Here is a 56,095-nt window from a genome sequence, read left to right on the forward strand (position 1 = left end):
GAACGGGGACCAGCCCTTAAGCTGGTTTGAGATTAGTGGAACGCTCTGGAAAGTGCGGCCATAGTGGGTGATAGCCCCGTACACGAAAATCTCTTGCCAGTGAAATCGAGTAGGACGGAGCACGAGAAACTTTGTCTGAACATGGGGGGACCATCCTCCAAGGCTAAATACTACTGACTGACCGATAGTGAACCAGTACCGTGAGGGAAAGGCGAAAAGAACCCCGGAGAGGGGAGTGAAATAGAACCTGAAACCGTATGCGTACAAGCAGTGGGAGCCTACTTTGTTAGGTGACTGCGTACCTTTTGTATAATGGGTCAGCGACTTATATTCAGTGGCGAGCTTAACCGAATAGGGGAGGCGTAGCGAAAGCGAGTCTTAATAGGGCGCTTTAGTCGCTGGGTATAGACCCGAAACCGGGCGATCTATCCATGGGCAGGTTGAAGGTTAGGTAACACTGACTGGAGGACCGAACCGACTACCGTTGAAAAGTTAGCGGATGACCTGTGGATCGGAGTGAAAGGCTAATCAAGCTCGGAGATAGCTGGTTCTCCTCGAAAGCTATTTAGGTAGCGCCTCATGTATCACTGTAGGGGGTAGAGCACTGTTTCGGCTAGGGGGTCATCCCGACTTACCAAACCGATGCAAACTCCGAATACCTACAAGTGCCGAGCATGGGAGACACACGGCGGGTGCTAACGTCCGTCGTGAAAAGGGAAACAACCCAGACCGTCAGCTAAGGTCCCAAAGTCATGGTTAAGTGGGAAACGATGTGGGAAGGCTTAGACAGCTAGGAGGTTGGCTTAGAAGCAGCCACCCTTTAAAGAAAGCGTAATAGCTCACTAGTCGAGTCGGCCTGCGCGGAAGATGTAACGGGGCTCAAACCATGCACCGAAGCTACGGGTATCATCTTATGATGATGCGGTAGAGGAGCGTTCTGTAAGCCTGTGAAGGTGAGTTGAGAAGCTTGCTGGAGGTATCAGAAGTGCGAATGCTGACATGAGTAACGACAATGCGAGTGAAAAACTCGCACGCCGAAAGACCAAGGTTTCCTGCGCAACGTTAATCGACGCAGGGTTAGTCGGTCCCTAAGGCGAGGCTGAAAAGCGTAGTCGATGGAAAACAGGTTAATATTCCTGTACTTCCAGTTATTGCGATGGAGGGACGGAGAAGGCTAGGCCAGCTTGGCGTTGGTTGTCCAAGTTTAAGGTGGTAGGCTGAGATCTTAGGCAAATCCGGGATCTTAAGGCCGAGAGCTGATGACGAGTGCTCACTAGAGCGCGAAGTGGTTGATGCCATGCTTCCAAGAAAAGCTCCTAAGCTTCAGATAACTGGGAACCGTACCCCAAACCGACACAGGTGGTTAGGTAGAGAATACCAAGGCGCTTGAGAGAACTCGGGTGAAGGAACTAGGCAAAATGGCACCGTAACTTCGGGAGAAGGTGCGCCGGTGAGGGTGAAGCACTTGCTGCGTAAGCCCACGCCGGTCGAAGATACCAGGCCGCTGCGACTGTTTATTAAAAACACAGCACTCTGCAAACACGAAAGTGGACGTATAGGGTGTGACGCCTGCCCGGTGCCGGAAGGTTAATTGATGGGGTTAGCGCAAGCGAAGCTCTTGATCGAAGCCCCGGTAAACGGCGGCCGTAACTATAACGGTCCTAAGGTAGCGAAATTCCTTGTCGGGTAAGTTCCGACCTGCACGAATGGCGTAACGATGGCGGCGCTGTCTCCACCCGAGACTCAGTGAAATTGAAATCGCTGTGAAGATGCAGTGTATCCGCGGCTAGACGGAAAGACCCCGTGAACCTTTACTATAGCTTTGCACTGGACTTTGAGCTTGCTTGTGTAGGATAGGTGGGAGGCTTTGAAGTGGGGACGCCAGTTCTCATGGAGCCATCCTTGAAATACCACCCTGGCAACCTTGAGGTTCTAACTCAGGTCCGTTATCCGGATCGAGGACAGTGTATGGTGGGTAGTTTGACTGGGGCGGTCTCCTCCCAAAGAGTAACGGAGGAGTACGAAGGTGCGCTCAGACCGGTCGGAAATCGGTCGTAGAGTATAAAGGCAAAAGCGCGCTTGACTGCGAGACACACACGTCGAGCAGGTACGAAAGTAGGTCTTAGTGATCCGGTGGTTCTGTATGGAAGGGCCATCGCTCAACGGATAAAAGGTACTCCGGGGATAACAGGCTGATACCGCCCAAGAGTTCATATCGACGGCGGTGTTTGGCACCTCGATGTCGGCTCATCACATCCTGGGGCTGAAGCCGGTCCCAAGGGTATGGCTGTTCGCCATTTAAAGTGGTACGCGAGCTGGGTTTAGAACGTCGTGAGACAGTTCGGTCCCTATCTGCCGTGGACGTTTGAGATTTGAGAGGGGCTGCTCCTAGTACGAGAGGACCGGAGTGGACGAACCTCTGGTGTTCCGGTTGTCACGCCAGTGGCATTGCCGGGTAGCTATGTTCGGAAGAGATAACCGCTGAAAGCATCTAAGCGGGAAACTTGCCTCAAGATGAGATCTCACTGGAGCCTTGAGCTCCCTGAAGGGCCGTCGAAGACTACGACGTTGATAGGTTGGGTGTGTAAGCGCTGTGAGGCGTTGAGCTAACCAATACTAATTGCCCGTGAGGCTTGACCATATAACACCCAAGCAATTTGCGCTGAGGCCAAATTGCGGTGGTGAAGACGAAACGAACCGAAAGTTCGCGACGAACCACAAATATCGCATATCCGAATTGGCTGGCATGTCTGCAAAGACGTACTGGCAACCGAATTTCTTGACGACCATAGAGCATTGGAACCACCTGATCCCATCCCGAACTCAGCAGTGAAACGATGCATCGCCGATGGTAGTGTGGGGTTTCCCCATGTGAGAGTAGGTCATCGTCAAGATTCATTTCGCAAAACCCCTATCTGCGCGAGCAGGTAGGGGTTTTGTCTTTTGCGCGTTTGGCAAGTCAACCTCCTCTGTTGTGGGAGCGGGCTAGTTGGAACGCCGCTCCCACGAATGTTCAGGCCAGGCTTCATCGCCTTGTCAGTGACGATCTCCCACAGCGCCACCAATTCATTGAGGCAGGACGGGCCAATACGTCGGCCTGCTGGCAGCGTTCAGCCAGTTGCTTCAGTGGAGTGTGGCAGGGCCTGGGCATCGACCCGGCTGATACGGTTGCTTTTGAAACCTACGGTTTCCAGGGCCTGGCAGCTGTCGATGGCGTGGGGCAGGTGGGTGAACTGATTGTTGGAGCAGAACAGCACCTTGAGCCGGTTCAGGCGGTGCAGGTCCTCGGGCAGTTCGCTCAGCCTGTTGCCGCTCAGGTCGAGCACTTCGAGGCTGTCGCCAAGTGCGAAGATCTCCTGGGGAAAATGGGTCAGGTGCTGGCAGAGATTCAGTCGCGTGATGCCGTGCAGGCGACCGGCGCGCAGGTCTTCGAGGGTATGCATGGGATTGTTCGCTTGACGTGACCGGCCATTGTAGGCGCTTGGGTGCGGCAAATCTGCATATGGGTTGCGACTTAAGTCCGATGGCGGCTGGCCGGCCCCGGTCCATACTCAAGATTCGCCCTTCTATAACAACAAGTACCGGGTTGCGAACCAATGACCTATCAGCACAGCTACGCCCATTCCATTTCCGAACCCGCCAGCTTCTGGCAGGCCCAGGCCGAACAGCTCGCCTGGCAGCGCAAGCCGACCGTCACCTTGCAGCAGAACGCCGATGGTACCCACCGCTGGTTCGCCGATGGCCGCCTCAACAGTTGCTACCTGGCCCTTGACCATCAGATCGAGCAGGGGCGCGGTGAACAACTGGCGCTGATCTACGACTCGCCAGTGACTGGCGTGCAACAGACGTTCACCTATCACCAGCTGCGTGATGAAGTGGCCCGCTTGGCGGGGCTGTTGCGTTCGTTGGGGGTGCGCAAGGGCGATGGCGTGATCATCTACATGCCGATGGTGCCCCAGGCCGCCATGGCGATGCTCGCCTGCGCCCGCATTGGTGCGGTGCATTCCGTAGTGTTCGGCGGCTTCGCCGCGAACGAGCTGGCCCTGCGCATCGACGATGCACGGCCGGCCCTGCTACTGACGGCTTCCTGCGGCCTGGAGTTCGACCGCGTGATCGAGTACAAGCCGCTGGTCGATCGCGCCCTGCAGCTGGCTCGCCACCAACCGCGGCATGTGCTGGTGTTGCAGCGCCCGCAGGCGAGCGCCGAACTGCAGCCCAGGCGTGATCTGGACTGGCAGCAGGCCTTGCTCGGGGCCGAGCCGGTCGCCCCCGTTGAACTGGACGCCGGCGATCCGCTGTACATCATGTACACCTCCGGCACCACCGGCAAACCCAAGGGTATCGTCCGCGAAAATGGCGGCAACGCAGTGGCGTTGTGTTATGCCATGCGTCATGTCTACGGCATGCAGGCTGGGGATGTATGGTGGGGGATCTCGGACGTCGGCTGGGTGGTGGGCCATTCGCTGATCGTGTACGGGCCACTGATGAACGGGTGCACCACGGTGTTCTACGAGGGCAAGCCGATCCGCACGCCGGACGCCTCGGCCTACTGGCGGGTGGTGGAACAATACCAGGTCAATGGCTTGTTCTGCGCGCCCACCGCCATGCGCGCCATCCGCAAGGAAGACCCGGAAGGCGCGCTGATCCGCCGTCACAATCTCGATTCGTTGCGCCAGCTGTTCCTGGCCGGGGAGAAACTCGACTCCAGTACCCATGAATGGCTCGAGCGGGTCAGCGGCAAGCCGGTGCACGACCATTGGTGGCAGACCGAGACCGGCTGGCCGGTGACTGCGCCCTGTGTCGGGCTCGAAGGCAGCGCGGCGCGGCCGGGCTCGAGCAATCGGGCGGTGCCGGGGTACCACGTGCAGGTGCTGGATGACGAAGGCAAGCCGTTGGGGCCCAATCAGCAGGGCGCCATCGTGATCGCCCTGCCATTGCCGCCGGGTTGCAGCCAGACGCTCTGGGGCGATCACCAGCGCTACCTGCAGGCCTACCTGCAGGGCTACCCCGGTTACTACCACACCGGCGACGGCGGCTACCTGGATGAAGACGGCTTCGTCTACATCATGGGGCGCACCGATGACGTGATCAATGTCTCGGGGCATCGCTTGTCGACCGGGGAAATGGAGGACCTGGTGGCGCGTCATCCGGCGGTGGCCGAGTGCGCGGTGATTGGTGTGCACGACGAGATCAAAGGCCAGGTGCCATTGGCGCTGGTGGTACTCAAGGACGGGCAGGGCATTGGCGAGGCGCAACTGCAGGGCGAGTTGGTGGCGGATGTGCGCGAACAGATCGGCGCACTGGCCTGCTTCAACCGCGTGCGCCTGGTCAAGCGCCTGCCCAAGACCCGCTCTGGCAAGATCCTGCGGGCGGTGCTGCGCAAGATCGCCGATGGCCAGGACTACACGGCGCCATCGACGCTGGATGATCCGGCGGTGCTAGGGGAGATCGAAGGGGTGTTGGCCGATTTGCCCAGGGCGGGCTGACGCCATCGCGGGCGACGAACCGCGGCAAAAGGGCCGCCTGGCGGCCCCAACTGCTGGATGTCTTACGACTTGAAGCGCCCCACCAACCCGTTCAGCTCATCCGACAGCTGTGCCAGCCTGCCAGAGTCGGCCTGTGCAGAGCTGGCCAGCCCCTCTACCAGCCGTGCCTCGTCGTAGATCTGCTGGATATGCCGATTGATCTCCTCGGCCACGCTGTGCTGCTCCTCGGCGGCCGCTGAAATCTGCAGGTTCTGGTCGCGGATCTCGTTCACCGAGAGCTGGATGCCTTCGAAGCTGTCACGGGCATTCTCGATCGATGAAACGCTAGCCCGCGACAGGTCCAGGCAGCTTTCCATCTTCTGCGAAACTTCATGGGTCTTGCCGCCGAGGGTATTGAGCAACTGGTCGATCTCGCCGGTAGAGTCGGCGGTGCGTTTGGCCAGCGCCCGTACCTCGTCGGCCACCACGGCAAAACCACGGCCCTGGTCGCCAGCCCGGGCGGCCTCGATGGCGGCGTTGAGCGCCAGCAGGTTGGTCTGCTCGGCGATGGCGCGGATGGTGCCGAGGATCTGGTTGATGCTGCGGCTGCCTTCTTCCAGTTCGACCATGGCCTGGGACGACTCGCTCAGGCGTCGGCCCAGGCGGTTGACGTTGTCGGTGGTCGCTTCGATCTGCTGCTTGCCCTCGGCCACGCGGCGGTGACCCTGTTCGGCGGCATCTGCGGCGCTGCTGCACGAACGCGCCACTTCGTTGGCGGTGGCGACCATCTCGTTGAAGGCGGTGGACACCAGCTCCACCGCCTCGCGCTGGCGACCGGCGGCCTCGTTCATGTTACCGGCCATTTCGCTGTTGCTGCGCGAGGCTTCGTGCAGGTTGGTCGAGGCCGCGCCGATGCGCTGGATCAGCTGGCGGATGGCGGCGAGGAACTTGTTGAACCAGCCGGCCAGCTCGGCGGTTTCGTCCTTGCCCTGAACCTGCAGGTCGCGGCGCAGGTCGCCTTCACCCTCGGCGATCGACTGCAGGCCGGTGCTCACCTGGCCGATGGGCTTGACGATCACCCGCGAGAACGCTGCCGCCACCCCGGCGAAGATCAGCGCCAGCAGCACCACGATCACTGCCGTGACATAGGTCATGCGTGTGGCCGCGGCCATGACCTCGTCGTACTCGATCAGCCCGACGAAGCGCCAGCCCAGGCCTGGGGAGGTCCACACATTGGCCATGTAGCGCACGCCATCGATCACCACCTCGGTGGCGCCTTGCTCGGTGGCGGCCAACGCCGTATACGGCGCGCCGAGATCCTTGAGCTGCTTGAAACTGTGCCCGGCGTTGCGCGGGTCGACCAGCACGGTGCCGTCCTCGATCAGCATCACGTAGCCGCTGTCGCCCAGCTTGATGCTCTTGACCAGCTCGGTGAGGTTCTTCAGCGACACGCTGACCACGAACACGCCCTTGGCCTTGCCGGCCGCGTCGAGCAGCGCGCGGGCGGTGCCGACCAGGGCCACGTCGTCCTTGTCGTAGTAGTACGCGGCGGTGCGCACCGTCTTGTCCGGGCTGGCCATGGCGGCCTTGTACCAGGGGCGGGTGCGCGGGTCGTACTTGGCCAACTGTGGGTCATCCGGCCATTTGGCGTAGCTGCCGTCTTCCAGGCCGATTGAAAGGATCGCCGCTGCCGGGTGAGTGGTGCCGTAGCGGGCGAAGGTGTCGATGACCTGTTGTGCAGCCTCGGGCATCGGCTGGCGGGCTGCATCGGCGCCGGTGTAGTCCTTGAGCGAGGTGACCGAGGTGTATACAGGATCCTTGGCCATCTGATCGACGTTCTGCAGCGTGCCATCAAAGAACTGGCGCATGTTGCCGTCGATCTGGCGAATTTCCCGGGTGCTGCCGTCGAGGAACTGATCGACCGCCTCGCTGCGGATGTTCAGCACCGAGATGCCGCCAACCAGGGCGACCGGGATGAAGGCCACCAGTACGAAGGCCAGGATCAGTTTGTTTTTTATTTTCATTGTGACGCCCATCCGTGATTGTGAAGGGTGTACATGGCCGCTTCACTAGGGTGCTGGCCACTTGCTACCTTTTCTGTTTCGGCGGGCGGAATATAAACCTTTAGTAGATATTTCGTGTACAGGGAATTCAGAAATTGTCCTGACTTGCGGGGCAGAGAGCAGTTTGGGGCGTGGGAGCGGGCTTGCCCGCGATGAGGTGAGAACTGTTGTTTCAAGCGGATTACTAAGACTTTCCCAATTTCATGTAGGACGTTTCCCAAGCATGCTTTTGCGGCCTTTCAGCTGTTGTTCTGGCCAGCCGCATTCCTTAGTCTCGACCTGTCGTTGCCAATTCAACGACCGGGTGTGCAAGCCCGAGGATGTGGTCCAGGTCGCTCAATGGCGGCTATACGTGGGAGGCCTTCGGGCCAGCCGGGTTCCTACTCCACGGTCTTGCACACCCGCGTATGGCTGCCTCCCTCGCGCTGAGCGAAAGCGGATATCGAAGCTCCCATGGCTAGCTTCAGCAATCGAGCACCTTGTGATAGGTCACGAATTCCTGCTCGGCCTCATACCCCAACGATTCATACAGCGCCTGGGCGGCAAGGTTGCTCCTGGCGGTATCCAGGCTCAACCGCTGCGCGCCCTCGGCCTGGAAGATCCCGATCAGTTGCTGCATCAGGTAACGGGCATGACCGCCCCTGCGGGCGTGGGGGACGACGAACAGGTCATACAGCCAGTAGAAGCGCTTCATCGCCAGCGAGCAGGTGGCCGGGTACAGTTGGGCAAAGGCGATGGCCTGACCCTCGTCGTCCAGCAGCAGGTAGATCCGCGAGTTGCCGGTTTCGAGGTTGGCCTTGAGGAATGCACGGGAAGTGGGGAGGTCATCTGCCTCCTGGTAGAACATCCGGTACTGGTTGAAGAGATCCGCGGCGGTGTCCAGGTGGTGCAGATCACAGGCAATGACGTTCATGTCGGGGCTCGCAGAAGGGTGGTGTTCGACAGTATGGTGCAGGGCGTGATGAAAGGATCTGTTGCAAATCCCACGGCCAGTGACTGGAGTGGCGAACTACGCTTTCGATTGTGGCGAGTGCAGGGGCCTCCGATAGTCGCAAGACATTTGAGGCCGGCGGCCGGAGCACGTAGCATCAATTCATCAGCGTACTGGAGGTAGTCATGGCTCGATACGCGCCAGCAAAGCAGGACAATACCTTTGTTCCCAAGCAAAAGCGAAGTGGCAAAAGTGACGAAGAGGTCCTTCGCCAAGGTGCCCGGTCAAGCGAGGCGCTGCTTGATTATGTCGAAAAGCATGGAAAGCTGCCTGTAACCAAGTGAGGGGGCCGTGCCGTCTGTCAAAGTCTCTGAGCTGTTCAAGCTGGGATTTGAAGATTGGTACGATCTCTATGTCGATTTCCATGCCTACAAAGTAGGTGGAATTCAGCCAAAGACGTTTGGTAGGGACGAACTACTCGAGGATAAATTCCAGCTTCACCATATCCATCTGGCCACGTCGCAACCGGTTATGTTGCGTTGGGCGTCAATCGACGAGCCATTTCGTCGAACACATTGCGTCGATGATCCCGAAAACGACTATTGGCTTATTTATGCCTATGACGAGTATCTGGACGAGTACTTGATGTTGAGGCTGATGGGGCCCGGTGCACACAATCGGAAAGGATGGGGGTCATTGCTGCGCAACATTGTGAGTGAAATCGTAGAGCCCTGGTCATTGGGCCGGGTCACTTACGAAGAGCCAGACTAGCGCTCTGGTAGAAGGGCCGCAGGTGCGGCCCGGTTCTCCCAGGCTTGTGCCAGAATGTCTGCCCCCTTAAGTTCTTCTCCTTCATTTACGGCCATACACAACCCTTGGCCGACTCCAGGATCAAGGACGAATGTTGCCGTTGCTTTCCCGCTTCCTGCTGCACGCACTGGTGTGTGTGGCTTTTCCCTTTATCTTGAGCCTTGGCTTCGATCTGTACCGGCAGCATGTCGGCCCGCCGATGGCGCGAGGTGTCAGCGTCGGCTTGGCGACGATGTTGGTGTTCTACGCCTTCGTGCTCTTCAACCTGCTGATGGTGGCCATTCCAAGGGCGGCAGTTCGCTACTGGCTGGCGCTGGTGCTGGTGCTGCTGGTACTGGCGTTCTTCAATACCTTGCACCCGTTGCGGGCGCTGGGCTTTGCGCTGTTGTGCGGTGGCTTGTGCGCGGTGGCCATCGCGATGACGCCACTGGTAACGTCGCTGTTGCACCAGTGCCGTCGGTGAAGGAGTTCAGCAGGCCAGTACCCGTCGTTCTTCGAGCCACTGTTCGAAGCAGATGAATGTGTCTACAGCGGCTTCTACCGTCCGGGCCTGGGCGGTCGGCTCCGGGGTGGCGCCAGCCAGCCGCTCGAGGAAGCTGCGCCAGCGTGCGCCGGTCAGCGGGCCGTAGACGTCGAGGAACGCGCCACCGTTGTCGGCGTCGATACCCAGGCGTTCGGCCATGGCCCGCTTGAGCACCTGCCCACCGAGCGTGGAGCCTTCCAGTACATACATCACCCCAAGCGCGCTGGCTTCATCATCGATGCGAGGCAGGGCGTGGCACCGGGGCAGCGCTTCGATATCGATGGCCAGGGCGCCCAGGTCGCGTGACAGGGTGGGTGTCTTGTGCCGTTCGGCGCTCTGGTAGGCGCCCAGCAGTAAATCCAGTGGGGCATGAAAGCCGTGGTAGGCCCCGAGCAGGTCGGCGTAGGCCGCGCGGTCGAAGCCCTCGCTGAAGAAAGGCAGCCGCGCTTCCAGCCTCTGGTGGCAGGCGCGGGTACCTTCGCGCAGGGCAAGCAGCAACGGGCTGACGGTAGCGGACATGACGGCGGCTCTGGCGTTAGGGCATTCGATACTGCCAGATCAGGCGGCGCAATCACCACTGCCGATTTTGCGCACCTGGCCGTTGAACTGTGGAATCATTGCGCCGCCTCTGGAACGAGGCTTTCACAGCCAAGACAGGAATGCAGCACGATGCGCGCAACAACATGGAACTGGCTGGCCCTGGGGCTGGCGTTGCTGCCGGGCCTGGCCGCCGCGGCGGAACCAGAGCCGGTACCGGTATACCGGGAGATCAAGGACTGGATTGTAGGCTGCGACAACACGCGCTTCTGCACCGCGGTCCTGGCCGATCACCCGGAGCGGATGCGAGTGGGCATGCTGGTACAACGTGAGGCGGGCGCCTGGGGCAACCTGCACCTGACCCTGGTGGGGAGCACCGACTGGTCGGGCGAGCCCATGCTCGACGGCCAGCTGCTGGTCGCCCCCTGGCGCATGACCCGCGGTGTCGAGACCACCCTGGAACTGGAGGGCGCCGATGCCTATGCCGTGTTGCGGCAATTGCGCAATGGCCAGCGCCTGGTGGACGACACCCGGCCAGGGGAACGGGTGAGTTCGCTGCAGGGGCTGAGCGCCGCCTTGCTGTTGATGGATGCGGTGCAGGGCCGGGTCGGCCACTACAGTGCGCTGATACGCCCCGGCGACAGCGTTGCCGATGCGCAGTTGCCAACTCCGGCCAAGCCACAGGTGCCGGCCTTTGTGGCAGCTACGGCCCTTGGCGCGCAGGAGCAAGCGGGCATCACCCAGGTGGTGATGACCAAGGCGGCCGCCGAGAACCAGTTGATCAACGAATACGATGTCGCTCCCAAGCTCGAGCTGCATGCCCTGGACGACCAGCATGCGCTGGCATTGCTCAGCTACAACTGCAATGACTTCCACTGTCTCTACGCGTTGTACAAGGTGTCGCGTGAAGCGCCTTACACTCTTGGGCCGCTGGAGTTCGAGGCGCCATCGAGCCCGGTGGTGATCAGCCGGATGCGCGACGCCATCGACTTCTACCCTGGCAAAGGCGAGCTTCACAGCTATGCCAAGGACGACTACCCCGGCAGTTGTGGGGTGGAGGAAAGCTGGCGCTACGATGGCATGCGCATGCGCTTGCTCAGGCTGTCACGGATGGACCGCTGTGCCGAAGTGGGCACCGACAGTTGGCCGGTACTCTGGCGCAGTGAAGGCTGAGCGTGTGAAACGGACTTCAGGGATAACGCCATGCAATGGATGAAACACCCGCGTGCGGCATTGCTGCTGACGCTCATGACGCCATCGGTCGTGCAGGCGGAGAACGCCCAGGCACCGCTCGAGGCGGTACCGATGTACCGGCAGATCAAGGACTGGGCGGTTGGCTGCGACAACACCCGTGCCTGCGCCGCGGTAATGGCGATCGACGACGACCTGATGGCCGGGCTGCAGACCATCATAAGGCGCGAGGCGGGGCCACAGGGCGCGCTCGAACTGACCCTGCGCGTGGGCCCGGCGTTTGCGGAACAGGTGCTGCTCGATGGGCAGGCACTGTCGGCCAACTGGCAGCGCATCCAGCTTGAATATGACTTCGACCTGCTGCTGAAGGACGATGAGGCGCTGGCGCTTATACGTCGGTTGCGCAACGGTGCACGCCTGAGTTCGTTGACCGAGGATGGCGAGCTGGTCGCGTCCTTGCAGGGGCTCAGTGGCGCGCTGTTGGCCATCGATGCCGTGCAGGGCCGGGTCGGGCATGCCGATGCCCTGGTCAGAGTGGGGGATGCGCCCGCTGCCGATGTGCCTGGCGCTCCCGATACCGTGGTGCTGCCACAGTTCGTCGCCGCGCCGCGCATGAACGACGAGCAGGCCCATGAAATCGGCAGGACGGTAAAACGCCAGGCGAATGTCGAAGGCGATGTGCCGGGGATGAGTAACAGCCATTACGAGGTGCACCCGCTGGACGCTGCCAATGTCCTGGTCATTCTCAACGTGGGGTGCAGTGGGGAGTTCTGCGCCAATTACCTGTATCGGGTATCCCGCGCCGCGCCCTACCAGATCAGCGAAATGGCCTTCGAGGCGCCGACGCCGTTGCTGGCGCCGCGTCTGAGTGGCTATGTAGCGTTCGATGCACAGAGCGGTCAATTGTTTGCCGCTGACAAAAGCCAGGTAGAGCGTGGTTGCGGGGTGATCCAGCAGTGGCGTTACGACGGTGAGCGCATGCGCCTCGAGCGCGTGGCGCGGCTTGATCGCTGCGGGTATGTGAAACCGCAGTTCTGGCCGGTGCTATGGCGTGTGCAGGAGTAGGTCGAGGCGAGCCGAGTGCCCATAGGCGCCGCTGACGCGCCGCATCGCCGGCAAGCCGGCTCCCACAGTTCAGCCTTGGCTGCAAATCATGCGCAGTACCTGTGGGAGCCGGCTTGCCGGCGATGGGCGCGTAGCGCCCTCTATCAGTGAGGTGTGGCTCAGAACGCCAGCTTGTAGCCGATCAATAGCAGCATGGTCGCCAGGCAAGGTCGCAGCACGCGGTCGGAGATGCGCCCGGTCAGGTGGCTGCCCAGGTAGATCCCCGGCAGCGATCCCAGCAGCAGGTAGCCCAGCAGCGACCAGTCCATGTTGCCCATGCCGGCATGACCCAGGCCGGCCACCAGGGTCAGCGGCACGGCGTGGGCGATCTCGGTGCCGACCAGGCGGCGGGTGACCAGGAACGGGTAGAGCAGGAACAGCGCCACGGTGCCCAGCGCGCCAGCGCCGATGGAGGTGAGGGTGACCATCACGCCCAGCACCACGCCGGTGATCACGGTGAGGATGTTCAGGGTACGGTCGCTGAGGTGGTAGTGGTCGCCGGCGTGCTTGCTGGCGAAGGCCTGCAGGCGCGACTTGAACAGTATCGCCAGGGCGGTGAGGATCAGCACCACCGCCAGGCCCTGCTTGATGATGGCGTTGAGCGCCGAGGTGTCGGCGTGCAGGGTGCTGAGGAACCACAGGGTCAGCGCGGCGGCCGGGACGCTGCCCAGGCTCAGCCAGCCGGTGATCTTCCAGTCGATGTTCTTGTTGCGGCCATGCACCCAGACGCCGCTGGCTTTGGTGATGGCGGCATAGAGCAGGTCGGTGCCCACGGCGGTGGCCGGGTTGATGCCGAACCACAGCAGGATCGGGGTCATCAGCGAACCGCCGCCGACGCCGGTCATGCCGACGATGAAGCCTACGATCAGGCCCGCAAGGGTGAAACCGAAAGAACCTACATCCATACGCTACTCGACGCCCAGCTTGCCCGTGATCGGATGAGTGCCAGCATATAGATTTTTTTATAGCCAAATAGACTTGTTCGTTATTAGGTTATAACCACGCTGTGGCGGTACGCTCCTGAAAATCCACGGTTAACCAGAGTGGGTTTACCGGGAGCTGGCCCGCTCGACTGTCCCGGGCACGATTCAGCCAACCATGAAAGGAGCGTTCCATGAGCAATGACATCCAGCGTTTTCCCAGCAGCCTGCCGTTTCCTTTTTCCCGAGCAGTGAAGGCCGGGGGCTTCCTGTTCCTGTCCGGCCAGGTGCCGATGAGCGCCAGTGGCGAGGTGGTACGCGGTGATATCCAGACACAGACCCGAGCGGCCTGCGAACGTATCGCCGAGAGCCTGGCAGTGTGTGGGGCGCGTTTCGACCAGGTGGTGAAATGCACGGTCTGGCTATCGGACATGAGCCATTTCGCCGGCTTCAACGAGGTCTACAAAGAGTTCTTTGGCGCAGCGCTACCGGTGCGTTCGACGGTGGCATCGGCGCTGGCATTGGGGGTCGATGTGGAGATCGAGGTGCAGGCGTTCGTCGGCGAGTAAGGAGTAGCTGAAGAATGCCTGCGCATTCGCCGATGGGATCGAAGGCGTGATCGCGGAGGGAGCCCGCTCCTGCAACAGGTGCAGGAGCGGGCGGCAGGTCAGATGCGGAAGCTGCCCACCAGTTGCTTCAGGCGCCCGGCCTGCTGGCTCAGGGCGTCGCAGTGGCGCAGGGTGTCGTTGAGGTTCTCCACCCCTTGCTGGTTCAGCGCGTTGATCTGGGTGATGTCCAGATTCAGGCTCTCGACCACGGCGGTCTGCTCTTCGGTGGCGGTGGCCACCGACTGGTTCATGCCGTCGATCTCGCCGATACGCTGGGTGACACTGGCCAGGCGCTCACCGGCCTCGTTGGCCACCTGCACGGTCTCTTCGCTGGAGACCTGGCTGGTGTTCATGGTGTGCACCGCCTCACGCGAGCCGACCTGCAGGCTGGTGATCATGCGGTGGATCTCTTCGGCCGATTCCTGGGTGCGGTGGGCCAGGTTGCGCACTTCGTCGGCAACCACGGCGAAACCACGCCCGGCTTCACCGGCACGGGCGGCCTCGATGGCGGCGTTGAGCGCCAGCAGGTTGGTCTGCTGGGAGATGCCCTTGATCACGTCGAGGATCTTGCCGATTTCGTCGGTGCTGGCGTTGAGGGTCTCGATTTGCTCGCAAGACTCGCTGATGCGCTCGGACAGGGCGGTCATGGCGCTGATCGCCTCTTCGACCACCTGGCGGCCACCGTTGGCCTGTTCGCTGGCGCCGCTGGCGTGCTGCGAGGCGTCGGCGGCGTTGCGGGCGATTTCCTGGGTGGCGGCGCCCAGCTCGTTGATCGCCGCGGCGACGCTGTTGGTGCGCATGCTCTGCTCTTCGGAACCGGTGAGCGAGGCATTGGAGGCGACCACGACCTTTTCCGACAGGTCATGCACCAGGCGGGTAGCCGAGGACACTTCGCTGATCGAGGCGTGGATACGCTCGACGAAACGGTTGAACGAGGTGGCCAGCTCGCCGAACTCGTCCTTCTGCTCGACGGTCAGGCGACGGGTCAGGTCGCCTTCGCCTTCGGCGATGTCCTGCATGGCGCGGCCCATGGTGGTCAGCGGGCGCATCAGTACCGGGATCAGCAGGCCGAGCAGGCCAGCGATGACGGCCACGGCAATGAGCATGGCGATGATGGCCGAGGTACGGAACTGGCTCAGCGGGGTGTAGGCTTTTTCTTTATCGATCGACAGGCCGATGTACCACTGCGCCGACGGCAGGCCGTCCACCGGGGCGAAGGAGATGATGCGGTCCTTGCCATCGAGGCTGACTTCCTGGATGCCGGATTCGACACGCAGCGGGGAGCCGGGGTAGATGTCCTTGAGGTTCTTCATCACCCGGTCCTTGTCCGGGCTGACGATCACCTGGCCATTGCGGTCGACCAGGAAGGCGTGGCCAAGGCCGCCGAAGTCGACGGCGTTGATGATGTCGACCAGGGTGTTCAGGCTCAGGTCGCCGCCGACCACGCCGATCAGCTCGCCGCTGGACTTGGCTTTGACCGGCATGGCGATGGTCACCACCAGGCCACCCACTGCGGCCATGTAGGGCGGGGTCAGCATCGTCTGGTTGGCGGCCACGGCCTGGGTGTACCAGGGGCGCTGACGCGGGTCGTAGCCGTCAGGCATCTTGGCATCGGGGCGCTGGGTGAACAGGCCGGTGTTCTGGCCGAAATAGGTGAACTGGAAGTTACTAGTGTACGACGGCTGGTCGACCAGGCCCGGCACGTTGCTGCCGGCGCCTTGCTGGGCGATGTCCTGGGCCAGGTTTTCCAGGACCAGGATGCGTCCGCTCATCCAGTTCTGCACGCTGCTGGCGGTCTGCGCGCCGGCCTGGCGCACCGACGACTCGATGTTCTGGCGGATGGTGTTGCGTTGCAGGTAGTCGTTGTAGAGGGTGAACAGGGCGAAGGCCAGTACCACGACGGCGCAGGCACTGAGCAGGATCTTGTGGCGGAATTTCAGGTTCATGTTTCGAGACCTTGAGCCAGTGAAAGGAGGGCGCCGCGTGCTTGTGGCACGAATGGCGGAGCCTGTTGCAACTCTATCGGCCGATTCTGAAAAATGTTGAAAGACTAAATGTCGCAGTACTTGGCCGAATCGTCCTGGCAGGGTGACAAATCATTTCGAAGCCAACAGGCTCACCAACGTCCTGGCCGCTTGGCCGAGGGGTTGCTGTTTGAGCCAGAAGGCGTTCACTGGTAGTTGCAGTTCGTTGCGGGTGTTCTGAAACTGCAGGCGCACCAGACGTCCGTCCGCAAGGAGCGGCGCTACCCGCGCCAGCGGCAGGTCGCCCCAGCCCAGGCCGGCCTCGACCATCTGCAGGGCCAGGTCCAGGCTGTCGGTGCGCCAGTGCGAGGTGCCGATCAGCGAGCGGGGATCGCTCAATGGCAGGTCGCGGCTGCACACCAGGATCTGGCGCAGGTTGACCAGGTCCTCAAGGTTGCGGATGCGGCCTTCGCGCAGCGCGGGGTGGTGTGGCGACAGGGTGGCCACCAGCGACTCCAGGGCGATGTGCTGGAAGCTGCGTCGCGGGTCCACCTGCAGCCCGGCGAAGGCCAGGCACAGGCGTACCCGGCCACTGTCGAGCAGTTGCAGGGCCTCTTCCTGCGGGGCGGCGAGCAGTTCGATATCCAGCAGCGGGTAGCGCTCGCCCAGGCGGGTGATGGCCCCGAGCAACGGGCGCTGGTCGATATCCGGCACCACGGCGATGGCCAGGCTGCTTTCCAGCCCTCGCGACAGCTCCAGCGCATGCACCTCCAACAGCCCCAGCTGTTCGGCGATCAACCGGGCATGGGGTTCCAGGGCCTGGGCCTGGGCGGTTGGGCGTGCCTCCCGCGACCCGCGCTCGAACAGCGGGTAGCCAAGCTCCGCCTCGAGGTTGCCGATGGCCATGCTCACCGCCGAGGGTACGCGCCCGAGCGCCCGCGCGGCAGCCGAGAACGAGCCGCGGTCGAGCACGGCGAGAAACAGCAGGATGGTATCGCTGGAAAAGTTCATGGCAGTCTCCTTTCAGTAAATCTGAAAGCTGCCGACTTTTTCTGTCAAGCCTGTTGATGCATTCTGCGCGCCTTCGTCATATCCGCAACAAGGTAATCCCGTGCAAGGACTCAAACGCAAACTGGTCTACGTGACCTTCTATGAACTGATCGGCCTGTGCATGTCGACCCTGGGTCTGGCCTACCTGTCCGACACCCAGGCTTCGCACACCGGCCCCCTGGCAGTGATGATCACCACCATCGCCATGGCCTGGAACCTCATCTACAACAGCCTGTTCGAGTGCTGGGAGAGCCGCCAGGCCACCCGCGGTCGCAGCCTCGGGCGGCGGGTAGCGCATGCCATCGGCTTCCAGCTGACCCTGGTGGTGTATCTGATCCCGCTGATCGCCTGGTGGCTGGACATGACCCTTCTGGAGGCGTTGATGGTGGATCTGGCGTTCATCATCCTGGTGCCGTGCTACACCTTCGTCTACAACTGGGCGTTCGACCGCATCTTCGGGCTGCCGACTTCGGCGCTGGCGACTGCCTGAACGTGCTGCCTGCGCGGGGTCATGGCGGCAGGCGAATCAGCAACGGTTCCTGCGACCGGCTTCCGAGCAAGCTGTCCTCCACCTGCCCCGACAGGTAATACACCCCGGCCATGGCGCCGCTCTGGCGATTTTCCATCAGCTCCTGCCATTCCTGGTTCAGCGCCACATTGAGGATCACCCGCAGTTGCTCGACCATCTGCGGCTGTTCACGGTCGTGGGTGATGATGCCGTAGCCGGTTGCCGCCACTGAGATCAATGCCCCTGCCGCCTTGCCCACGGCCGCCGCGATGGCGCTGGCGGCACCGCGTGGCGCCAGTGTGGCGCCGAGTTTCTCGCTGGCCTGGGTGGCCACCGACGACAACCCTGCCTCGGTCTGCCCGGGGGCCTTGGCGGCCTGTTGGTGCAGGTGCTGGCGCAGGGACTGCCAGGCCAGCTGTTGGTCCAGCGACTTGGCCCGCAGCAGTTGGTAAAGCGAGGCATTGCGTGCATCCGGCGGGCCCAGGGCGATGATCGGGATGCGGTTGAGGCGCTGGCTGAACTGTTCGGGTGGGGCGTTGTAGCGCTGGATGATGGTCGGCATTTGCTGGCCGAGCAGTTGCAGGTACAGCTCGCTGGCGCGGTCGCGGATACCCTCGGGGTTGATCTGTTCGGCCACCGGGTCGATGACCCGTTCGCGGTACTGTTCCTGCAGATACAGGCCCAGGCGCTTTTCCGCTGGCTCCTGGCCATTGCCGCTGTTCATCTTGTACCAGGCGACCTTGAGTGTGAGCCACTGCTGGGTCCAGTAACCGGTGAACCAGGGGATGAAGTCGTTTTCGGTGCGTTGCTGCACTTGCTCCTTCCACACGCGCATGGAGCGTCGGGCATAGTCGTTGGCCGATCCCGCGGCGGCGACCGAGGCCTCGATGATGTCCTGGTCGATACGCTGCCAGACGGCCGGTGGCAGGTTCTGCGGCGGGGGCGGGGCGGGTGGGCGTTTGCCGGCGCAGCCGGCGAGGGCCAGCAGCAGGCAGAGCGGAACCATCGCGAGGATCGATTTCACGCGGATTGCCCCCTTGGCCAGAGGCTGGGTGATTAACCGAAGTATAGGTTTGTCTTGAGGGCCTCATCGCGGTGCAAGCCCGCTCCCACGGCGAGCGCGTCAGCCCACCCGTTTCAGGTGCAGCAACGGGAACGGATCGCCTTGTCCATCCACCTCGCTGCGCCCGACCTGGACAAAGCCCTGCTTGAGGTAGAACCCCACGGCCTGTGGGTTCTGTTCGTTGACATCGACTTCTCGTACGCCCAGCTCATCGATCACATGGGCCAGCAAGGCTTTGCCGATGCCCTGGCCACGGCAGGCCGGGTCGACGAAGAGCATTTCCAGCTTGCCATCATGTACCCCGGCAAACCCGTGTATGTGGCCGGCGCCGTCCGACCAGGCACGCAGCTGGACAAAACCCAGGTACTGCTCGCGCACCAGCGGGCGCAGGCGCTCGATGTAGCCTGCGGGCAGGAAGTCGTGGGTCGCCCGCACCGAGACTTCCCACAGATCGGCCAGACGATCGTAGTGCTGCGCGCCGACTGGCGCGATAGTGAAGTTCATAAGCCCTCCAAGGCATTTTGGTAATCGGCGACAGGGTACGGCATTGCGCTATGCTCGGCATTGCGTCCGCGAACAGGAGAGCCGCTGATGAATGTTGCCAAGGCCGATGCCTTGCTGCTGGTGGATGTGCAGTGCGCTTTCATGGAGGGCCCCGATGCGGTGCCTGGCCACCTGGCCCTGCAGCAGAGCATCGCCCGCTTGCTCGGCCGCGCTCGCCACGCCGGGGTGGCGGTGATCTTCCTGCAGAACGACGGTGCGCCGGGCAGCCCGGATGCCCCGCACAGTGCCGGTTGGCAACTGTATTTTCCGCCTGCGCGGGGCGAGCACGTGCTGTTCAAGACCGAGGACGATGGCTTCCTCGAAACCGGGTTGCAAACCTTGCTCGATGAACTCGGGGTCCGCCACCTGGCCCTGGGCGGCCTGCTCTCGGAGATGTGCCTGGCGGCCACCGCCCGAGCCGCGCTGCGAAGAGGCTTCGAGGTGCTGTTGCCCCACGATGCCCACGCCACCTACGACGTGCCACCCGGCCCTGGCGGTTCGCCGGGAGTGCCCGCCGCCCTGGCGGCCCGGGCGGCGGAGTGGTCGCTGGGGGACGAGGTGCAGATCCTGCCGGGTGTCGAGGCCGTGGCGTTCAGCTTGGCCAGCACGACTGGCGGATGATGCTGCAGAAATTGCCCGCGCGGAATGCCGGCTCCTTGTCGGCGATGACGTCTGCCTTGACGTTGCCGAACGTGGTCTGCGGCTTGTCGCGGATACCGTCGTAGAAAGCCTGGATGATTGCTTCCTTGAAGCGCTCGCCGCGCGGATGCGCCGCCACCACGGCGTCGCGCTCGCCTGCGGCGAGGCCTTCGTGGTGCAGGCCGAGCACATCGGTTTCCACGCCAGCGGTGACCAGCGCGATCAGTGGGTGCATGTGCTCGGGGATGCCCGGCGTGGTGTGCAAGGCAATGGCCGTCCAGACCCGTTCGATATCGCGCTCGTCGATACGGTGCTGCTGCAGGAAGTCGCGGGCGGCGTTGGCGCCATCGACCTCGAAGCGGCAGCAGTCGCTGCTGTGGGTGTGGGTCAGGCCCATGTCGTGGAACATGCAGCCGCAGTACAGCAGTTCGGCGTCGTATTCCAGGCCCAGGCGCCGGCCGGCGAGGGCGGCGAAATAGTAGACGCGGCTGGAATGGTGGAACAGCAGCGGCGAAGCGGTGTCGCGGACCAGCTCGGTGATCTCGCGGGTCATGGCGGTGTCGGGGATGTGGATGCCGGCGATAGACATGGTGATGGCTCCTTCGTGGGTGAGGTGACCAGCTTGCCGCGCTATGCGAATGTCCTCTATTGGCGTAAAGCGTCAAATTCTGCCATTGTCGGTTGTCTTCAGACGTGCCTTGAGCGCACCGTGCGCAGGAGTTTGTGTGCCCATCACCCTTGCCATCCTCGCCATGCCCGGCGTGCAACTGCTCGACGCCTGCGGCCCCCTTGACGTCTTTGCCGAGGCCAACCGCCAGACCGGGCGGGAGGCCTATCGCCTATCGCTGCTGGCGTGCGAGCCCGGGCCGCTGGTCAGTTCGTCGGGTGCCAGGCTGTTGCCCGACGGCTGGATCGGCGATGCCATTGGCCCCTTCGACACGTTGCTGATTGCCGGCACGCCCCTGGCCGCCGGGCAGCACCTGCGCAGCGGCATCCTCGATTGGTTGCGCGAGCATGCCGCCAGCAGCCGGCGCTACGGTTCGGTCTGTACCGGCGCCTTCGCCCTGGCCGCCGCCGGCCTGCTCGATGAGCGGCGCATCACCACCCACTGGGCGGTGGCCGAGGCGCTGGCACAGCGTTATCCGCAGGTCACGGTGGAGGCCGACGCGATCCAGGTGCACGACGGCAAGGTGCGCACCGCCGCGGGCGTCACCGCAGGGCTCGACCTGGCCCTGGCGTTGGTGGAGGAAGACCTGGGCCGCGAGGTCGCCAAGCAGGTCGCAAGCCAGCTGGTGATGTACTTCAAACGCCCCGGCGGGCAGCTGCAGTTCAGCCGCCAGGGCGCCACGTCGACGGCGGGGCGTTCGGCGTTGCAGGGGTTGCAGCGCTACGTGGCGGCCAATCCGGCCGAGGATCATGGTGTCGCCCGGCTGGCGGCGCGGGTCGGCCTCAGCCCGCGGCATTTCGCCCGGCTGTTCCAGGCCGACGTAGGCATGACCCCGGCGGCCTGGGTGGAACTGGCACGGGTCAATGCGGCGCGCGAACGCCTGGAAGGCGGGCTGGAGCCGCCCAAGCAAGTGGCGGCGCTGTGCGGCTTCGCCAATGCCGACACGCTGCGCCGGGCCTTCATGCGGCATGTCGGGGTGACCCCCGCCGAATACCGCAAGCGCTATGCTCGGCCGGTCTGATCCAGGTCGAGCTTGGCTTCCAGGCGGTCCAGATGTTCATGCATAAGCCCCAGCGCTGCCTGGCCGTCGCCGTTTTCCACCGCATCGATGATCGCCGCATGCTCCTGCCAGGCGCAGTGCTCGCAGCAGGGCGCTTCGTAGCGGGCGATGATCAGCGAGGTCATCGGTACCAGGCCATTGAGAAAGCGCGCCAGCGGCGCGTTGGCGGCCATCTGCGCCAGCTTCATGTGGAACTCGCCGCCCAGGCGGATTGCCGTGCAGCGTTCGCCGCGTTCATGGTGCTGGCGCTCGCGCTCTACCAGCTGGCGCAACTGCCGGATCTGCGCCGGGCGGGCGCGTTGGGTGGCCAGGCCGATCAGCGTGGTTTCGGCCAGGCGCCGGGCGCTGAGCACCTGGCGCGCCTGTTCAGGGTCGGGGGCCGCCAAGTGCGCGGTATGGCTGGGGCGCTGCACCACCACCTGCTGGTCGGACAGGCGCCCGAGCACCCGGCGGATCACGGTGCGGCTGACGCCGAAGGCGTTGCCCAGCGCCTGCTCGGGCAGGGCGCTGCCCGGTGGCAGGCGCTGTTCGAGGATGGCATCGAACAGCCGGGGGTAGATCTGTTCCGCCGACAGGCGGGTCTCGCCGGCACCGAGCAGGGCAGGCAGGCGGGGGGCGGCTTGGGCGCAGGCGGTCATGGTCGCTCTCCTTCTTTGTTCAGTTGCCTGGTTGGTCGTCCGGGATATTCAGGGCGATGCCCATGCGCTGGCCCTCGGCGAGGATGTGCTGGCGCATCTGCTGGCTGGCCTTGGCGCTGTTGCGCTCACGGATGGCACGCACCACCGCCTCGTTTTCGCTGAGGCGCGCGGCCAGGTGCTCGGGCGAATTGCGCAGCATGTCGGCACTCTGCTTGAGGGCATTGCCGGTCTGCTGCACGACACTCTGGAAGATCGGATTGGTGGTCAGCGCGAACAGCGCCTCGTGGAAGGCGATATAGGCATTGATGCCGGCCTCGCTGTCGCCGGCGTCGAGGGCTTCGCGCATGTCCATCAGGGTCAGGCGCAACTGGCCGATGTCCTGGCTGCCGGCCGATTGCGCCACCAAGCCGGCAATGAAGGGCTCGAGGGTGTAGCGCAGTTCGAGCACGTCGGCCAGGCTGGCCTCGGCGATGGTGTCCGGTTCTTGCGCCTGGCTGGCGTCGGCATCGAGCACCAGTACGCCCTTGCCCGGCATCGAGCGCACCAGGCCCAGGGTCTCCAGCACGATCACCGCCTCGCGCAGGCTGGGCCGGCTGATGCCCAGCTGTTCGGCCAGCTCGCGCTGGCCGGGCAGCATGTCGCCGCTGCGCCACTGGCCACGGGCCAGGGCCTGGCGGAGTTTCTCCACCACTGAATTGACTACGGTCGAAGAGCTGATCACGGTTCGCTCCTTGGTTGAAGCTGCATCTTTGCCCTTGCCGGGCCGGCGCGGGGCGCCGGCGGCCTTGGGCTTAGAATTCCTGTTGATGGGGTTGGCCCTGCTTGCGGGTGGCCGGGGCGAAACCGGGTTTGTTGGCCAGCACATTGTTGGCGCGTTCCAGGTCGATGTCCTTCTCCCAGCGGGCGATGGCCACGGTGGCGACGCAGTTGCCGATCAGGTTGGTCAGCGCCCGGCCGATGCCCATGAACCAGTCCACGGCCAGCACCAGTACCAGGCCGACCACCGGGATCGCCGGGACTGCGGTCAGGGTGGCGGCGAGAATCACCAGGGCCGAGCCTGGGATGCCGTGGGCGCCCTTGGAAGTCACCAACGACACCAGAAGAATGGTCAGCAGGTCGGTCATGGCCAGCGGCGTGCCGGTGGCGTTGGCGATGAACACGATGGCCAGGGTCAGGTAGATCGAGAAGCCATCGAGGTTGAACGAGTAGCCGGTGGGGATCACCAGGCCGACGGTGGAGCTGCCGATGCCCAGGTGCTCGAGCTTGCGCATCACCTGCGGCAGCACGGCGTCGGAGGAGGCGGTGCCGAGGACGATGGACAGTTCTTCGCGCAGGTACTTGATGAACGGCAGCAACTTGAGCCCGGACAGGCGCATCACCGTGCCGAGGATGATCAGCACGAAGCCGGCGCAGGTCAGGTAGAACAGCGCCACCAGGCCGCCCAGGTGCTGCAGCGAGCTCAGGCCGTACTTGCTGGTGGTGAAGGCGATGGCGCCGAATACGCCGATGGGGGCCAGGCGCACGATCATGCCCATGATGCGGAAGATCACGTGGCTGAGCTCGTTGATCAGCCGCGAAATGCCCGAGGCCGACTCACCGACCAGGTTCAGCGCGCTGCCGAACAGCACCGAGAACAGCAGTACCTGGAGAATGTTGTTGTCGGCGAAGGCGCCCACCACCGAAGTGGGGATCAGGTCCATGAGGAAGGCGGTGGTGCCGTGGATGTGTGCGCCACGGTCGGCCAGGGCGCCGGCATCGGCGCTGGACAGCTGGTCGAGGTGGATGTTGGCGCCGCTGCCGATGCCGGTGGAGAAGGCGAACACCAGGCCGATGACCAGCGCCAGGGTGGTCAGCACCTCGAAGTAGATCACCGACTTCAGGCCGATGCGCCCGACCTTCTTCAGGTCGCCGGCGCCGGAAATGCCGCTGACCACCACGCAGAACACGATCAGGCCGATGAGCATCTTGATCAGCTTGATGAAGCCGTCACCCAGGGGTTTGAGTTGCAGGGACAGGTCGGGGAAGCTCAGGCCGCAGATCACGCCGAGGGCGAGGCCGAGTACCACCTGGAGGAAAATCGAACGCGAACACCATTTGAGCATGGGAGGAGTCTCTGGTCGGTGTCCTTGCCCCCCAAGCCACACGGAGCGAAAGAGTGCAGGACTTAATTATTGTGGTCTTACCGGTTTGTTCACTGCGAGGGCTATAAAACGCCGATTTTTCCGACAATGCAAGGGTTTTTGGCCTTACCGGTCTGACCAGTTGTGGTGCACTGACGGGCAGTCTGCTCTAGCGTGGTGCGCGGGGGATGTCACGGTTTGGCGAGCACCTGATCAACGGCGGCGATCAGCTTGCCGAGGTCCTTGGGAGGGGCGTTATGGATGACGCCGAAGAGGTAGGCGCGTTGTTCTTCCACGTCATCGGGGTCGGTGAAAAACGCTTTTGGCTTGACCCCCAGCGCCTCGGCAAAGCTCACCAACGACTCGATGCTGGGGGTGTAGGTGCCGGTTTCGAAGCGGCTGATGGTCTTGGGGTCGAAGCCGGTTCGCTCGCCCAGTTGTGCCTGAGTGAAGCCTGCCAGTTTGCGGTAGCGGCGCAGGGCAGGACCTAGACCTGTTCTCGTCATCGCTTAATTCCCATTTAGAATCAAGCACTTAACGATATATGTCGATATAGCGCAACGCCATGATTCATCACCTTTATTTGCAAAATGTGATGGAATTCGTAGAATTTGCCGCTTTGATTGATCAGTCATTCAAGTAGTCGTCCAGGGCGATCCGGTCATCCACCGGCCCGTGTGCAAGCGTTGTCGGACATTGGAACTGATCCAGGATGAACGGTTCCGACACCCCTGGCCTCCTGTCAGGCCGCGTGTCGGGCCGTGTATGAATGGAGTCTCATCGTGCGTCAGAACCTGCCGGTCAATCCGGTCGAGCAAAGCTTTCCCGAGCACCAGCGGCTCATTTCGGCCACCGACACGGCCAGCCTGATCACCTATTGCAACGCCGAGTTCGCCGCCATCAGCGGCTTCAGCCAGGACGAGCTGATCGGCAGCCCGCATAACCTGGTGCGCCATCCGGACATGCCCGAGGCGGTGTTCGAGCTGATGTGGCAGTACCTCAAGGCCGGCCGCAGCTGGATGGGCATCGTCAAGAACCGCTGCCGCAACGGCAACTTCTATTGGGTCAACGCCTACGTTACGCCGATGCTCGAGAATGGCCAGGTGATCGGCTACGAATCAGTGCGCGTGCGCCCGACCCGCGAGCAGGTGGCCCGTGCCGAAGCGTTGTATGCCCGGTTGCGCGAGGGCAGGGCGGCGCTGTCGCCGGCCCGGCGCCTGGCATTGCTCGGCCGGGCCATGGCGCTGCCGCTGCTGGCGGGAACCGTGGCCATTGCCGGCAACCAGCTGTTGCCCGAGCTGCCTGCCCAAGGCCTGACCCTGGCGCTGTTCGCGGGTGTCGGCCTGTGGGCGCAAAGCCGCATGAGGCGCCACTTGCGGCGTATCGTCCAGGTGGCGGACAACACCTTCAGCGACCCGGTCGCGGCCTTGACCTACAGTGACTTGCCCGGCACCGCCGGGCAGCTGGAGCTGATCCTGATCAGCGAGGAGGCGCGCCTGAAGACTGCGCTGACCCGCCTGAGCGACCTTGCCGCACAGATGGCCGGTGCCGCCCAGGATGCCGGGCGGCTGTCGCGCAGCACCGAGTCGGCGTTGCTCGAACAGCGCGCCGAGACCGATCTGACCGCCACCGCCATGACCGAGATGGCGGCCTCGATCGGCGAGGTTGCCGGCCACGTGCAACTCACCGCCGAGCAGGCGCAGACCGCGCACTTGCTGGCCGGGCAGGGCAGCCAGGTGGCCGACGCCACGGGGGCGGCGATCCAGAGCCTGGCCGGCACGGTCGGGCAGATCAACCAGGCGGTCAACGACCTGGCCGGTCAGACCGGTGCCATCGCCGAGGCGGCCGGGATGATTCGTGCCATCGCCGAGCAGACCAACCTGCTGGCGCTCAATGCTGCCATCGAAGCCGCCCGGGCTGGCGAGCAGGGCCGCGGTTTTGCAGTGGTCGCCGATGAAGTACGTGCCCTGGCCGACAAGACCCGCCAATCCACCCTGCATATCCAGGCGATCATCGACAGTTTGCGCGGTGGCGCCGAGCAGGCGGTGAGCATTGCCAGCCAGGGCATCGAGGGTGCGCAACAGGGCGTGACTCAGGTCGCCCTGACCCAGGAGGCCTTGCAGGGTATCCGCCACGCGGTGCAACGCATCAGCGACATGAGCCAGCAGATGGCCGCGGCCTCGCATGAACAATCCAGTGTCGCCGAGGATGTCTCGCGGCAGATCAACGGAGTGGCGGGCACGGTCCAGCAGAGCGCGCGTCGCGCCAATGCCGCCGCCGTGCGCGGCGCGGAGCTCGAGCAGGTGTGCGCCGGGCTGCGCGCCCTGGTGGAACGCTTCAACCGCTAGGTTGCGATGCTTATGGACGACAATTACCGCGCGGCCGTCGATGCGGCCGCGATCTTTTCCGAAACCGACCTGCGCGGTTGCATTACCTACGTCAACCAGCAGTTCTGCAGCATCTCCGGCTACAGCCGCGAGGAGCTGCTGGGGGCCAACCATCGCATCCTCAATTCCGGGCTGCACGAACCGAGCTTCTTCCTCGAGATGTGGCGCGCCCTGGCCGCTGGCCGGGTATGGAAGGGCGAGATCTGCAACCGGGCCAAGGATGGCTCGCTGTACTGGGTGGACAGCACCATGGTGCCGCTGATCGACCCGCACACCGGCAAGGTGCGCAAGTATGTGTCGATCCGCTTCGACGTCACCGAGAAGCGCCAGTTGCTGCACACCCTGCAGTGGCGCGTGGGGCACGATGTGCTGACCGGCCTGCCCAACCGCGCCTACCTGTCCGACCTGCTCAACCAGGCCTTGGCGTTCTCCCGGCGCGAAAGCATTCCCCTGGCTGTCTGCATGCTCGACCTCGATGGCTTCAAGGCGGTCAACGATGGCTACGGCCATGCCACTGGCGACCTGCTGCTGGTGGAGGTCGCCCAACGCCTGCAGGACATCCTGCGTGGCGGTGATGCGGTGGCGCGGCTGTCAGGGGATGAGTTCGTGCTGATCCTGCGGCATATCGAAGGGCCGCAGCAGCTCGACGCCGCGTTACGCCGCATCCTCCAGGCGCTGGCCGCGCCCTACACGGTACGCGAGCACCCGTTGAGCCTGAGCGCGAGCATCGGTGTCACCCTGTTCCCGCAGGACGACGAGGATGCCGACACCCTGGTGCGCCACGCCGACCAGGCCATGTACGTGGCCAAACAGCAAGGGCGCAACCGCTACCACCTGTTCGACGTGTCCCAGGAGCTTGAGCTCAAGGCCACCCACCAGACCGTGGCGCGGGTACGCCAGGCCCTGCGCCAGGGCGAGCTGTGCCTGTACTACCAGCCGAAGGTGAACATGCGCAGCGGCCAGGTGATCGGTTTCGAGGCCTTGCTGCGCTGGATGCATCCCTCCAAGGGGCCGGTGCCGCCGGGGGAGTTCCTGCCCTTCGTGGAGCAGACCGACCTGATCGTCGAACTGGGCGAATGGGTCATCGACCAGGCCTTGACCCAGCTGCAGCAGTGGCAGCTGTCCGGGCGCGACTGGTCACTGAGCGTCAACATCGCCGCCCGCCAGTTGCAGCGCGGCGACTTCGCCCAGCGCCTGGAGCGCTTGCTGACGCGCCATCCCGGGGTGTCGCCAGGGCACCTGGACCTGGAGATCGTCGAGTCGGTGGCAATCGACAACCTGCCGCGGGTCGGCCGCTGCCTGGATGCCTGCCGTGCGCTGGGCGTGCGTTTCTCCCTGGATGACTTCGGCACGGGCTACTCCTCGCTGAGCTACCTCAAGCGCCTGCCGGCACAGACCATCAAGATCGACAAGTCCTTCGTGCGCGACATCCTGCATGACCATGACGACCTGGCCCTGGCCGGTGCGGTGATCGGGCTCGCGCGTGCATTCGGGCGTGAGGTGGTGGCCGAGGGAGTGGAAAGCATCGAGCACGGCAAGGCGCTCATGGCGTTGGGCTGCGAGCTGGCCCAGGGGTATGGCATTGCCAGGCCGATGCCGGCTACCGAGGTCGCCGGCTGGGTCGCGGGCTATCAACAGCCGGCGGACTGGCAGTGCTGAATATGTATAGCGCTCAAGCTGGGCGCAGCCCCAGCGTTTCTCGTGTCAGGCTGCTCATGAGTGAGGTCTCTGCCTGTTGTCGCGTGCTCAATAACACAGAGGATATGCCCAGATAGAGCGTTCCTTCATCGACATAGCGTCCAGAGACCAGATCGACACGTAGCAACCAGCCGTCGCGTTGCCACTGAATCGTCGGGTAGTCACGTACCAGCACATCGATGAACGCTTGTGGCACCGTCGGCCCGGTGTAGACGGTATCGGCCGGCCCGGCTTCGCTCAGGGCGTCGAAGTACTCGGAAGCGCCTGCCCATTCGTTCGCCAGAGCGGTAAAGCGCGCCTGATGCAAGCGCCTCATCCACCCCTGCCAGAACCCTTGGGTTGTAGCCCACTCGGCCAGTCGGGCGAGGTTGCTGTACTGCTCGACATCGGCTGCCAGCCGCTGCAGCGTTGGCCCGGACAATCGTGCCAGATAGTCGAAGCGGATCACCTGGGGTTGCGGTGGCAGGTTCAAACGCGTTTGCAGTTGCATGCGCGCGTGCAGCGCCATCTCTACCTCATCGAGCGGGTAATTGGGGTCAGTCAGTTGTTCGTCGGGGAGGTCGTCGTCTGGGTCAAGCGCCGGGGCGGCCTGGTCCGGCGCCTGGGCCAGCACCCGACGCCTGGTGGTCCGGGCATTGAACAATGCGCCAATGCGTTCGTCCAGGCGTTGTTGGCGCAGCAGTGCGGTAGCGGTGGCGATCGCGACCTGGGTATCGCTGGCATTGGCCGGCGCCCGTGCTACGGTACGCCAGACGTTGACCTGAGTTTCGACCTGCTGGAACAGCAGTTCGGCCTGGTCGACACATTCCTGACCTGCGTCCCTGAGCAGGTCATTGATCTGCTGCTGCAATTCGGCGCGTCCCCAGCCCGGAACATCGTGAGTGGCGGGCTCCAGGTCGGCGAGAGTGATCAGTATGTCCTGCATGCGGCGGCTCATGGTCGTGGGGCTGCGCTGGAAGTCGGGGGTCTGAGGGAGTCGTTCGAAAAGCGCATACAAAGGACGCCATTGCGGGGCCTGCGCGGTAGTGGTCACATGCAGTTGCAGATCCTCCGGCCAGTCGCTGCGCCACAATTGTGCCTCCGCCGACCCTGGCACGGGCGTGAGCCCGGCATCCACCAGGCGCAGTAGTGCCCGGTCGGAAAACGGATTGCCGTTCAAGTTGTATGAAACGTCCTCGCCGGCCCGCAGGGCTTGGGCGAATGCGCTATCACGCAGATGTGGGGCATCCTCCAGCAGGTTGCTGCTCAGGTCCAGTTCGCGAAGCTGCAAGGGGCGCTGGTTCAACCGTTGCTCGATGCCGATGGGCCATTGCGACAGGGCGCTGTCCTCCAGGTCCAGGCGTTGCAGGCGCTGCCACCCCGTCAGGTCAGGTGCCATGTCCAGTGGGTTGTCACCGAGGTAGATTGTTTGCAGCCGGTTCAGCCCGTTGAGCGCGGAGCGGCTTTGTTCGGTGAGCGTGATGTCGTTCTGTGACAAGCTCAAGTGGGTCAGTGCAGGCCACTGCTGCAGGGCCTGGAAGTGCTCGGCCTCCCAGGCCAGGTAGTTCTCGTCCGCCACCAGCAGCGATAGATGTTGCAGCGACGACAGGCGCTGCAGGCTCGCAGCACTGATGTTCTCGACCGCGCCAGTCAGCAGCAGGCGCTCCAGCCTGGGTAGCCGAGTGAGCAGCCCAAGGCTCGCTTCGCTGTCGATGTCCAGACGATTGCCGCTCAGGTCCAGCGAGCGCAGTTGAGTCAGCTCGCCCAAGGCCTCGGGAAGTTCATTGAGGCGACATTGAGTCAGGTCGAGGTAGCGCAGGTTCGGGAAAGCACGCAGGAACGGATCGATATTGGAGTTGTACAAATCCTGGAGATTGCTCAGCGCCAGGTGGCGGATATGGGGCAGGCGTGTTTCCATGCCGGGCAGTTCAGCCAGATGTTCCGCATCCAGTTGCAGGACAACGTGATCCAGGGTGGATTCGCTATCGGGCGTGCCCTGTCGCCGCCAGGCGCGGCGAATGCTGAGAGCGGCAGAGCTGCGGGCATTACGGCGCATGTGGAAAGTATCGACAGGGTCCGGGTCGGTCAGGTCGATCCACCGCTGCAAGCCATTATCGAGGGTATTGAAGTCGGCGCGTTGGGCTTCGAGCAGGCGTCCAAAAGCGCCTGGGCTGCTGCCTGCCTCTTCACGCAGGCGCTGGCGCAACTGCTCCCGGTTGTTCAAAGGATCTTCAGGGTAGAGCTGGTCGAACAGTTCGTCTTCTGTCAGCCAGCCTTGTCCCCGACCGCTCAAGGAATAGCCGAGCCGGCCATCTGCGAGTCGCCCAGGCAGCCTGAAGAGCTTGCGCAGCGGCGGCATGTGCAGGGCCGTCGCAACCTGGTCGCGCCGGGAGTGGGCGCGCAGGAACAGTGCATCGCGCAGGCCCTGCGCTGTTTGCTCCGGCAGTTCCAGCGCCCGGCGTTGCACGGCCGGCAGGGCTTCGAACAAGGCGTGGAACAGATCGACGCGGTCGGCCGGCATGGCGCCGGCTTGCCAGTAACGGTAGCCGAGGGTGTCGCGGGTCAGTGTGATCGCGGGTAAGTCTGGTGCTCCGACGGCAAGCAACAGTTTGCCGTCGGGGGTGTCCTGGCGAAGCTCGATACGCAGTGCGTTATCTCGGCCAGGCATGTGCGAAAGCATGGCAAAGGCGACCTCATCGCGGTCCGCATGGCCCGCCTGCCCCTGGTAAAAGCCTTGCAGGGCGCGGTTGATCCTTGCTTCGCGCTGATAGAGTCGGGCCGACTCCGCGATGGCCAATGGCACACGCTTGTGCTCGCGCAGCATGTGCAGATCTTCGCGCCTCGCTTCGTCCAGCACTTGCGCCCGTACCCGAGGGCTGAGCGAAGGAAAGTCGCGTGCCAAGGTTCCATCGCCTGCCCCAGGTACCGGGAGCGGGACAGGTTCTGCCCCGAGTGCCTGCAGGCTGTCGAGCAGCAGGGCGGGAGCTGGTTCGCGCTCCACGATCACCTTGCGCAGTGCATTCGCATCGTAGCTGCTGGCCTGCAAGGCACGTCGCGCCAGAGTATCGTCCAACCCTCGGGTGGGGGGACCAAGCCGGCGCAGCAATTGCCTCGTCTCCCAGCTTGCCGGGCGTTCGTGGCCCAGCAGCCAGGCGCCTTGGCCGTTGCCGCCACGCAGGACGGGTTGATGGTGCAAGCCGCGGGCAGCCTGGAGCTGCCATTGTTCAGCGGTGCCTTGCTCCAGCTCGAACGCCCGTTCCTCCAGGAACAGCCAGTGCTTGTCATTCCAGCGTTGCAGGCCGGTAGCCAGTAATGGGGTGTCGACGGGCCAGGGCGCTTCCCTGGAGAAGGCCATCAAATTGCCGCTCCACAGGCGGGTGCCCGATTCGCCGTGCGCGGGTAGCCAGTCATGCAGCACGCCTTGCGGCTCGGTAAAACCGCGGGCAGCGATGCCGAGCACGGCGAACTGTGCAAGGTTGCCGATGACGTCGAACAGGTGATGGATCGCCGCGTCGGCATCCCCTGCATTGGCCGCATGGATGCCATCGAGGAATGTACCCACCAGCTGTGCTCCCCCCACCATGAGCATCGGCAGTTGCAAGACCTCCAGCGGCAGGCTCGCCAGGTTGAGCACGGTCATGCCGATTGACAGCCATTGTTCAAGCCGTTGCTCCAGCTGTTCGGCATCGCGTTGGGCTGTCGGCACCGCCAGGGCCCGGGCATCCGCGAGCAAGCGTTGTAACGTCGAGCGTGCCCGGGTGTCGAAACAGTTGTCGGGCCAAGACTCGAACGCCATCGGCAGGCGCGCGTTGTGATCCAGGGTTTCTTGCCAGATGGCGCCGACCGGAGGAAACCACTGGTTGATCCAGCTGAAGCGTTCGCCCTCTTTCAGTTCCGGCATAGGCTCACGCAGGTCGGTGTAGGGGTACCGTGGGAACAATGTCTTCTGCAACCGGCTGAAGAAGTGTGGTTTGTCGATATCGGCGATGTAGCGGCTGAAGCGCGCGCGAAAACTGGCATCGCGCAAGCGGCGGGTCAGTGCCTGGGCGGCATGGCGGAAGGATGGGTAGCCCAGCAACGGTGTATCGTCACCAGGCAGATAGAGAAAACAGTTTCGCTCCCGGCCTTGAGGTGTCAGCCGCACCAGCATGGGGCCATGGATGGCCGTATCGAAAATGCGCAACGCACTGCATTGCACGGCGCACGCCTTGCCGGTTGCGGGATCGACCGCGTCCCGGCCTTCGACGAGCGCCTCGCCCAGCGCGACGCGGCTTGGATCGAGCAACCCCCGCAGCTCGGCAATGACCAGCTCGGCGGCAAAGGTGTTGCGATCCTGCTTGGCCAGCAAGGTGCGGAATTGGGCATTGTCGATGCTGCTGCGCAGCAATTGTTGGTACTGCCCCCCGAGGTCGAGTGTGCGTACGCCATCGACGAAACGTTGGTTGTCCAGTGACAGGTAGTCGCCCTGGCGTGAGCTTGCCAGGCGCACCCGGCTGCCTTTGGTGAAATTCAGCATGGCCGCTTCCAGCCAGGTCATTTCGCGTCGAATGTCGACGTTCCAGAGTCGACCTTGCGAGGAGGGCGGTAGAGACTGGTTCGGGTACCACTGGCGAAGGGCGGGTTCCAGCTTCCGCGCGGCAAAGGTCTGAAGTGGCGCGATCTTGTCGAGGTGTTCGCGTACCTGGCGGGTGGCGCGGTGGCTGGCGCGGATGCGTGTTTCGAGCATTGATCGACGTCCCCGGTCGGCCTGGCGTAACCAGGCCGGCAGGCGGGCGTCGACGAATGCACTGAGAGGGGGTAAAGGCGAGATCACTGCAATGGCTCTCCGAAAGGAAAGCCCGGAGTCTGTGCCGCGGTTTTGTCGCAGAAGCGGTATGCGGCTAGCACCGCTGGTTCAGGGCTGCGGCGCCGTGCTCTTCACCGCCGCCAGCTCCGGATGCGCCACCAGCTTGTCGATATGCAGCTCGTCGTTGTTCATCCAGGTCTCGGTCAGCACCCGGTAATGCTCCATGTCGCGGCAACGCATGCGCAGGCTGTAGTCGAAGTGGCCGCTGATCAGCTGGCACTCGTAGACCTGCGGGCAGGCGCGCACGGTGGCCTCGAAGGCGCGCTGCGCCGAGCGCCCGCTCTGGTTGGACAAGGCCACCAGCACCAGCAATGACAACCCGGGGGAAACCTGCTGCAGGTCGATGATCGCCCCGTAACCGCGGATCACCCCGCGCCGCTCCAGCTTGCGCACCCGTTCCAGGCAGGGCCTGGGCGTCAGGTGCACGAGGGTGGAGAGCTTTTCGTAGGTGATCCTTCCGTGGTGGCGCAGCACGTCGATGATCGCTTCGTCGATGCGATCCAGCGGTGCCGAGGTGGAGCTGATGGCCTTGCTATCCATATACGGCTTGACTTCACTTGAGGCGGTTGGAGAGGAACTGCCGCAGGCGCTCGCTCTGTGGCCGGTCGAGGATCTCGGCGCTGCCGCTTTCCTCGACCAGGCCCTGGTGCAGGAACAGCACCTGGCTCGATACCTGGCGGGCAAAGCCCATTTCATGGGTGACCATGAGCATGGTACGTCCTTCCTCGGCGAGCGTCTGTATCACCTTGAGCACTTCGCCGACCAGCTCCGGGTCGAGTGCCGAGGTGGGCTCGTCGAACAGGATGATTTCCGGCTCCATGGCCAGCGCCCGGGCGATGGCCACGCGCTGTTGCTGGCCGCCGGAGAGAAACGCCGGATACTGCTCGGCGGCGCGTGCCGGCAGGCCGACCTTGTCGAGGTACTTGCGCGCCCGCGCCTCGGCTTCGCTGGCGCTGATCCCCAGCACCTTGCGTGGCGCCAGGCAGATGTTCTCCAGCACCGTCAGGTGGCTCCACAGGTTGAAGTGCTGGAACACCATGGCCAGACGCGTGCGCAGGTTCTGCAGCTGGGCCGGTGGCGGGGTGCGGGTGCCGGGGTGGATCTCCAGGGTCTGGCCGTCGAGGGTGATGCTGCCGGCATTGGGCTGCTCGAGGAAGTTGATGCAGCGCAGGAAGGTGCTCTTGCCCGAGCCGCTGGCGCCGATCAGGCTGATCACGTCGCCCTTGCGTGCCTGCAGCGAGACACCCTTGAGCACCTGATGCTCGCCGTAATGCTTGTGCAGGCCCTCGACGCTGAGCTTGATCGCGCCGGCATGGGCACGGGCTGTCGGTGCCTGTTCGAAGGTGGTGAGTGGCAGTGCGGTAGCGTTCATGGGTTCAGCCTCGTACAGGGTCAAGGAAGCGCATCCAGCGCCGTTCGGCCACGCGGAACAGGCCGACCAGGGCGAAGGACAGCAGCATGTACAGCAGGGCAGCCACGCCGAAGGCCTGGAAGGTCAGGAAGGTTGCGGCGTTGGCGTCGCGGGCGACCTTGAGGATGTCGGCGACGGTGGCGGTGAAGGCCAGCGAGGTGGCATGCAGCATCAGGATCAGTTCGTTGCTGTAGGCCGGCAGTGAGCGGCGCAGGGCGGCGGGCAGCACCAGGAACAGGTTGAGCTTCCAGCCGCGCAAGCCATAGGCCTGGGCCGCCTCCAGCTCGCCAGCGGGCAGGTTGCGGATGGCCCCGGCGAAGATTTCCACGGTGTAGGCGCTGGTGTTGAGCACGAACGCCAATAAGGTGCAGTTGAGCGCGTTGCGGAAAAACTGGTCGAGCAGGGCGTGGTCGCGCACTAGCTGCAGGCTGTAGAGCCCGGTGTAGCAGATCAGCAATTGGATATAGAGCGGCGTGCCGCGGAACACGAAGGTGTACAGTTGCACCGGCAGGCGCAGCCAGGCATGACGCGAAGTACGCGCCAAGGCCAGGGGCAGCGACAAGGCGAAGCCCAGCACCATGCTGGCCAGGAACAGCCAGAGGGTCATGGCCAGGCCCGAGAGGCCGGTGCCATCGTTGTAGAGATAGGCCAGGCCATATTCCTGAAGGAGTTCGATCATCGCGCCAGCTCCTTGATGCCGATGTTGTAGCGCCGCTCGAGGTGCTTGAGCAGGCGATTGGACAAGGTGGTGATGACCAGGTAGACCAGGCCCGCCAGGCACAGGAAGAACAGCATGTCATTGGTGGTCTTGCCGGCGTTCTGCGCGGCCTTGACCAGGTCGGCCAGACCGATGATCGACACCAGCGCGGTGGACTTGAGCAACACCAGCCAGTTGTTGCCCAGCCCCGGCAGGGCGAAGCGCATCAGTTGCGGGAACAGCACCAGCCGAAACCGCTGTGCCCGGCTCAGGCCATAGGCGGTGGCGGCCTCCAGCTGCCCGACGGGTACGCTGAGGATGGCGCCGCGGAAGTTCTCAGTGAAGTAGGCGCCATAGATGAAGCCCAGGGTGACTACCCCGGCGCTGAACGGGTCGATTTCGACATAGTCCCAGCCCAGCATCTCGGTCAGGTCGTTGAGCCAGATCTGCATGCTGTAGAAGATCAGCAGGATCAGCACCAGGTCGGGAACGCTGCGGATCAGCGTGGTGTAGAGGGTGGCCGGGAGGCGCAGCAGCCTGGATCGCGACAGCTTGGCGCTGGCGCCGATCAGACCCAGTGCGAGGCTGAGCGCCAGTGACAGCAGGGCCAGCTTGAGGGTCATCCAGGTGCCCTGGGCCAGCAGCGGGCCGAAGCCTTGCAGGCCGTGAGAGAGGAAGTCGTTCATGACAGGATCTCGCGGGGAGGCCATCGCGGGGCAAGTCGGGTCGCCGCATCGCCGCTCCCACGCGGTGTTGAGCCCGTGGGAGCGGCGATGCGGCGACCCGATTTGCCCCGCGATCGGCGCTGTAGGTCACTCGTTGTAGATATCCACGTCGCCGACGTACTTCTTCTGGATTTCGGCGTAGGTGCCGTCGGCATGGATCATGGCGATGCCCTTGTCGAGCAGGGCCTTGAGTTCGGGATCGCTCTTGCGCAGGCCCATGGCGATGTCCAGCGGCAAGGTTGGGTCCTTGATCGCCGGGCCGCTCTTGAAGTCGGCGCCTTCGGGCTTGGAGAGGAAGTTGAGCTGGGCTTCGAGCTTGTCGGTGACGGTGGCGTCGAGGCGGCCATTGATCAGGTCGGCGTAGTTCTGGTCCTGGCTCTGGTAGGCCTTGACCTGCGCGCCCTGCGGCGCCAGCACGGCGCGGGCGTAGGCTTCCTGCAACGAGCCCTGGAGCACGCCGACCTGCTTGCCCTTGAGCGATTCGGTGGTGTCGCCGAAGTCGGCCGACTTGCGCACGATCACCGAGGTGGGGCTGAGGAACAGGCGGCTGGTGAAGTCGATCTGCTTCAGGCGTGCCGGGGTGACGGCCATGGAAGACATGATGGCGTCGAACTTGCGGGCGCGCAGGGCCGGGATCATGCCGTCGAACTCGTTGTGCACCCAGGTGCACTTGACCTGCAGCTTGGCGCAGATGGCATTGCCCAGGTCGATGTCGAAGCCTTGCAGGCTGCCATCGGCGGCGACGGACTCGAAAGGTGGGTATTCGGGGAAGACGCCGAAGCGGATCTCGGTCCACTCCTTGGCCTGGGCAACGCTGGTGGCACACAACGAGAACAGCAGCACGCCGAGGCGTTTTCGCATGGAGAGCATGGTCTTGGGTCCCTGGGTGTTGTTATTGGTAGTAGGGCGGTTGATGCGTGTAGGTCCGTCAGTGACTCATGGGTCGCGCTCAGAATGCGCGAGATAGACAGGTTTTTTGTGTCGTTTGCCAGCGCGTGGGAGGCCGGATTCGGCTGTTAGTGGGCCACTTGCAGCCGAAACGGCTGTTCCGACAAAGATTTATGGATGTGCGACAGCCGTTTCGGTCATTGGGGCCGCCAAGCGGCCCCGCGTGTTCGGTCAGGCAGCACTGGCCTTGCGCTCACACCCTTTTGGCTGCAGCAAGGCAAACAGGTCCTTAGGGTTCTCGAGTTCAGGCACAAGCGCAATGTCATGCCCGATGTCCAGAGCGCGGGCCACGTCCAGCAGATAGCGCAGCGCCGAGTAGTCCTCCAGGGCGAAGCCGACCGAGTCGAACAACGTGACTTGCCCGGCGTTCTCGCGGCCTGCGGCGCTGCCCTCGACCACCTGCCAGAACTCGGTGGTCGGCGAGTCGGCGGGCATCTGCTGGATCTCGCCTTCGATCCGGCTCTGCGGTTCGTACTCGACGATCACCCGGGCGCGCTCGACGATGTCGCGGTGCAGTTCGGTCTTGCCCGGGCAGTCGCCGCCCACGGCATTGAGGTGCATGCCCGGTTCGATCAGCTCCGGGGTGAGGATGGTGGCGTAGGCCTTGTCGGCGGTAACCGTGGTGACGATGTCGGCGCCGCGCACTGCCTCGGCCACGCTGCCGGCAATGGTCAGCTTCAGTTGCGGGTAGCCGGCCAGGTTGGCCGCCAGTTTCTCCGAAGCCTTGCGGTCGATGTCGAACAGGCGGATTTCCTCGATGCCCAGCAGGGTGTGGAAGGCGATGGCCTGGAACTCGCTTTGCGAGCCGTTGCCGATCAGCGCCATGCGCTTGCTGTCCGGGCGCGCCAGGTAGCGGGCGGCCAGGGCCGAGGTGGCGGCGGTACGGATGGCGGTGGTCAGGGTCATCTCGCTGAGCAGCACCGGCGCGCCGGTATCGACATCGCCCAGGGCGCCAAAAGCCATCACGGTGAGCAGGCCGTTGTGGGTGTTCTTCGGGTGGCCGTTGACGTATTTGAAGGCGTACAGGTTGGCGTCGGACACAGGCATCAGTTCGATCACGCCGTCCGGCGAGTGGTTGGCCAGGCGCGCGCATTTCTCGAAGTCGTGCCAGCGCAGGTAGTCCTGGCGGATGTACTCGGCCATCTCGGTCAGGCAGGTGGGCAGGCCCTTGCGGTTGACCAGGCGGGCGAGGTCATTTACGTCGATGTAGCGGGTCATGATGGTTCTCCTTGACGGGTCAGTGGCGCGAGGGCAGGTGGATTTCGGCGAGCATGCAGCGGGCGCTGCCGCCGCCTATACGTTCGATATGGTCGATGTTCACCACCAGCGGATGGCTGTGGCGTTCGACCTGGCGGCGCTGCTGCGCATCGAGCGAGCGCCAGGCGCTGCGCGACATCACCAGCAGCGAGCGGCCGTCGCGGTCGTGGACCTCGAGCATGTTGCCGGCGAAGTTCTCCAGCTGATCGAAGTTCAGCGCCAGCACCTGCTTGTCGGTGTCGCGCAGCGAATGTTCCAGTGCACGGCGTTCGTCTGGCTGGGGGAGGGCATCGAGGCAGGCCACGGCGAGCTGGCGGCCGACATTCATCATCACGTTGCTGTGGTAGATCGGCGCCTGCTGGCGGTCCACGGCGTGGAACAGGCACAGGCGGTAGTCCAGGTGCTCGGCGAACTGGCGCAGGGCGCGTTCGTGGGTGCGCCCGGAGTGACAGGCGTAGCTGATGCGGTGCTCACGGTCCAGGACCATGCTGCCGGTGCCTTCGAGGAACAGATTCTGCTGTTCCAGCGGGCTCAGGTCGACGGTGCGCTGGATGGCGAAGCGCTCGCTCAGCACGCCCAGTACGCCCTTGCTGCGTTCCAGGCGGCGGTTCTTGCCCTCCATCGGGTAGAGCACCAGGCTGCCGTCGGCATGGCTGCTCCAGCAGTTGTTGGGGAAGATCGAGTCAGGGGTATGGGGCTCCGGGGTGTCCTGCACCACCAGTACGTCGACACCGTGCTGGCGCAGGCTGTCGACGTAGCCGTCGAACTCTTCCAGGGCCTTCGCGCTGGCGGTCTCAGGGTCCAGCGGCGCTTGCTGGAAGCGGTTGTTGGCGGCGGTGTCGGGGTTGAAGGCGAACCGCGCCGGGCGAATCATGAGGACGGTATTTGTTGTTTGCATTGGGCACGCATCCACAGGTGGGCTGTGTGACCATTGTCGGGGGGATCGGGAAGAGATCCCGGCTGAAGCGTGAGTGGGGAGCAGCCAGAAACAGCTGAAGTGGATGGGATGGCAGCCGAATCGGCTGTATGCGGCTTTGGTGGGGGAGTCAAAGAGAAACGGCGCCTCGAAGGGCGCCGTTTTCGTTATTGCCGGAACACCGTATTACTTGTGCAGCTCTTCAGCCGCATACAGGGTGTTCTCCAGCAGGCATGCACGGGTCATCGGGCCCACGCCGCCCGGCACCGGGGTGATCCAGCCGGCGCGGGGCAGGGCGGTCTCGTAGACCACGTCGCCAACCAGCTTGCCGTCTTCCTGGCGGTTGATGCCGACGTCGATGACGATGGCGTCTTCCTTGACCCACTCACCCTTGACCAGCCCCGGCTTGCCGGCAGCGACCACCACCAGGTCGGCACGGCCGACATGGCCGGGCAGGTCCTTGGTGAAACGGTGGCAGACGGTGACGGTGCAGCCGGCCAGCAGCAGCTCCATGGCCATTGGCCGGCCGACGATGTTGGATGCGCCGACGATCACCGCGTTCATGCCGTACAGGTCCTGGCCGGTGCTGTGCAGCAGGGTCATGATGCCTTTCGGGGTGCACGGGCGCAGCAGCGGGATGCGCTGGGCCAGGCGGCCGATGTTGTAGGGGTGGAAACCGTCCACGTCCTTGTCCGGGCGGATGCGCTCGAGCAGCAGCGAGGCGTCCAGGTGCTCCGGCAGCGGCAGTTGCAGGAGAATGCCGTCGACTGCCGGGTCGTCGTTGAGCCGGTCGATCAGATCGGCCAGGGCTTGCTGCGTGGTATCGCTGGGCAGGTCGAACGCCTGGGAAATGAAGCCGACCTCTTCACAGTCCTTGCGCTTGTGCGAGACATAGACTTGGGAGGCCGGGTCGCTGCCGACCAGGATCACCGCCAGGCCTGGCGTGCGCAGGCCCTGCTGGCGGCGCTCGGCGACACGTTGGGCGATCTGCTGGCGCAGGTTGGCGGCGATCGCCTTGCCATCGATAAGGTGTGCAGTCATAGACGCGTGATTAACCATCGAGAAGGGAACATATATAAGAAGCGCACATTCTCGCACGACATGGCCCAAGGGCAAAGGCGGGTGGTCGGGCAAATCCCCTAACCCCTTCAATAATTTAAATTTTTTTGCGAAAGGTGTTGACGCCTCTCAGGGTCGCCTATAAGATTCGCCGCACTTGTCGGGCACTGCCTGGCACGGGTTGGCAAAGCCGGGCAGAATGAGTGATTCGCTTGTTCGGTTTGGCTGGAAGCTTAAGCGCCCGTAGCTCAGCTGGATAGAGCATCCGCCTTCTAAGCGGATGGTCGCAGGTTCGAGTCCTGCCGGGTGCGCCATTAGGCTCGGGCAAGTAAGCAGTAACGCGTTTTGGTGGGCGTAGCTCAGTTGGTAGAGCGCCGGATTGTGATTCCGGTTGTCGTGGGTTCGATTCCCATCGTCCACCCCAGATTTTTCAGGGGCGCCTCGATTGAATGATCCGGCGCCCTTGTTCTAAGCGTTTCATGCGGACGTGGTGAAATTGGTAGACACACTGGATTTAGGTTCCAGCGGCGCAAGCTGTAAGAGTTCGAGTCTCTTCGTCCGCACCATGTTTCTGTAAGGCTGTACCGCAACACTGCATTATGGTGGGCGTAGCTCAGTTGGTAGAGCGCCGGATTGTGATTCCGGTTGTCGTGGGTTCGATTCCCATCGTCCACCCCATATTTTCAGAAGGCGCCCGGATCGAATGATCGGGCGCCTTTTTTGTTTCTGCCATCCGGTGCCTGTGGCTACTGGTGGTCAGGCAATAAAAGCTGTTAGATTTCAGCCGGTTGAATGCCTGGCCGAACAGGCTGCCAGAGGAGTAGCGCATATGATTGCAAAAGAGGCGCGCCAAGCCCTGGCGCTGCAGCGTTTTGCCGAGGCCAATCCGCAGTTGCTCGAAGAAGTCCGTGAGCTGGATGCCCGCGAGCAGGCCCAGCAGATCGAATGGGCGTTCGAGGATGCAGCCCAGGAGCAGGGTGTCCAGCCCTGGGAGTACGCGTTGCAGCTGATCGCCGAGTCGCCGGAGCAGTTGCAGGCCATGCGCCTGGAAGTGCACCGCGAGGTGGCCGAGGCGCTGGGCCTGGCTTGGGAAGAATACTGCCAGTTCAACGAGATCGAGCCGCAGTAAAACTGGCGATCGCCCAGGCTGTTGTTTGTTTGACAAGGTTTTACAACTGCGCGGCATTCGAGGTGGCGCGCGGTCGTTATATGAATAGGCTCGACGCCCCGTCGTGCGGGCCTTCCAGGGAAATCGACCGGCGTGTTTCGCCGACAATCCGGGTGGGGTGACTTCTGGTGCGCGAGTCACTAGAATGTTTGCCCTTGATTCTGGAGTCGGGTTATCGCCGGCTAACGTCTGTGCAACGAGGAATATCCATGCAAGTTTCTGTTGAAAACACTTCCGCTCTCGAGCGCCGCATGACCATCGCCGTTCCGGCCGAGCGCGTCGAGAACGAAGTCAACAAGCGTCTGCAGCAGACTGCCAAGCGCGCCAAGATCGCGGGCTTCCGCCCGGGCAAGGTGCCGATGAGCGTGATCCGCCAGCGTTTCGAGGCCGATGCCCGTCAGGAAGCCTTCGGTGACCTGGTCCAGGCTTCCTTCTACGAAGCCATCGTCGAGCAGAAGCTGAACCCGGCCGGCGCTCCTGCCGTCGAGCCAAAATCGTTCGAAAAAGGCAAGGACCTCGAGTTCGTCGCCATCTTCGAAGTCTTCCCTGAGTTCACCGTTGCCGGTTTCGACTCGATCGCCGTCGAGCGCCTGAGCGCCGAAGTGGCTGACGCCGACCTGGACAACATGCTGGAAGTCCTGCGCAAGCAGAACACCCGTTTCGAGGCCGTCGAGCGCGCCGCGCAGAACGACGACCAGGTCAACATCGACTTCGTCGGCAAGATCGACGGCGAAGCCTTCGCCGGCGGTTCGGCCAAGGGCACCCAGCTGGTGCTGGGTTCCGGCCGCATGATCCCGGGCTTCGAAGAAGGTCTGGTTGGCGCCAAGGCTGGCGAAGAGCGCGTGGTCAACGTGACCTTCCCTGAGGACTACCAGAACCTGGACCTGGCAGGCAAGGCCGCCGAGTTCACCATTACCGTCAACAGCGTTTCGGCCCCTGTGCTGCCAGAACTGAACGAAGCCTTCTTCGCCCAGTTCGGCATCAAGGAATCGACCCTGGAAGGCTTCCGCGCCGAAGTTCGCAAGAACATGGAGCGTGAACTGCGCCAGGCCACCAAGGCCAAGGTCAAGAACCAGGTCATGGACGGTCTGCTGGCCGCCAACCCGGTCGAGGTGCCAAAAGCCCTGCTGGAAAACGAAGTCAACCGTCTGCGCGTGCAGGCCGTTCAGCAGTTCGGTGGCAACATCAAGCCTGAGCAGCTGCCAGTCGAGATGTTCGAAGAGCAGGCCAAGCGTCGCGTGGTCCTGGGTCTGATCGTTGCCGAAGTGGTCAAGCAGTTCGACCTGAAGCCGGACGAAGCCAAGGTTCGCGAAGTCATCGAAGAGATGGCCTCGGCCTACCAGGAGCCTGAGCAGGTCATCGCCTGGTACTACAAGAACGACCAGCAACTGAACGAAGTGCGTTCGGTTGTACTGGAAGAACAAGTTGTAGATACTGTCCTGCAGAAAGCGACTGTGACCGACAAATCGGTCTCGTACGAAGAAGCCGTGAAACCAGCCCAGGCAGCTGCCGACGCTGAGTAACAGGCTACTCTCGTAGGAAACCCCCACAAGCCAGCCTTCGCGCTGGCTTGTGCGTATTCAAGCCATGACTATTTGGGAGTGAGTGCAGGACATGTCCCGCAATTCTTATATTCAGCAGAGCTCTGACATCCAGGCCGCGGGCGGCCTGGTCCCGATGGTTATCGAGCAGTCCGCCCGTGGCGAACGCGCCTACGACATCTATTCGCGCCTCCTGAAGGAGCGCGTGATCTTCCTGGTCGGCCCTGTAGAGGACTACATGGCCAACCTGGTAGTGGCGCAACTGCTGTTCCTTGAGGCGGAAAACCCGGACAAGGATATCCATCTTTACATCAACTCCCCAGGCGGCTCCGTGACGGCTGGCATGTCGATCTACGACACCATGCAGTTCATCAAGCCGGACGTCTCGACCATCTGCATCGGCCAGGCCTGCAGCATGGGCGCCTTCCTGCTCGCGGCTGGTGCCGCCGGCAAGCGCCACTGCCTGCCCAACTCGCGGGTGATGATTCACCAGCCGCTGGGCGGTTTCCAGGGTCAGGCGACCGATATCGAGATCCACGCCCAGGAAATCCTCAACATCAAGGCGCGCCTGAACGAGCTGCTGGCCCATCACACCGGCCAGCCGCTGGAAACCATCAAGCGCGACACCGAGCGTGACAACTTCATGAGCGCTGCGCGCGCGGCCGAGTACGGCCTGATCGACTCGGTCTACGACAAGCGGCAACTGGCATCCTGAAGCAATGCGCCAGAGCGGGTGGGTGCAGATTGCGCCTACCCGCGGACTTGAAAAAGCCAGCGATTGCCTTCATCTTGTGTTTCAAGCCTACCGGATTGGATCGATCGAATGACTGACACCCGTAACGGCGAGGACAACGGCAAATTGCTCTATTGCTCCTTCTGCGGCAAAAGCCAGCACGAAGTGCGCAAGTTGATTGCCGGCCCCTCGGTATTTATCTGCGACGAGTGCGTCGACCTGTGCAACGACATCATCCGTGAGGAGGTGCAGGAAGCCCAGGCCGAGAGCAACGCGCACAAGCTACCCTCGCCGAAAGAAATCAGCGGTATCCTGGACCAGTATGTCATTGGTCAGGAACGCGCGAAAAAGGTGCTGGCGGTAGCGGTGTACAACCACTACAAGCGCCTGAATCAGCGTGACAAGAAGGGCGACGAAGTCGAACTGGGCAAGAGCAACATCCTGCTGATCGGGCCGACCGGCTCGGGCAAGACGCTGCTGGCCGAGACACTCGCGCGCCTGCTGAACGTACCGTTCACCATTGCCGATGCCACCACCCTGACCGAAGCCGGTTATGTTGGTGAGGACGTCGAGAACATCATTCAGAAACTGCTGCAGAAGTGCGACTACGACGTGGAAAAGGCCCAGATGGGCATTGTCTACATCGACGAGATCGACAAGATCTCGCGCAAGTCGGACAACCCGTCCATCACCCGTGACGTCTCGGGCGAGGGCGTGCAGCAGGCGCTGTTGAAGCTGATCGAGGGCACTGTTGCCTCGGTACCGCCGCAAGGCGGTCGCAAGCACCCGCAACAGGAGTTCCTGCAGGTCGATACCCGCAACATCCTGTTCATCTGCGGTGGCGCGTTCTCTGGCCTGGAAAAGGTCATCCAGAACCGCTCCACCAAGGGCGGCATCGGCTTCAGTGCCGAAGTGCGCAGCAAGGAAGAGGGCAAGAAGGTCGGCGAGTCGCTGCGTGAGGTCGAGCCGGACGATCTGGTCAAGTTCGGCCTGATTCCGGAGTTCGTCGGCCGTCTGCCGGTTCTGGCGACGCTGGACGAGCTGGACGAGGCTGCGCTGATGCAGATCCTCACCGAGCCGAAGAACGCGCTGACCAAGCAATACGCCAAGCTGTTCGAGATGGAAAGCGTCGACCTCGAGTTCCGCAGCGATGCGCTCAAGGCCGTCGCGCGCAAGGCTCTGGAGCGCAAGACCGGCGCCCGTGGCCTGCGTTCGATCCTCGAGGGCGTGCTGCTCGACACCATGTACGAGATCCCTTCGCAGAAGGATGTCAGCAAGGTGGTGATCGACGAAAGCGTCATCGAAGGCTCTTCGCAGCCGCTGCTGATCTACGAGAACAGCGAGCCGCAAGCCAAGGCCGCTCCCGACGCCTGATCGGGAACGGGGTAGCAACAGGAAGGGGCCTTTTTGGCCCCTTTTTGCATTTCATGGCCTGGGCGCTTGTAATTTCCCAGGGCTGCCCCCACATTAGCCCCAAGCACCATTTCCAACGGTTTCCGGCCACATGGCCGCTGTAGAGGCGAAATCATGAAGACCACCCTCGACTTGCCTCTTTTGCCATTGCGCGACGTTGTCGTCTATCCGCACATGGTCATCCCACTGTTCGTGGGGCGTGAGAAGTCCATCGAGGCCCTCGAGGCCGCGATGACGGGCGAGAAGCAGATCCTCCTGCTGGCCCAGAAGAATCCTGCCGACGACGATCCAGGCGAAGACGCCCTGTATCGCGTGGGCACCGTCGCCACCGTGCTGCAACTGCTCAAGCTGCCCGATGGCACCGTCAAGGTGCTGGTCGAGGGTGAGCAGCGTGGCGCTGTCGAGCGCTTCAACGAAGTCGATGGCCATATCCGTGCCGAAGTCAGCCTGATCGATGAAGTCGAGACCGCCGAGCGCGAGTCCGAGGTCTTCGTGCGCACCTTGCTGTCGCAGTTCGAGCAATACGTGCAACTGGGCAAGAAAGTCCCGGCCGAAGTGTTGTCCTCGCTCAACAGCATCGAAGAACCTGGGCGCCTGGTCGATACCATGGCCGCGCACATGGCGTTGAAGATCGAGCAGAAGCAGGAGATCCTCGAGATCGTCGAGCTGCAGGCGCGTGTCGAGCACGTACTGGCGCTGCTCGATGCCGAGATCGACTTGCTGCAGGTCGAGAAACGCATTCGCGGTCGCGTGAAGAAGCAGATGGAGCGCAGCCAGCGCGAGTACTACCTGAATGAGCAGATGAAGGCCATTCAGAAGGAGCTCGGCGATGGCGACGAAGGTCACAACGAAGTCGAGGAGCTGAAAAAGCGCATCGACGCCGCAGGCCTGCCCAAGGACGCCCTGGCCAAGGCCCAGGCCGAGCTGAACAAGCTCAAGCAGATGTCGCCGATGTCGGCTGAAGCCACCGTGGTGCGCTCGTACCTCGACTGGCTGGTGCAGGTGCCGTGGAAGGCCCAGAGCAAGGTGCGCCTGGACCTGACCAAGGCCGAGGAGATCCTCGACGCGGACCACTACGGCCTGGAAGAGGTCAAGGAACGCATCCTCGAGTATCTCGCCGTGCAGAAGCGGGTGAAGAAGATCCGCGGCCCGGTGCTGTGCCTGGTCGGTCCACCTGGCGTGGGCAAGACCTCGCTGGCCGAGTCGATCGCCGCCGCCACCAACCGCAAGTTCGTGCGCATGGCCCTGGGGGGCGTGCGTGACGAAGCCGAGATCCGTGGCCACCGTCGTACCTACATCGGTTCGATGCCCGGTCGTCTGATTCAGAAAATGACCAAGGTCGGTGTACGCAATCCGCTGTTCCTGCTCGACGAGATCGACAAGATGGGCAGCGACATGCGTGGTGACCCGGCCTCGGCGTTGCTGGAGGTGCTCGACCCCGAGCAGAACCACAACTTCAACGACCACTATCTGGAGGTCGACTACGACCTCTCGGACGTGATGTTCCTGTGCACCTCGAACTCGATGAACATCCCGCCGGCGCTGCTTGACCGCATGGAAGTCATCCGCCTGCCGGGCTACACCGAGGACGAGAAGATCAACATCGCGGTCAAGTACCTGGTGCCCAAGCAGGTCAAGGCCAATGGTTTGAAGAAGGATGAGCTGGAGGTCGACGTCTCGGCCATCCGCGACATCATTCGCTACTACACCCGCGAGGCCGGCGTGCGTGGCCTGGAGCGCCAGATCGCCAAGGTCTGCCGCAAAGTGGTCAAGGAGCACACCGGCGCCAAGCAGGTGAAGGTCAAGGTGACCGGCGAGCAGCTCGAGCAGTTGCTGGGCGTGCGCAAGTTCCGCTACGGCCTGGCCGAGCAGCAGGATCAGATCGGCCAGGTCACGGGCCTTGCATGGACCCAGGTGGGTGGCGAATTGCTGACCATCGAGGCTGTGGTCATTCCCGGCAAGGGGCAATTGATCAAGACCGGTTCGCTCGGCGACGTCATGGTCGAGTCGATCACTGCCGCGCAGACGGTGGTGCGCAGCCGCGCTCAAAGCCTGGGGATCGCTGCAGACTTCCACGAGAAGCGCGACGTTCACATCCACATGCCCGAAGGTGCCACGCCCAAGGATGGCCCGAGCGCCGGTATCGGCATGTGCACCGCGCTGGTGTCGGCCCTGACCCAGATCCCGGTTCGCGCCGATGTGGCGATGACCGGTGAGATCACCTTGCGTGGCCAGGTTCTGGCCATTGGCGGGCTCAAGGAAAAACTCCTGGCGGCACACCGTGGCGGGATCAAGACGGTGATCATTCCGGAAGAGAATGTTCGCGACTTGAAGGAGATTCCGGAAAACATCAAACAGGATCTTCAGATCAAACCGGTCAAATGGATTGACGAAGTCCTCCAAATTGCGCTGCAATACGCCCCGGAGCCCTTGCCAGATGTGGCTCCGGAGATTGTCGCGAAAGATGAGAAGCGCGACGGCGATGCTAAGGAAAGAATCAGCACGCACTAGTACGTATTTCGCTGGGGGGCTTTGGTTGACAGCATTTTCGGCCCCTTGCTATAAAGCGGCACGCCAGTGTCAACAGGCCACCCAGCGCTCGTTTCATAAGCTTTTCATTACATACTTAGAAACAAACTCAATAGAGAAATAAGGGGACTTAGAGTGAACAAGTCGGAACTGATTGACGCTATCGCCGCATCCGCTGACATCCCGAAAGCTGTAGCCGGCCGTGCGCTGGACGCAGTGATCGAATCCGTTCAAGGCGCCCTGAAAGCCGGTGACGATGTTGTCCTGGTTGGCTTCGGCACCTTCTCGGTCAAGGAGCGCGCTGAGCGCACCGGCCGTAACCCGCAAACCGGCAAGGCGATCAAGATCGCTGCCGCCAAGGTTCCTGGCTTCAAAGCTGGCAAGGGCCTGAAAGACGCCGTCAACTAAGTCGTCTTTCAGCCGGCCCGGGCGTCGCCAGGGCCGACCGCGTGACGGCGGGTCGCAAACGTTCCCGCTGGCACGCTCGCTTCGAAAAGGCGCATCCACTGGATGCGCCTTTCTTCTATCAGGATTCTACCCACGCTCCGCGGTTGTCGACGCAGTGGTACAGCCGTTTCTGGGGGACGCATGCTGCAGAATATCAGGGACAATTCACAAGGTTGGATTGCCAAGACCATCATCGGCCTCATCGTCGTACTGATGGCATTGACCGGTTTCGAGGCCATTTTCCAGGCCGCCAGCCATAGCCAGGACGCCGCCAAGGTGAACGGCCAGACCATCAGCCAGAACGAGCTGAGCCAGGCCGTGGACATGCAGCGCCGCCAGCTGATGCAACAGTTGGGCAAGGATTTCGACCCTGCGCTGCTGGACGAGAAGATGCTGCGCGAAGCCGCGCTCAAGGGGCTGATCGATCGCAAGCTGCTGTTGCAGGGTGCCGAAGACGCCAAGTTCGCTTTTTCCGAGGCCGCGCTGGATCAGCTGATCCTGCAGACGCCTGAATTCCAGGTCGATGGCAAGTTCAGCGCCGAGCGCTTCGATTCGGTCATCCGCCAGATGGGCTACGGCCGCATGCAGTTCCGCGAGATGCTCGCCCAGGAAATGCTCATCGGCCAACTGCGCACCGGCCTTGCCGGCAGCAGCTTCGTCACCGACAAGCAGGTCGAGGCCTTCGCCCGCCTCGAGAAGCAGACCCGTGATTTCGCTTCGCAGACCTTCAAGGCCGATCCGGCCGCGGTCAAGGTGAGCGATGACGAGGTCAAGGCGCACTACGACCAGCACGCCAAGGAATTCATGACCCCGGATCAAGTGGTCATCGATTACCTCGAGCTGAAGAAGTCGGCCTTCTTCGACCAGGTCAAGGTCGACGACGGCGAGCTCAAGGCCCTGTACGAGAAGGAAATCGCCAATCTGGGCGAGCAGCGCCATGCCGCGCACATCCTGATCGAGGTCAACGACAAGACTGACGATGCCAACGCCAAGGCCCGCATCGAAGAGATCCAGCAGCGCCTGGACAAGGGTGAGGACTTCGCCAAACTGGCCAAGGAATTCTCCCAGGATCCGGGTTCGGCCAACACCGGTGGTGACCTCGGCTTCGCCGGCCCTGGCGTGTACGACCCGGCCTTCGAGGACGCGCTGTACAAGCTGAACAAGGACCAGGTATCGGCACCGGTGCGCACCGAGTTCGGCTACCACCTGATCAAGCTGCTGGGCGTGCAGGCGCCGGACGTACCGAGCTTCGCCAGCCTGAAGGACAAACTGACCCACGAGCTGAAGACCCAGCAAGTGGAGCAGCGCTTCGTCGAGGCCACCAAGCAGCTCGAAGACACCGCCTTCGAAGCTTCCGACCTGGCCCAGCCGGCCCAGGACCTGGGCCTGAAGGTACACACTTCCGCAGCATTCGGTCGCGAGGGCGGCGAAGGCATCACTGCCAACCGTGCGGTGATCCAGGCCGCGTTCAGCGAGCAGGTGCTGGAAGAGGGCGCCAACAGCAACGCCATCGAACTCGATCCGGAAACCGTGGTGGTCGTGCGCGTCAAGGAGCACCGCAAGCCCGAGCAGCTGCCGTTGGAGGCCGTGGCCAAGAACATCAGCGAGCACCTGGCGAAGGAGAAGGCGATTGCCGAACTCAAGGCCAAGGCCGACAAACTGATCGCTGGCCTGCGCGATGGCTCGGTCAAGGCCGAAGGTCAGGGCTGGAAGCTTCATGAAGCGGTCACCCGTGGCCAGGACGGCATCGATCCGGCCGAGCTGCAGGCGGTATTCCGCCTCGGCAAGCCAGCGGCCAAGGACAAGCCGGTCTACGGCAGCGTGGTGCTGGGCGATGGCAGCCTGGTGGTCCTGCAGTTGAAGGGCGTCAACGAAGGTGCCGCCGCCACCGATGAAGAGAAAGCGCAGATCCGTCGCTACCTCGCATCGCGTGCCGGTTCGCAGGACTTCGCGGCCTATCGCAAGCTGCTGGAAGGCAGTGCCGACATCACCCGCTACTGAGTCGTGTGCTGATCGCGAAACAGGCCGCTTAATGCGGCCTGTTTCGTTTGTGTGCTTGATGGCACCATCGTGATGGCCTCAGGAGCGCCGGACCCCTTCATGATTGTCCAGCGTGTCCCGGGCAATCTCCCGCCCCAGGGCGATCAGTTCCGGTGCTTTGTAGAACTCGAAGAAGCGGCATACCCGCTTGGGAACGTTGATCAGCACATCCGGCGGATACCCGGCGATCTTGTACTGCGCCAACGACGTCTGCATCACTTCGAAACTCTGGTTGATCAGGTCCAGCAAGGACGCCGGGCCGACGTTGTCGACGATGAACGAGCCGGTGGCCGACTTGGGCGCGCCTTCGCTCTGCGGCGCCGCCGCCGGCTGCTGGCCTTGCGGTTCGGCGCTCTCGCCCAGCCAGGGGTTGGCTGCGGCGAGCCCTTCGGCGACGATCTCCTGCTCCAGACGGATCAGCTGTTCGGCCGGCTTGCGCCGGAACGGCAGGCGCGACCCCAGCGAGCTGATCAAGGCGTCGAAACGCATCTTGAACGCCGCCGGACGCTCGATCACCGGTAACTGATACTGCATCTGGTTGGTGGCGTTGAGGTTGACGGCGATGATCAGGTCGCAGTGGCTGGACACCACCGGGACGATCGGCAGCGGATTGAGAATGCCGCCATCGACCAGCATGCGATTGCCTTGCACCACCGGGGTGAACAGGCTGGGGATGGCCGCCGAGGCGCGCATGGCCTGGTGCAGGCAGCCCTCCTGGAACCATATTTCCTGCTGGTTGGTCAGGTCGGTGGCGACTGCCGTGTAGGGAATGCGCAACTGTTCGATGTTGATCTCGCCGACGATCTTGCGGATCTGCCCGAACACCTTGTCGCCACGAATGGCGCCCAGGCGAAAGCTGACATCGACCAGGCGCAGCACGTCGAGGTAGTCCAGGCTCTCGATCCAGCTGCGGTACTCGTCGAGCTTGCCGGCGGCGTAGATGCCGCCGATCACCGCGCCCATGGAGCAACCGGCGATGCAGGCGATCTCGTAGCCGCGCCGTTCGATTTCCTCGATCACACCGATGTGCGCATACCCTCGGGCGCCACCGGAGCCCAGTACCAATGCCACGCGTTTGCCCATGACTATTCCCCCTGCAACTGTGCAACCATGGTCCAACAATGCACCTAATGCCACCTGTGCTTCAATGTAGCCCGCGCTGAACTACGCTGAGCAGGGCACTTTTCGTTTGTTGTGCCGTCGAACGGCCACCTTAGTTTTTCACCCTCGAGGTATTACCGATGAAAGCCTGGATCACCCTTCCTCTGATTGCCCTGGCCCTGGCCGGCTGCGCGGGCAAGACGGCCTATCGCGACAGTTGCGCGACCCAGCTTGATGCCGCCTGGAAGGAACTGGATCTGGCCAAGGCCGAAGGCTTTGCCGGCACCGTGAGTTATTCCAAGGCGCTGTCGCTGCTGACTGGTGCCAAGACCCAGCAGCAGTTCGAAGGCTTTGAAGGTTGCACCCGCAAGGCCGAGAAGGCGCGTTTCTACATTCGTGAGTCCCGCGCCGGGCGTTGAGTGAGGAGCGTCACATGCCGAGCATGATCGACCATGTGGTTTCCAGGGTCCTGGCCCTGCAGGTGGGGATGCTGGCCTGCCGCGAGCGTCTCGCCGCCGATACCGACAGCGAGGCGCTGCACGACCTGCGCACCACCCTGCGCCGGCTGCGTAGCCTGTTGCGGCCCCTGCGTGGCTTGCCGGGTGTCGAGCAGTTGGAGGAAGCGGCGGGGGCACTGGGCACGCTCACCACACCGTTGCGTGACCGCGAAGTGCTGGCTGCGCAACTGGTCGGGCGCGGTCATATGCAGGCCGGCGAGCGCCGCCAGGAGGGAAGGGCGAGGACCTTTGCCGGCGTCGCGACCAGTGCCCAGCTTACTCGGGTACTGGCGATTCTCGACGCCTTCCCGCTGTTCTTGCGCGCTGCCGACCGCGAAGGCTTGACGCAAGGCATGCGTAGGCGCATCGACAAGCGCCTGGAGAAGCAATGGCGCAAGCTGGCCAGGGCGCTGGATGATCCGGCCCATGATCGGCATCGTCTGCGCCTGCTGATCAAGCGCGTTCGCTATGGGGATGAGGCCTACCCCCAACTCGAGCATGCCGGCAAGAAGCTGCAGCGTCTGTTGAAAAAGGCGCAAGGCGATCTTGGCGACTGGCATGACCGCGTGCAGTGGTTGCTGCAGGTGCGTGAGCACAGCGACCTGGCGGGTTGCAAGGTGGCCTGGGAGCATGAGCTGCATGCTGCCGAGGGGCGCTCGGATCTGACCCTCGAGGCATTGCAAAAAGCCCTGGCGCGCCGTTAGTCCCGGCAAATGACCGAAATGCGGGCTGTGGCTGGCGTGATCGCTGGTTACTATCGGTTCTTTTCGCGCAGGAGCCCTGGCACATGAACTTCACAGAATTGCTGACAGCCGCGCGCGCTCACCCCGAGGCGGTTAGCGTGCCGGCTGGCTGGGCCCAGGGGCGGGCGGTGTTCGGCGGCCTGATGGCGGCGATGGTGCACGAAGCGATGCGCCAGAAGCTCGGCGACAACCGCCCGGTGCGTTCGCTGGCCATCACCTTCGTCGGCCCGGCGGCGCCGGATGTACCGATCAGCCTGGAGGTGGAAGTGCTGCGCGAGGGCAAGGCGGTCAGCACCTTGCTCGGACGCGCCGTGCAGGATGGCCAGGTGGTGACCCTGGTGCAGGGCAGTTTCGGTGCCGGTCGTTCTTCCGTGGTGGCGGTCGACGCGCCAGCCGCGATGCCGATGAAGCCGCTGCAGGAGGCGGCATCGGAGCTGCCCTTCATCAAGGGCATTACACCGGAGTTCATGCAGCACGTGGCGTTTCGCTGGGCGCTGGGCGGCCTGCCGTTCAGTGGCAACGACTCACGGCATATGGGCGGTTGGGTACGCCTGCGTGATGTCGCCGAGGAGCCGGTCGGGGTGGCGCACCTGCTAGCGCTGGTCGATGCCTGGCCGCCCAGCCTGCTGCCATATCTCAAGCAGCCCGCCGCCGGTAGCACGCTGACCTGGACCATCGAGTTCGTGCAGCCCACGCCGCAGCTGTCGACCCTCGACTGGTGCCGCTATGTGGTCGAGACCGAGTATGCCCGGGATGGCTATGGGCATGCGGCCGCTGCGTTGTGGACGGCGGAAGGGGAGTTGCTGGCGTTGAGCCGGCAGACGGTGACCGTGTTCGCCTGAGCCATCTTCATCAAGTCAATCGCGGGGCAAGCCCGCTGCCACGGCGTTCAATGGCGCTTGTGGGAGCGGGCTTGCCCCGCGATGTTTTCAGTCAGTGGCGATGCTTGTGCCGCTCGCGCCAGGCCCGCCACCAGGCGCCGCTCAGCACGAAGCGCGGGAAGGTGATGAACTGCTCGGTGAGCAGCCGCTGCACGGCATCCTGGCGATTGGCGAAAGGCTCGGGCTGCTCGGCTTCCAGGCGATGCCCCTGGCGTTGCAGGCCGAGCCCGGCCACCAAGGCGATGACGCCCACGGCGATCTGCGACAGGTCCAGCCCGAACAGCCCCGACAACACCAGCAGCGCGCCCAGGATGAACAGCGGCACGGCGATCAGATGCAGCACCAGGTTGGTGGGGTGGCGGTGATTGTGGTGGTAGCCGCGCCATTGCCAGGCGGGCAGGTTGGGCAGTCGTTTGCTCATGGACAGATCCTCGGGGGCCTGTGCAAAGCTTAGTGCGGCCCCCGCATGTGGGCCAATCGAGGCTGGCTATGGTGACCATAGCCAGTGAGGGTCAGAGCTTGAGCTGGCCGATGGCCTTGTTCAGTTCGCCGGCGAGGGTCGCCAGTTCGCTGCTGGTGGTGGCCGAGCCCACGGTCTGCTGCACGGTCTCTTCGGTCACGTCGCGGATACTGACGACGGCGCGGTTCATCTCCTCGGCCACCTGGCTCTGCTGCTCGGCGGCCACGGCGATCTGGGTGTTGCTTTCGCGCATCTGCGCCACGGCGCTGGTGATCTCGGCCAGGGCCTCGCCGGCCTCGCGCGCCTGCTTGACGCAATCGTCGGCCTTGTACGAGCTTTCCTGCATGAAATCCACCGCATCGCGGGTGCCGGCCTGCAGGTCGGCGACCATGGTGGTGATCTCGTCGGTGGAGGTCTGCACACGTTTGGCCAGGTTGCGCACTTCGTCGGCGACCACGGCGAAGCCCCGGCCCAGGTCGCCGGCCCGGGCGGCCTCGATGGCGGCGTTGAGGGCAAGCAGATTGGTCTGTTCGGCAATGCTGTGGATGACCCCCACCACGCCATTGATCTTCTGGCTGTCGTCAGCCAGCTGGCGGATCATTTCGGCAGTCTGCTGCACACCGCTGGACAGCCCGGCAATCGAGTCCTGCACGCGGCTGACCACGGCCTGGCCGCTGCCGGCCAGGGTGTCGGCGGTCTGCGACAGGTCGCGGGTGGCGCCGGCGTGCTGGGCGATATGGTGCACCGTGGCGGTCATCTCGTTGATCGCGGTGGCCGCCTGGTCGGTCTCGCTCTGCTGGCCGATCATGCCGTGGCGCACCTCGTCCATGCTGCCGGCCAGGCGCGCGGCGCCCGAGTCGAGCTGCGCGGCGGTGCGCGCCACGGTGCTGACCACGCGGTGGTAAGTGGTCTGCATGGCGTTGAACGCACCGGCCATCTGGCCGACTTCGTCGCCGCAGGCCAGCGGTACCCGGGCCGAGAGGTCGCCGGTTTTTTCTACGTGCAGCATCACGTCCTTGAGGGTGTTGAGCTGGCTGAGCAGGAAGCGGATCAGCAGCTGCGAGGCGCACAGCATCGCCAGCATCAGGATCAGCACGCACACGGCATAGTTGCTGAAGCGGTCGAAATAGACCTGGCGCAGGCTGGGGGACTGGGCAAGCACGGCGATGTGCTGCTCGTCCCGGCGCAGTACCTGGGCGCCGCGCAGGGGGTTGTCGCCGAGGATCCAGGCACTGGGCAGTTCGACCCAGCCCTGGGCATCGCGCAGGGCCTCGAGCGGTTCGCCGGCAAACTGCGGTGTCTGGCCGTTGCGCCAGGTGATCAGGTTGGCCTGCGTGGGTAGCGCCTGCCCGGCGGGCCAGGCCGCGAGCAGTTCGGCCTGGGCCTGCGCTTGCGCCTGGGCGCCGCTGGCGCGGGCCTGCTGCTCCAGGTGCACGGCATAGAGCACCAGCATCAGCGTGGTGACGAAGGCCACTGCGTTGACGGCCCAGAACTTGTATTTGAGGGAAACGTTGCTAAGCCAGGCACCCATGGTAGGTCTTCTCTGAGTTGGCGGAAACATTATTGGCAAGGTGCCATCATTGTGCCCGCCAAGGCCAGGGACCTCGTTGATATGCGTCAAGAAACCTCAGGCAGGCCGAAGAACGCGCGGGCGCAGGCGCTGGTGTGGGCGGCGGTGTGTTCCATCGTTTCGCCGCGGTGCAGCGCCACCTCGCGGAGCACTTCGGGCAGGAACGCGGGCTCGTTGCGGCCGTTCTTCGGCTTGGGCCTGAGGCTTCGTGGCAGCAGGTAGGGCGCGTCGCTTTCCAGCATCAGGCGGCCTTCCGGGATGTTGCCGACCAGCGGGTGCAGGTGGGTGCCACGGCGCTCGTCGCAGATCCAGCCGGTGATGCCGATGTGCAGGTCCATGTCGAGGTAGGCGAACAGTGCCTGGCGCTCACCGGTGAAGCAGTGCACCACTGCCGCGCTCAGGTGGTCGCGGTAGCTCCTGAGGATCGCCAGCAGGCGTTCGCTGGCCTCGCGCTCGTGAAGGAACACCGGCAGGCGCAACTCGACCGCCAGCGCCAGCTGCGCCTCCAGGGCCTTTTCCTGGGCGGGGCGTGGGGAGAAGTCGCGGTTGAAATCCAGGCCGCATTCGCCCACGGCCACGACCCGCGGTTGGGCGAGCAGTTCGCGCAGCTGACGTTCGCTGTTAGCGCTCCAGTGGCTGGCATCG

At 63.4% G+C, this 56,095-nt stretch carries 49 protein-coding genes, 4 tRNA genes and 2 rRNA genes (2 of these 55 only partly in view); 28 read left to right on the forward strand and 27 right to left on the reverse strand.

Annotation, left to right across the window (positions count from 1 at the left end):
* Both AAHK21_RS22655 and rrf read left to right on the forward strand, forming a co-directional pair.
* Positions 1-2,641: ribosomal RNA gene (locus AAHK21_RS22655) — 23S ribosomal RNA — on the forward strand; it begins 253 nt to the left of the window's first position.
* 137 nt (positions 2,642-2,778) lie between these two features.
* Positions 2,779-2,894, forward strand: a 5S ribosomal RNA gene (rrf, locus tag AAHK21_RS22660).
* A 216-nt stretch (positions 2,895-3,110) separates the two neighbouring features.
* On the opposite strand, the gene AAHK21_RS22665 is transcribed toward rrf, so the two are convergent.
* Positions 3,111-3,443: a leucine-rich repeat domain-containing protein gene (locus tag AAHK21_RS22665; protein ID WP_367858391.1), complete on the reverse strand. Its 333-nt coding sequence runs from the start codon at positions 3,441-3,443 to the stop codon at positions 3,111-3,113.
* Positions 3,444-3,596: 153 nt separating this feature from the next.
* Here AAHK21_RS22665 and AAHK21_RS22670 point away from each other — a divergent pair, with 153 nt between their 5' ends.
* Complete coding sequence (locus AAHK21_RS22670) at positions 3,597-5,486, forward strand: propionyl-CoA synthetase (protein ID WP_367858392.1); 1,890 nt, start codon at positions 3,597-3,599, stop codon at positions 5,484-5,486.
* A 62-nt stretch (positions 5,487-5,548) separates the two neighbouring features.
* Here AAHK21_RS22670 and AAHK21_RS22675 read toward each other — a convergent pair whose 3' ends face one another.
* Positions 5,549-7,489 (reverse strand): methyl-accepting chemotaxis protein, encoded by a 1,941-nt coding sequence (locus AAHK21_RS22675; RefSeq protein WP_367858393.1) that lies wholly within the window; start codon positions 7,487-7,489, stop codon positions 5,549-5,551.
* Positions 7,490-7,991: 502 nt separating this feature from the next.
* Positions 7,992-8,441 (reverse strand): GNAT family N-acetyltransferase, encoded by a 450-nt coding sequence (locus AAHK21_RS22680; RefSeq protein ID WP_367858394.1) that lies wholly within the window; start codon positions 8,439-8,441, stop codon positions 7,992-7,994.
* A 203-nt stretch (positions 8,442-8,644) separates the two neighbouring features.
* Between AAHK21_RS22680 and AAHK21_RS22685 the strand changes: the two genes are divergently transcribed.
* The 3 genes from AAHK21_RS22685 to AAHK21_RS22695 all read left to right on the forward strand — a co-directional run bounded on the left by AAHK21_RS22685 (position 8,645) and on the right by AAHK21_RS22695 (position 9,732).
* The gene (locus AAHK21_RS22685) at positions 8,645-8,803 is read left to right on the forward strand and encodes a hypothetical protein (protein WP_156177521.1); all 159 of its coding nucleotides are present in this window, start codon (positions 8,645-8,647) and stop codon (positions 8,801-8,803) included.
* Positions 8,804-8,810: 7 nt separating this feature from the next.
* A complete protein-coding gene (locus tag AAHK21_RS22690) occupies positions 8,811-9,230 on the forward strand; it encodes a type II toxin-antitoxin system YafO family toxin (RefSeq protein WP_367858395.1) in 420 nt (139 codons plus the stop codon).
* A 130-nt stretch (positions 9,231-9,360) separates the two neighbouring features.
* Positions 9,361-9,732, forward strand: coding sequence for a hypothetical protein (locus tag AAHK21_RS22695; protein ID WP_046854861.1), 372 nt, complete (start codon positions 9,361-9,363; stop codon positions 9,730-9,732).
* 6 nt (positions 9,733-9,738) lie between these two features.
* Here the strand turns inward: AAHK21_RS22695 and AAHK21_RS22700 are convergent, their stop codons facing one another.
* Positions 9,739-10,311, reverse strand: coding sequence for a biliverdin-producing heme oxygenase (locus AAHK21_RS22700; protein WP_367858396.1), 573 nt, complete (start codon positions 10,309-10,311; stop codon positions 9,739-9,741).
* A gap of 150 nt (positions 10,312-10,461) precedes the next feature.
* Here AAHK21_RS22700 and AAHK21_RS22705 point away from each other — a divergent pair, with 150 nt between their 5' ends.
* Both AAHK21_RS22705 and AAHK21_RS22710 read left to right on the forward strand, forming a co-directional pair.
* Positions 10,462-11,502 carry a DUF1176 domain-containing protein gene (locus AAHK21_RS22705; RefSeq protein ID WP_367858397.1) on the forward strand — a complete coding sequence of 347 codons (1,041 nt, stop codon included), beginning with the start codon at positions 10,462-10,464 and terminating at the stop codon, positions 11,500-11,502.
* 30 nt (positions 11,503-11,532) lie between these two features.
* Positions 11,533-12,585, forward strand: a complete 1,053-nt coding sequence (locus AAHK21_RS22710; RefSeq protein WP_367858398.1) for a DUF1176 domain-containing protein — start codon at positions 11,533-11,535, stop codon at positions 12,583-12,585.
* A gap of 158 nt (positions 12,586-12,743) precedes the next feature.
* Here the strand turns inward: AAHK21_RS22710 and AAHK21_RS22715 are convergent, their stop codons facing one another.
* Positions 12,744-13,529 carry a sulfite exporter TauE/SafE family protein gene (locus tag AAHK21_RS22715; protein ID WP_046854865.1) on the reverse strand — a complete coding sequence of 262 codons (786 nt, stop codon included), beginning with the start codon at positions 13,527-13,529 and terminating at the stop codon, positions 12,744-12,746.
* A 209-nt stretch (positions 13,530-13,738) separates the two neighbouring features.
* Here AAHK21_RS22715 and AAHK21_RS22720 point away from each other — a divergent pair, with 209 nt between their 5' ends.
* Positions 13,739-14,113 carry a RidA family protein gene (locus tag AAHK21_RS22720; RefSeq protein WP_094011271.1) on the forward strand — a complete coding sequence of 125 codons (375 nt, stop codon included), beginning with the start codon at positions 13,739-13,741 and terminating at the stop codon, positions 14,111-14,113.
* Between the two features lie 98 nt (positions 14,114-14,211).
* On the opposite strand, the gene mcpA is transcribed toward AAHK21_RS22720, so the two are convergent.
* Positions 14,212-16,098 (reverse strand): methyl-accepting chemotaxis protein McpA, encoded by a 1,887-nt coding sequence (mcpA, locus tag AAHK21_RS22725; protein WP_367858399.1) that lies wholly within the window; start codon positions 16,096-16,098, stop codon positions 14,212-14,214.
* A 150-nt stretch (positions 16,099-16,248) separates the two neighbouring features.
* Positions 16,249-17,127, reverse strand: coding sequence for a LysR family transcriptional regulator (locus tag AAHK21_RS22730; protein WP_367858400.1), 879 nt, complete (start codon positions 17,125-17,127; stop codon positions 16,249-16,251).
* 100 nt (positions 17,128-17,227) lie between these two features.
* Between AAHK21_RS22730 and AAHK21_RS22735 the strand changes: the two genes are divergently transcribed.
* Complete coding sequence (locus AAHK21_RS22735) at positions 17,228-17,656, forward strand: PACE efflux transporter (protein ID WP_046854869.1); 429 nt, start codon at positions 17,228-17,230, stop codon at positions 17,654-17,656.
* Positions 17,657-17,675: 19 nt separating this feature from the next.
* Here the strand turns inward: AAHK21_RS22735 and AAHK21_RS22740 are convergent, their stop codons facing one another.
* Both AAHK21_RS22740 and AAHK21_RS22745 read right to left on the reverse strand, forming a co-directional pair.
* Positions 17,676-18,680 carry a hypothetical protein gene (locus AAHK21_RS22740; RefSeq protein ID WP_367859021.1) on the reverse strand — a complete coding sequence of 335 codons (1,005 nt, stop codon included), beginning with the start codon at positions 18,678-18,680 and terminating at the stop codon, positions 17,676-17,678.
* A 117-nt stretch (positions 18,681-18,797) separates the two neighbouring features.
* A complete protein-coding gene (locus tag AAHK21_RS22745) occupies positions 18,798-19,241 on the reverse strand; it encodes a GNAT family N-acetyltransferase (protein ID WP_367858401.1) in 444 nt (147 codons plus the stop codon).
* An 87-nt stretch (positions 19,242-19,328) separates the two neighbouring features.
* On the opposite strand from AAHK21_RS22745, the gene AAHK21_RS22750 reads away from it, so the two are divergent.
* On the forward strand, positions 19,329-19,901 hold the full coding sequence (locus tag AAHK21_RS22750) for an isochorismatase family protein (RefSeq protein WP_367858402.1): 573 nt from the start codon (positions 19,329-19,331) through the stop codon (positions 19,899-19,901).
* Here the strand turns inward: AAHK21_RS22750 and AAHK21_RS22755 are convergent.
* Positions 19,873-20,514 (reverse strand): HD domain-containing protein, encoded by a 642-nt coding sequence (locus AAHK21_RS22755; RefSeq protein ID WP_367859022.1) that lies wholly within the window; start codon positions 20,512-20,514, stop codon positions 19,873-19,875. The genes AAHK21_RS22750 and AAHK21_RS22755 overlap by 29 nt on opposite strands.
* A gap of 130 nt (positions 20,515-20,644) precedes the next feature.
* Between AAHK21_RS22755 and AAHK21_RS22760 the strand changes: the two genes are divergently transcribed.
* Entirely contained in the window at positions 20,645-21,607 is a 963-nt protein-coding gene (locus AAHK21_RS22760; protein ID WP_367858403.1) for a GlxA family transcriptional regulator, read from the forward strand.
* Here the strand turns inward: AAHK21_RS22760 and AAHK21_RS22765 are convergent.
* The 4 genes from AAHK21_RS22765 to AAHK21_RS22780 form a co-directional block, all read right to left on the reverse strand.
* Positions 21,589-22,284, reverse strand: coding sequence for a GntR family transcriptional regulator (locus AAHK21_RS22765; RefSeq protein ID WP_367858404.1), 696 nt, complete (start codon positions 22,282-22,284; stop codon positions 21,589-21,591). The two genes, AAHK21_RS22760 and AAHK21_RS22765, sit on opposite strands and share 19 nt — an antisense overlap.
* A gap of 19 nt (positions 22,285-22,303) precedes the next feature.
* A complete protein-coding gene (locus AAHK21_RS22770; RefSeq protein ID WP_094011278.1) occupies positions 22,304-23,005 on the reverse strand; it encodes a FadR/GntR family transcriptional regulator in 702 nt (233 codons plus the stop codon).
* Positions 23,006-23,075: 70 nt separating this feature from the next.
* Positions 23,076-24,386, reverse strand: a complete 1,311-nt coding sequence (locus tag AAHK21_RS22775; protein ID WP_046854876.1) for a C4-dicarboxylate transporter DctA — start codon at positions 24,384-24,386, stop codon at positions 23,076-23,078.
* Between the two features lie 209 nt (positions 24,387-24,595).
* Positions 24,596-24,910, reverse strand: a complete 315-nt coding sequence (locus tag AAHK21_RS22780) for a helix-turn-helix domain-containing protein (protein ID WP_046854877.1) — start codon at positions 24,908-24,910, stop codon at positions 24,596-24,598.
* A gap of 276 nt (positions 24,911-25,186) precedes the next feature.
* On the opposite strand from AAHK21_RS22780, the gene AAHK21_RS22785 reads away from it, so the two are divergent.
* Positions 25,187-26,752, forward strand: coding sequence for a methyl-accepting chemotaxis protein (locus tag AAHK21_RS22785; RefSeq protein WP_367858405.1), 1,566 nt, complete (start codon positions 25,187-25,189; stop codon positions 26,750-26,752).
* 12 nt (positions 26,753-26,764) lie between these two features.
* Positions 26,765-28,450: a putative bifunctional diguanylate cyclase/phosphodiesterase gene (locus AAHK21_RS22790; RefSeq protein WP_367858406.1), complete on the forward strand. Its 1,686-nt coding sequence runs from the start codon at positions 26,765-26,767 to the stop codon at positions 28,448-28,450.
* Between the two features lie 13 nt (positions 28,451-28,463).
* Here AAHK21_RS22790 and AAHK21_RS22795 read toward each other — a convergent pair whose 3' ends face one another.
* The 9 genes from AAHK21_RS22795 to folD form a co-directional block, all read right to left on the reverse strand.
* Entirely contained in the window at positions 28,464-33,194 is a 4,731-nt protein-coding gene (locus AAHK21_RS22795; protein ID WP_367858407.1) for a DUF6543 domain-containing protein, read from the reverse strand.
* Between the two features lie 168 nt (positions 33,195-33,362).
* On the reverse strand, positions 33,363-33,854 hold the full coding sequence (locus tag AAHK21_RS22800) for an Lrp/AsnC family transcriptional regulator (RefSeq protein ID WP_214500349.1): 492 nt from the start codon (positions 33,852-33,854) through the stop codon (positions 33,363-33,365).
* A 13-nt stretch (positions 33,855-33,867) separates the two neighbouring features.
* Positions 33,868-34,686: an ABC transporter ATP-binding protein gene (locus AAHK21_RS22805; RefSeq protein WP_367858408.1), complete on the reverse strand. Its 819-nt coding sequence runs from the start codon at positions 34,684-34,686 to the stop codon at positions 33,868-33,870.
* 4 nt (positions 34,687-34,690) lie between these two features.
* Positions 34,691-35,404, reverse strand: coding sequence for an ABC transporter permease (locus AAHK21_RS22810; RefSeq protein WP_367858409.1), 714 nt, complete (start codon positions 35,402-35,404; stop codon positions 34,691-34,693).
* A complete protein-coding gene (locus AAHK21_RS22815; protein WP_367858410.1) occupies positions 35,401-36,108 on the reverse strand; it encodes an ABC transporter permease in 708 nt (235 codons plus the stop codon). The genes AAHK21_RS22810 and AAHK21_RS22815 overlap by 4 nt, the downstream gene beginning before the upstream one ends.
* Positions 36,109-36,234: 126 nt before the next feature.
* Positions 36,235-37,017 (reverse strand): ABC transporter substrate-binding protein, encoded by a 783-nt coding sequence (locus AAHK21_RS22820; RefSeq protein ID WP_367858411.1) that lies wholly within the window; start codon positions 37,015-37,017, stop codon positions 36,235-36,237.
* 249 nt (positions 37,018-37,266) lie between these two features.
* Positions 37,267-38,313 carry an ornithine cyclodeaminase gene (locus AAHK21_RS22825; protein ID WP_367858412.1) on the reverse strand — a complete coding sequence of 349 codons (1,047 nt, stop codon included), beginning with the start codon at positions 38,311-38,313 and terminating at the stop codon, positions 37,267-37,269.
* A gap of 19 nt (positions 38,314-38,332) precedes the next feature.
* Positions 38,333-39,250, reverse strand: coding sequence for a citrulline utilization hydrolase CtlX (ctlX, locus tag AAHK21_RS22830; RefSeq protein ID WP_367858413.1), 918 nt, complete (start codon positions 39,248-39,250; stop codon positions 38,333-38,335).
* Between the two features lie 204 nt (positions 39,251-39,454).
* Positions 39,455-40,309: a bifunctional methylenetetrahydrofolate dehydrogenase/methenyltetrahydrofolate cyclohydrolase FolD gene (gene folD, locus AAHK21_RS22835; RefSeq protein WP_367858414.1), complete on the reverse strand. Its 855-nt coding sequence runs from the start codon at positions 40,307-40,309 to the stop codon at positions 39,455-39,457.
* 255 nt (positions 40,310-40,564) lie between these two features.
* Here folD and AAHK21_RS22840 point away from each other — a divergent pair.
* The 11 genes from AAHK21_RS22840 to AAHK21_RS22890 all read left to right on the forward strand — a co-directional run bounded on the left by AAHK21_RS22840 (position 40,565) and on the right by AAHK21_RS22890 (position 50,159).
* A tRNA-Arg gene (locus tag AAHK21_RS22840) sits at positions 40,565-40,641 on the forward strand.
* 34 nt (positions 40,642-40,675) lie between these two features.
* Positions 40,676-40,751, forward strand: a tRNA-His gene (locus AAHK21_RS22845).
* Positions 40,752-40,808: 57 nt separating this feature from the next.
* Positions 40,809-40,893 (forward strand) — tRNA-Leu (locus AAHK21_RS22850).
* Between the two features lie 36 nt (positions 40,894-40,929).
* Positions 40,930-41,005: transfer RNA gene (locus AAHK21_RS22855), tRNA-His, on the forward strand.
* A gap of 151 nt (positions 41,006-41,156) precedes the next feature.
* A complete protein-coding gene (locus tag AAHK21_RS22860; protein WP_367858415.1) occupies positions 41,157-41,456 on the forward strand; it encodes a DUF6388 family protein in 300 nt (99 codons plus the stop codon).
* Between the two features lie 248 nt (positions 41,457-41,704).
* The gene (gene tig, locus AAHK21_RS22865; protein ID WP_367858416.1) at positions 41,705-43,018 is read left to right on the forward strand and encodes a trigger factor; all 1,314 of its coding nucleotides are present in this window, start codon (positions 41,705-41,707) and stop codon (positions 43,016-43,018) included.
* Positions 43,019-43,109: 91 nt separating this feature from the next.
* The gene (clpP, locus tag AAHK21_RS22870) at positions 43,110-43,751 is read left to right on the forward strand and encodes an ATP-dependent Clp endopeptidase proteolytic subunit ClpP (protein ID WP_023629742.1); all 642 of its coding nucleotides are present in this window, start codon (positions 43,110-43,112) and stop codon (positions 43,749-43,751) included.
* 108 nt (positions 43,752-43,859) lie between these two features.
* Positions 43,860-45,143 (forward strand): ATP-dependent Clp protease ATP-binding subunit ClpX, encoded by a 1,284-nt coding sequence (clpX, locus tag AAHK21_RS22875; RefSeq protein ID WP_031314790.1) that lies wholly within the window; start codon positions 43,860-43,862, stop codon positions 45,141-45,143.
* Between the two features lie 153 nt (positions 45,144-45,296).
* On the forward strand, positions 45,297-47,693 hold the full coding sequence (gene lon / locus AAHK21_RS22880) for an endopeptidase La (protein WP_046854889.1): 2,397 nt from the start codon (positions 45,297-45,299) through the stop codon (positions 47,691-47,693).
* 153 nt (positions 47,694-47,846) lie between these two features.
* Positions 47,847-48,119 carry an HU family DNA-binding protein gene (locus tag AAHK21_RS22885; protein WP_023629739.1) on the forward strand — a complete coding sequence of 91 codons (273 nt, stop codon included), beginning with the start codon at positions 47,847-47,849 and terminating at the stop codon, positions 48,117-48,119.
* Positions 48,120-48,299: 180 nt separating this feature from the next.
* Complete coding sequence (locus AAHK21_RS22890) at positions 48,300-50,159, forward strand: SurA N-terminal domain-containing protein (RefSeq protein WP_367858417.1); 1,860 nt, start codon at positions 48,300-48,302, stop codon at positions 50,157-50,159.
* A 78-nt stretch (positions 50,160-50,237) separates the two neighbouring features.
* Here the strand turns inward: AAHK21_RS22890 and AAHK21_RS22895 are convergent, their stop codons facing one another.
* Positions 50,238-51,281: a patatin-like phospholipase family protein gene (locus tag AAHK21_RS22895; protein WP_367858418.1), complete on the reverse strand. Its 1,044-nt coding sequence runs from the start codon at positions 51,279-51,281 to the stop codon at positions 50,238-50,240.
* A 158-nt stretch (positions 51,282-51,439) separates the two neighbouring features.
* Between AAHK21_RS22895 and AAHK21_RS22900 the strand changes: the two genes are divergently transcribed.
* The 3 genes from AAHK21_RS22900 (at position 51,440) to AAHK21_RS22910 (ending at position 53,381) form a co-directional block, all read left to right on the forward strand.
* The gene (locus tag AAHK21_RS22900; protein ID WP_046854892.1) at positions 51,440-51,718 is read left to right on the forward strand and encodes a hypothetical protein; all 279 of its coding nucleotides are present in this window, start codon (positions 51,440-51,442) and stop codon (positions 51,716-51,718) included.
* A 14-nt stretch (positions 51,719-51,732) separates the two neighbouring features.
* The gene (locus tag AAHK21_RS22905; protein WP_367858419.1) at positions 51,733-52,500 is read left to right on the forward strand and encodes a CHAD domain-containing protein; all 768 of its coding nucleotides are present in this window, start codon (positions 51,733-51,735) and stop codon (positions 52,498-52,500) included.
* An 83-nt stretch (positions 52,501-52,583) separates the two neighbouring features.
* Positions 52,584-53,381, forward strand: coding sequence for an acyl-CoA thioesterase (locus tag AAHK21_RS22910; RefSeq protein WP_367858420.1), 798 nt, complete (start codon positions 52,584-52,586; stop codon positions 53,379-53,381).
* Between the two features lie 91 nt (positions 53,382-53,472).
* Here AAHK21_RS22910 and AAHK21_RS22915 read toward each other — a convergent pair whose 3' ends face one another.
* From AAHK21_RS22915 to AAHK21_RS22925, 3 genes are all read right to left on the reverse strand, one after another.
* Positions 53,473-53,841: an Mpo1-like protein gene (locus tag AAHK21_RS22915; RefSeq protein WP_046854895.1), complete on the reverse strand. Its 369-nt coding sequence runs from the start codon at positions 53,839-53,841 to the stop codon at positions 53,473-53,475.
* A gap of 91 nt (positions 53,842-53,932) precedes the next feature.
* Positions 53,933-55,411: a methyl-accepting chemotaxis protein gene (locus AAHK21_RS22920; protein ID WP_046854896.1), complete on the reverse strand. Its 1,479-nt coding sequence runs from the start codon at positions 55,409-55,411 to the stop codon at positions 53,933-53,935.
* Between the two features lie 86 nt (positions 55,412-55,497).
* A protein-coding gene (locus tag AAHK21_RS22925) for a TatD family hydrolase (protein WP_367858421.1) crosses the window boundary here: on the reverse strand, positions 55,498-56,095 show its 3' portion. 209 nt of this gene lie beyond the right edge of the window; only the last 598 of its 807 coding nucleotides appear in the window; its start codon lies beyond the right edge, outside the window; its stop codon occupies positions 55,498-55,500.

It is taken from the genome of Pseudomonas sp. TE50-2 (assembly GCF_040813665.1).
GTDB lineage: Bacteria > Pseudomonadota > Gammaproteobacteria > Pseudomonadales > Pseudomonadaceae > Aquipseudomonas > Aquipseudomonas soli.

What these genes read in the sequence shown, in the direction of transcription:
- AAHK21_RS22805 (WP_367858408.1), bottom strand. Translation starts at nt 34,686, where the DNA reads ATGAACGCTACCGCACTGCCACTCACCACCTTCGAACAGGCACCGACA.
- tig (WP_367858416.1), top strand. Translation starts at nt 41,705, where the DNA reads ATGCAAGTTTCTGTTGAAAACACTTCCGCTCTCGAGCGCCGCATGACC.
- AAHK21_RS22730 (WP_367858400.1), bottom strand. Translation starts at nt 17,127, where the DNA reads ATGAACTTTTCCAGCGATACCATCCTGCTGTTTCTCGCCGTGCTCGAC.
- AAHK21_RS22710 (WP_367858398.1), top strand. Translation starts at nt 11,533, where the DNA reads ATGCAATGGATGAAACACCCGCGTGCGGCATTGCTGCTGACGCTCATG.
- AAHK21_RS22695 (WP_046854861.1), top strand. Translation starts at nt 9,361, where the DNA reads ATGTTGCCGTTGCTTTCCCGCTTCCTGCTGCACGCACTGGTGTGTGTG.
- AAHK21_RS22720 (WP_094011271.1), top strand. Translation starts at nt 13,739, where the DNA reads ATGAGCAATGACATCCAGCGTTTTCCCAGCAGCCTGCCGTTTCCTTTT.
- AAHK21_RS22750 (WP_367858402.1), top strand. Translation starts at nt 19,329, where the DNA reads ATGAATGTTGCCAAGGCCGATGCCTTGCTGCTGGTGGATGTGCAGTGC.
- AAHK21_RS22775 (WP_046854876.1), bottom strand. Translation starts at nt 24,386, where the DNA reads ATGCTCAAATGGTGTTCGCGTTCGATTTTCCTCCAGGTGGTACTCGGC.
- folD (WP_367858414.1), bottom strand. Translation starts at nt 40,309, where the DNA reads ATGACTGCACACCTTATCGATGGCAAGGCGATCGCCGCCAACCTGCGC.
- AAHK21_RS22825 (WP_367858412.1), bottom strand. Translation starts at nt 38,313, where the DNA reads ATGACCCGCTACATCGACGTAAATGACCTCGCCCGCCTGGTCAACCGC.
- AAHK21_RS22700 (WP_367858396.1), bottom strand. Translation starts at nt 10,311, where the DNA reads ATGTCCGCTACCGTCAGCCCGTTGCTGCTTGCCCTGCGCGAAGGTACC.
- lon (WP_046854889.1), top strand. Translation starts at nt 45,297, where the DNA reads ATGAAGACCACCCTCGACTTGCCTCTTTTGCCATTGCGCGACGTTGTC.
- AAHK21_RS22685 (WP_156177521.1), top strand. Translation starts at nt 8,645, where the DNA reads ATGGCTCGATACGCGCCAGCAAAGCAGGACAATACCTTTGTTCCCAAG.
- AAHK21_RS22890 (WP_367858417.1), top strand. Translation starts at nt 48,300, where the DNA reads ATGCTGCAGAATATCAGGGACAATTCACAAGGTTGGATTGCCAAGACC.
- AAHK21_RS22905 (WP_367858419.1), top strand. Translation starts at nt 51,733, where the DNA reads ATGCCGAGCATGATCGACCATGTGGTTTCCAGGGTCCTGGCCCTGCAG.
- AAHK21_RS22745 (WP_367858401.1), bottom strand. Translation starts at nt 19,241, where the DNA reads ATGAACTTCACTATCGCGCCAGTCGGCGCGCAGCACTACGATCGTCTG.
- AAHK21_RS22800 (WP_214500349.1), bottom strand. Translation starts at nt 33,854, where the DNA reads ATGGATAGCAAGGCCATCAGCTCCACCTCGGCACCGCTGGATCGCATC.
- AAHK21_RS22820 (WP_367858411.1), bottom strand. Translation starts at nt 37,017, where the DNA reads ATGCTCTCCATGCGAAAACGCCTCGGCGTGCTGCTGTTCTCGTTGTGT.
- AAHK21_RS22815 (WP_367858410.1), bottom strand. Translation starts at nt 36,108, where the DNA reads ATGAACGACTTCCTCTCTCACGGCCTGCAAGGCTTCGGCCCGCTGCTG.
- ctlX (WP_367858413.1), bottom strand. Translation starts at nt 39,250, where the DNA reads ATGCAAACAACAAATACCGTCCTCATGATTCGCCCGGCGCGGTTCGCC.
- AAHK21_RS22895 (WP_367858418.1), bottom strand. Translation starts at nt 51,281, where the DNA reads ATGGGCAAACGCGTGGCATTGGTACTGGGCTCCGGTGGCGCCCGAGGG.
- AAHK21_RS22915 (WP_046854895.1), bottom strand. Translation starts at nt 53,841, where the DNA reads ATGAGCAAACGACTGCCCAACCTGCCCGCCTGGCAATGGCGCGGCTAC.
- AAHK21_RS22900 (WP_046854892.1), top strand. Translation starts at nt 51,440, where the DNA reads ATGAAAGCCTGGATCACCCTTCCTCTGATTGCCCTGGCCCTGGCCGGC.
- AAHK21_RS22705 (WP_367858397.1), top strand. Translation starts at nt 10,462, where the DNA reads ATGCGCGCAACAACATGGAACTGGCTGGCCCTGGGGCTGGCGTTGCTG.
- AAHK21_RS22675 (WP_367858393.1), bottom strand. Translation starts at nt 7,489, where the DNA reads ATGAAAATAAAAAACAAACTGATCCTGGCCTTCGTACTGGTGGCCTTC.
- AAHK21_RS22790 (WP_367858406.1), top strand. Translation starts at nt 26,765, where the DNA reads ATGGACGACAATTACCGCGCGGCCGTCGATGCGGCCGCGATCTTTTCC.
- AAHK21_RS22715 (WP_046854865.1), bottom strand. Translation starts at nt 13,529, where the DNA reads ATGGATGTAGGTTCTTTCGGTTTCACCCTTGCGGGCCTGATCGTAGGC.
- AAHK21_RS22670 (WP_367858392.1), top strand. Translation starts at nt 3,597, where the DNA reads ATGACCTATCAGCACAGCTACGCCCATTCCATTTCCGAACCCGCCAGC.
- AAHK21_RS22680 (WP_367858394.1), bottom strand. Translation starts at nt 8,441, where the DNA reads ATGAACGTCATTGCCTGTGATCTGCACCACCTGGACACCGCCGCGGAT.
- AAHK21_RS22920 (WP_046854896.1), bottom strand. Translation starts at nt 55,411, where the DNA reads ATGGGTGCCTGGCTTAGCAACGTTTCCCTCAAATACAAGTTCTGGGCC.
- mcpA (WP_367858399.1), bottom strand. Translation starts at nt 16,098, where the DNA reads ATGAACCTGAAATTCCGCCACAAGATCCTGCTCAGTGCCTGCGCCGTC.
- AAHK21_RS22765 (WP_367858404.1), bottom strand. Translation starts at nt 22,284, where the DNA reads ATGACCGCCTGCGCCCAAGCCGCCCCCCGCCTGCCTGCCCTGCTCGGT.
- clpX (WP_031314790.1), top strand. Translation starts at nt 43,860, where the DNA reads ATGACTGACACCCGTAACGGCGAGGACAACGGCAAATTGCTCTATTGC.
- AAHK21_RS22910 (WP_367858420.1), top strand. Translation starts at nt 52,584, where the DNA reads ATGAACTTCACAGAATTGCTGACAGCCGCGCGCGCTCACCCCGAGGCG.
- clpP (WP_023629742.1), top strand. Translation starts at nt 43,110, where the DNA reads ATGTCCCGCAATTCTTATATTCAGCAGAGCTCTGACATCCAGGCCGCG.
- AAHK21_RS22810 (WP_367858409.1), bottom strand. Translation starts at nt 35,404, where the DNA reads ATGATCGAACTCCTTCAGGAATATGGCCTGGCCTATCTCTACAACGAT.
- AAHK21_RS22795 (WP_367858407.1), bottom strand. Translation starts at nt 33,194, where the DNA reads ATGCTCGAAACACGCATCCGCGCCAGCCACCGCGCCACCCGCCAGGTA.
- AAHK21_RS22860 (WP_367858415.1), top strand. Translation starts at nt 41,157, where the DNA reads ATGATTGCAAAAGAGGCGCGCCAAGCCCTGGCGCTGCAGCGTTTTGCC.
- AAHK21_RS22780 (WP_046854877.1), bottom strand. Translation starts at nt 24,910, where the DNA reads ATGACGAGAACAGGTCTAGGTCCTGCCCTGCGCCGCTACCGCAAACTG.
- AAHK21_RS22665 (WP_367858391.1), bottom strand. Translation starts at nt 3,443, where the DNA reads ATGCATACCCTCGAAGACCTGCGCGCCGGTCGCCTGCACGGCATCACG.
- AAHK21_RS22740 (WP_367859021.1), bottom strand. Translation starts at nt 18,680, where the DNA reads ATGGTTCCGCTCTGCCTGCTGCTGGCCCTCGCCGGCTGCGCCGGCAAA.